Here is a 57671-nt window from a genome sequence, read left to right as displayed (position 1 = left end):
CACTTCCTACTGGTACCGGTCCATTTATGTTGGCTCAGTATTACAGCGCAGACGGCCGAATTATTTCTCGAGTGGTGCTCTTAACTACTGTGGGATCTTTACTTACGCTGTCTTTATTCCTGTGGTGGAGTAAAAGGGTTTAATCCCTCAGCATCTATTTGCTTCTCCCAAGAGGCATCAATAAATGCAGGTAGCGTCATACACTGATGAAATATCCTCATGAGTGTTGGGTAGCTCGTCATATCAATCTTTGTACTAAGCGCATTAAAAATTTGCGGTACTAGGCAGATATCAATCAGGCCAGGCTGATCTCCATAAGCAAAACGGCCTACCCTCGTATCTCCACTCAATTGCTTTTCAAGACTTTCTAAACCCAACACCATCCAATGATGACTCCAGGTATCTTTTGCCTCTGTACTCACGCCTAAAGTTTTCATGAGATAGCGCAACACCCTCAAATTATTCAGTGGGTGAATCTCCATGGCGATATCCATAGCTACTGAACGTACCCACGCTCGATCGATTGCAGTTTGGGGCAGTAGTGGAGGACTTGATTGAATCTCCTCTAAATATTCAATGATGGCAAGTGACTGGTGAATGGTGTGAGGGCCATCGGTATAGAGGGGTACCAGGCGATTGGGATTTTTGTTGGCATACTCACCAGCAGTTTGGGCGCCTCCACTTTTAACAATGTGAATTGGAATCACCTCGTAATCCAGGCCTTTTAAGTTGAGGGCAATGCGCACCCGAAAGGCTGCCGAGCTACGCCAAAAGCTATAAAGCTGAGTTTTCATAAAAGATTCCTTAATGGCATTACCCTCAGTATATAAAGGGCTTGATTCAGAGATTGGTGTTGGTGATTTAGACTAGTCAGTATGGATCAAATTAATTTCTGGATTGGCATCATTGCCACAGTTGCTTTTGCAGTCACTGGTGTACTCGCTATTGCTGATCGGGGTGTCGATCTTTTTGGCGTCATGGTACTAGGTGTGATTACTGCCATTGGTGGCGGAACTCTGCGTGACATCATTTTGGATGTGCCTGCATTTTGGTCGATTGCGCAAATTTATATCTGGGTAGCCTTGGGCGCGTGCATTGTCGCTTTCGTAGCAGAATCTTTTTTTACTCAACCTCAGATTTATCGCTGGATGCTCTACATCGACGGTCTGGGCGCAGCTTTGTTTGGTATTCAGGGGGTAGATAAAGCTTGGAACTTGGAATTTGGATTGCCAGTGGCACCAGTCATCTTGGGCGTAGTGACTGCTATCGGTGGTGGCTTGTTACGTGATATTTTGGCCGGCAGAAAAACTTTATTGATGTCACATGAGTTATATGCAATCCCGGTCACTTTGGGTTGCTGCATCTATGTTCTGATTTTGAATTTCCTCCCAGCGTACACGCTCGAGGGATCGGTGATGTGCATGCTAGCCATTTTTGGACTACGCGCAGCTGCCATTTACTGGGATCTGCGCGTACCCAAATTATTTATTACTAAAACGCGCTAACGGCGCCATCACTTCGGGGATCCCAGCCGCCATGTAGCGTGCCGGATGGGTCGCGAATAATACAGCCAGCATGGCCAACGGTTTCGTCAAAAGCATCGAGCATTTCAATCTCATGCCCTAGGGCGTGTAGCTCTTTAGCAACCCATGGACTAAAGCGTGATTCTAATTTCAAACTGTCGCTAGTTTGACCCCAGGTCCTGCCGAGCAACCAACGCGGACGGCTGATCGCATCTTGTGGATCAAGTCCATACGTCGCGGTGCGAGTAAAGACAGCACATTGTGTTTGTGGTTGGCCATCACCACCCATCGTGCCATAGACCATCGACCGACCATCCTTAAATAAAGCCATGGCTGGGTTCAATGTATGGAATGGTTTGCGATAGGGCTCAAGGTGATTGAGTGTTTTGGGATCCAGCGAGAAGCTGCATCCGCGGTTTTGCCAGTTCACACCAGACTTGGGTAATACGATGCCAGCACCAAACTCGTGATAAATACTTTGAATAAAAGAAACGCAATTTCCATTGCCATCGATTACCCCCATCCAAATCGTATCGGCTGGTCCTTTACCCTGACCCCAGGGTAAGGCTTTTTCAGGATCAATATTTTTTGCCAACTTCTTTAAAAAGTCAGGTGACAAGAAAGATTGAGCGTGCTTTGTCATATAGGCGGGATCAGTCACATGTTTATCTCTGACCATGAAGGCTTGCTTAGTGGCTTCCACACAGTGATGAACATATTCCGCACTATCGATTTTGAAGCGCTTGAGATTGAGTTGATCCAAGATGCCAATGATCATTAAAGACACAACGCCTTGGGTTGGCGGCGTCATGTTGTAGACATTACCCATGCTGTGCTTGAGCTCAAGGGGGTCAATCAGTTTGGCTTGATGGCGATGGAGGTCGCTAAGTCGAAGGGGGCTACCAATATCCGTAAGCTCTTTGGCAAGTAGCTCGGCTAAGTCGCCACGGTAGTAATCTTCTGTCCCTTTACGAGAGATTTGTCGCAAGGTTTTTGCAAGGCGCCCCTGTTTAAAGATGCTACCCACTTCAGGGGCTTTGCCATCAACCAAAAATGTCTCTGCAAATCCGGGAATGAGGCTTAACTCCACCCTCTTTTTTTCGGTCAAACTGGATTGACTATGAGTTACCGGTACGCCAGCTTCCGCATAGTGAATGGCATCTGCTAGCAAGCGAGAGAGTGGCAGTCTTCCACTCAAACCTTGTTGCGATAGTTTCTGAGCTGCACCCCAGCCGGAAATAGTTCCAGCTACGGTATTGGCTGCAATGGCACCCCGAAAAGGAATAGCCTTCGTTACACCACGCTCTGCATACCACTGTTTAGTCGCTAGGCCAGCAGCGGCACCGCAGGCATCAATACCACCCATAGCTTTACCGGGAGAGTGAACCACCCAGAAAGAATCGCCGCCAATGGAGTTCATGTGGGGATAGACAACTGCGATCGTTGCGGCTGCAGCGATCATCGCTTCTATTGCATTACCACCTTCACGTAGTACCGCTAATGCTGATTCAGATGCTAGTGAGTGTGGCGCTACCGCCATTCCTCGAATACCCCATTTTTGTTGCATTACTAAATTCCTTTGACTGCTGTCTCAATATGTATTGTTATTTATTCTCTCGTAGCTGACGTTCAATGTCAGAGCTGGAGTCTACCGCAATCTCATTTTGCTCCACACCAGCCAATGGATCAACCGATGGACCACTAGCATCAAAGACAGCAGCAGGTTTATCAACAAAATACGTCACAGTTTCTGGGATAAAGATAATGATGGCGACCAATATGAGTTGTAAGCCTACCCAAGGTAGCGCCCCATAGTAAATATCCGAACTTTTGAGGGATTTTGGTGCAACACCACGTAAATAGAACAAGGCAAATCCAAATGGCGGATGCATGAACGAAGTTTGCATGTTTGCGCCCAATAGAACGCCGAACCAAATGAGATCAATGCCCAGCTTTTCGGCAACTGGTGCTAACAAAGGGATGATGATGAAGGCGATCTCAAAGTAATCCAAGAAGAAAGCTAAAAAGAATACAAATAAGTTCACCGCAATTAAGAAGCCAACTTGACCGCCTGGTAGACCTGACAGGAGGCTCTCAATCCACAGGTCACCGTCTACCCCTCTAAATGCAAGACCAAATACGGTTGAGCCAATCAAGATAAAGATCACCATAGCATTGATGCGCATGGTGGAAGTCATTGCTTCCCAGACCAGTGGTTTTTGCAGACGCTTATTCATTGCTGCCAGAATTAAAGCGCCAACTGAACCCATTGCACCACCTTCAGTAGGTGTAGCTAGACCCATCAAAATAGTTCCCAGTACCAAGAAGATTAGGGCAATCGATGGAACAATTCCCCAGAGAATTTTCTTGAGTAATTTCCAGTCAATTTTCGGGCGAGCTTCTATCGGTAAAGCTGGAACATCCTGAGGTCTGAAGATCGATAAAAAGAAAATGAATAAGCAAAAAAGTGTCACTTGAATAATTGATGGCCCAATAGCGCCAGCATACATATCGCCAACAGACTTACCTAATTGGTCTGCCAGTACGATCAATACCAATGAAGGGGGGATTAGTTGGGTAATCGTGCCAGAGGCTGCAATCACGCCAGTGGCTACTCGTGGGTTATATCCGTAACGCAGCATCACTGGTAGTGAGATTAATCCCATTGCAATGACTGATGCTGCTACTGTGCCAGTGATAGCACCCAAAATTGCACCAACAATAATCACTGCATAAGCAAGGCCGCCTCGGATTGGACCAAATAATTGCCCCAAGCCCTCAAGCATGTCTTCTGCTAATCCACACTTTTCAAGAATGGCTCCCATGAAGGTGAAGAAGGGAATCGAGAGCAAAAGATCATTTGAAAGAATTCCAAAAACTCTATCTGGCAGTGCTTGCAAAAAGGTGGGCTGGAACATGCCCATCTCAATGCCGATAAAAGAAAAGAATAAGCCAACTGCGCCAAGTGAAAAGGCTGCTGGATACCCAATCAATAAAAATATAATTAAGCCCCCAAACATAATGGGGGCCATCAGATCATGACTAATCATTGCAAAGGTCTTTCGTACTTAGGATCGATTTTGATCACGCCAATAATGGCTGCGTATCGTTTGATAATTTCAGAGAATCCCTGAAGGGTCAGCAAGAAGAAGCCAAGAGTAATGGCGCCTCGAACTGGCCACCGAATTAGGCCGCCAGGATTGCTTGAAGTTTCATTCTGAATAATGGATGTGATGAAAAATTCCCATGAGTAGTAGCCAATGATGATGGTCACCGGCAGGAAGAAGACAATTCCTCCCCAGAAATCTAACCAAAGACGAGCTCTGTTTGGATAGAGCGCATAAAGCACATCTACCCGAACATGTTCATTTAGTCGAAACGTAGTGGCGGCACCAAACATCACCATGCCGGCGAATAGATACCACTGCGCTTCTAGCCAACCATTCGAACTGATATTAAAGCCGTACCGGATCAGCGCATTTGCAGTGCTGACCAGTACGGCAATTAATACTAACCAACTCGCTAAGACACCAAAACGGTCATTCAGGCGATCAACGAAACTTGAAAAAACTAATAATTGTTTTGGCATATCAACTTATCGGTAGGTTCTTATTTGACTGGGTTGCTTAGCATAAAGCTCATGAGTGTCTGCTCTGCGACCTTATTCCAAAGCATTTGGTCGTTACGGAATTTCTTCCATGGCTCATAAATTTTCTTGAAGGACGGATTCTTAGCAGCCTCTTCTTCATACATCTCAAAGGCAGTATTCGAAGCTGCTTTCATGATTTCTGTTGAATAGGATTGAAGTTTCACACCATTCTTAATTAAGCTTTGCAAGGCGATTGGATTTTTGTAGTCATACTCCGCCATCATGTCGATATTGCATTCTGCGCATGCCGAGGCGAATGCCTCTTGATATTGCTTAGGCAACTTTTCCCATTCCTTGATGTTGACGTACATGGAATACATCGAGCAAGCTTCCCACCATCCTGGGTAGTAGTAGTAAGGTGCAATTTTGTAAAAACCTAATTTCTCATCGTCATATGGACCAACCCACTCAGCCGCATCAATAACACCTTTTTCTAAAGCAGGGTAAATATCACCGCCAGCGATTTGCTGGGGGATCGCACCTAGACGTGACATCACTTCACCACCTAAGCCTGCAATACGCATTTTTAGACCTTTAAGGTCAGCGACTGTTTTGACGGGCTTCTTAAACCAGCCGCCCATTTGCGTACCGGTATTTCCTGCTGGGAAAGAGACGATGTTGTAATCACGCAAGAATTCACGTTGGAGCTTTAAGCCCCCACCCCAATACATCCAGGCATTTTGCTGACGTTGGTTCATACCGAAAGGCACGGTAGTATCGAAAGCAAAGGTTTTATTTTTACCAACGAAGTAATAACCAGCTGTATGGGTGCACTCAACCGTACCTTGCTGAACGGCATCTACCGTACCAAATGCAGGAACAATCTCACCAGCACCAAAAATACGGATTTGAAACTTACCATCAGTTAGTGCGGCAACGCGCTTGGAAATATATTCGCCACCACCGTAAATCGTATCCAAGCTTTTTGGAAAGCTAGAGGCACAGCGCCACTTCACTTCAGGCATGGATTGAGCGATGGCCGGAGCCGCCAATACACCGGCAGCTGCGCCTAATGCGGTTTTGCTTAAAAAGTCACGTCTTTTCATTTATATTGCTCCTTAATTAGTTATCTTTTTAGTGCGCTGCCAGATACTGACCGCTCATGCCATTTAATCGGGATACCCTTAGGCGCTAATTTACATTTGCACCTAAATTGGGCGGCTTGCAATATCTTGGTGCAAACGCCTGCTTAGAGAATGCATCGAATGCGTTGCAACAAATCCACATTTATGGGGAAAACCCCGATCCAATTTGATGGGGAATTACCCTAAGTAGTGGATTTCTTTGATTTTTTTCAAAGCATAATCGTCTAGTTGTTTTTTATTTAATAAAAATAGTTAGGAGCTACTGATGTCAACATCAACTAAAGCAGCCCCAATGACCGCTGAAGAGCGCAAAGTTATTTTTGCTTCCTCTTTAGGTACGGTTTTTGAGTGGTACGACTTTTATCTTTACGGTTCATTGGCTGCTGTTATTGCCAAGCAATTCTTCTCGGGCTTAGATGCTGGCTCTGCCTTCATTTTTGCATTGCTTGCGTTTGCTGCCGGCTTTATCGTTCGCCCATTCGGCGCGCTGGTATTCGGTCGTTTAGGCGATTTGATTGGTCGTAAGTACACCTTCTTAGTAACGATTCTATTGATGGGTGGTGCAACCTTTATCGTGGGTATTTTGCCTAACTACGCATCTATCGGCGTTGCTGCTCCTGTGATCTTGATCGCATTGCGCATGCTGCAAGGTTTGGCTTTGGGTGGTGAGTACGGCGGTGCTGCCACTTATGTAGCGGAGCATGCTCCTCACGGTAAACGTGGCGCATACACATCTTGGATCCAAACAACAGCTACTCTTGGCTTATTCCTGTCCTTGTTGGTGATTTTGTTCACACGTGAATTTACTGGCGCAGACTTTGATGTCTGGGGTTGGCGTATTCCTTTCATCGCTTCTATCGCATTGTTGGCTGTTTCTGTTTACATTCGTCTGTCGATGAACGAATCACCAGCTTTCAAGAAGATGAAAGATGAAGGCAAGTTGTCTAAAGCGCCTTTGACAGAGTCATTCGGTCAATGGAAGAACTTGAAGATTGTGATCTTGGCATTGTTTGGTCTAGTTGCAGGTCAAGCGGTGGTTTGGTACACAGGTCAGTTCTATGCTTTGTTTTACCTCACTCAAGTGTTGAAGGTAGATCCTAAGACTGCAAACTTATTGATTGCTGCTTCATTGGTAATCGGTACACCATTCTTCGTAGTATTCGGTAGCTTGTCAGACAAGATTGGTCGTAAGGTCATCATCATGGGCGGCTTATTATTGGCCATCATTCTGTACATCCCGAACACACCAGTCTCCTTGTTTAATGGCTTAACCCACTTTGCTAATCCAGCATTGGAAAAAGCAATGGCAACTGCACCAGCAAGTATTACTGCTGATTTGAACGAATGTACTTTCCAGTTCAACCCAACAGGTACTGCGAAGTTCACTAGCTCTTGCGACATTGCAAAGCAGGTGATGGCTTCTAACTCTGCAAGTTACACAACGATTGCTGGCCCAGCCGGTGGTACCGCTGTTGTGAAGATTGGCGACACAGAGATCGAAGGCTACTCCGCTAAGGGTATGGCCCCAGCTGATGCGAAAGCAAAAGATGCAGAGTTCAAGAAGGCAATTCGTGAGGCATTGAATGCTGCTGGTTATCCTGCAAAGGCTGACCCTGCCGCTATTAATCTCCCTGCTGTTTTGGGTATCTTGGTGATTTTGGTGATCTTGGTAACCATGGTTTATGGCCCAATTGCAGCGATGTTGGTTGAGATGTTCCCAACCCGTATTCGTTACACCTCGATGTCCTTGCCATACCATATTGGTAACGGTTGGTTCGGTGGCTTGTTGCCAACGATCTCCTTTGCCTTGGTAGCGCAAAACGGTAATATTTACTACGGCCTCTGGTATCCAATCATCATCGCTGCGGTGACATTGGTAATCGGTACACTGTTTATTAAAGAAACTAAAGACGTAGATATCTACGCTAAAGACTAAGCTTCATTAGCCTGTTTCAAAAACAAAACCCGACCATTCTGTGGTCGGGTTTTTTTATTATCAAAATTCGATCAGAACAATTAATCCCAAAGATCTTTTTGATTGCTCCGATTAAAGAGGGCTTGATTCTGATCTGCAATGGATGCCAGTCTTTGACCCGGCACTACTGAAATTGCAGCGCCTGCTGCGAGCGCACCAGTTTGATTTACGCGTAGATACCATCCACTAAAACCCGATTGCAACATGGCCTTGGCAGCACCCTTGTATTTCATTTTGGCGTTGAACTTAAAGCAGGGTTCGCGTAGCTTGACTACGGTGAATTGAAGGGCGCCAATTTGCATCTGATCCCCAACAAATATCTCAGTTTCTAATAAGCCTTCAATCGTGAAGTTTTCACCCAAAGCACCTAAGGGAAGATTGGATGATTTTTTGGTTTCGCGGGAAAGTAGCTCGTTCCAAAAAGCATAATGCTCGATTGGATAGACGTAAATCGCTTTTTCAAGACCACCATGCACTGATAGATCGGCTTGTTCATCGCCCGCAACACCAAGGCGAGTGATTTCTATGGAGGTAGGTGAGGCGAGATTGCTGACAGATTTCTTTTCAATAGCCGAGGCTACAGTAGAGTAATTTGGGTGATGAGACCCAAAGAGTGGCATCACTTTGCCGGAGGATATGGAGAGAAGTCGCATAAGTAAATTTGGCTGATAAGATGAAATGAACTTAGAAAGTAAATGATGCCTCTGTATAGATTATTAATATTAGCAATTCTTTGGGCGCTGACAAGCCAAATAGCATTAGCTAAGTGGAATGAGGAGCGGGATGTCACCACTAATGGCAAAGAAGAGTTGGTCTACTACTATAAGAAAAATGATCAGGGGCAAAAGCTGGTTTTAGATAAGTATCTTAAACGCCTGATTTTTATTCAGCCTGATCGCCTATATAAGCGCACTATTCGGATGATTAAAGTAGATGGGCAATCCATTGAGGTGATGAGCGATCCTTTTTCGCGCTTTCCAGAGCAAACGGCGATTACTTTTGAAAACAAAGATGAGGTCTTGAAGAAACTCTTTTTAGCTCAGAAAATTGAAGTGTTTGTCCGCTATAACCGGGATGAGACGGTGAGCGCGTTTCAGGTTAAATAAGACCAGGCCTCCTTGTTAGCAGTGATTTTTCTGGGGGTTTTCCTGATGTATATATTTCGGAATGGGATTACGATGGCTTATCTTTTTAAAGGGGTTGGGCATGTCAAATCAAGAAAATGATCTTCTTAGTCGACGTAATGCGATTAAGTTCGGTGTTGCATCACTCTCTTCAGTGGGGATAGTTTCGGGTGTTCGGGCCCACAAGTCAGGCGACTCAATCCAGACTCCTTTTGTAGTTGCGCAAACGCTGATACCGATCGCAGGTAGTGATGCTGAATTTCCCGTACGTCGTGTCTACTGTATTGGTAGAAACTACGCAGCCCATGCACGTGAGATGGGATCTGACCCTACTCGGGAGCCACCATTCTTTTTCCAGAAGCCAACAGATGCTATTCAGTTTGTAGCGCCAAATAAGTTGGTAGATCATCCTTATCCATCACTTACTAAAAACTATCACTATGAGGTTGAGTTAGTTGCAGCCCTCAATAAAGGTGGCAAGAATATTTCCGTAGAGAAGGCGCAGGAGCATGTGTTTGGGTACGCTTTGGGTTTAGACATGACGCGCCGTGATTTACAGCGATTTATGGGTGACCAGAAAAAGCCTTGGGAAATCGGTAAATCTTTTGACTATTCAGCTCCTATTGGACCGATCTTTCGAGTGAGTCAGACTGGCCACTTTACTAAAGGCACTATTTCACTTTCTGTCAACGGTGTTGTGAAACAGAAGGCCAATTTAGATCAAATGATTTGGTCGGTAGCAGAGCAAATTGCCAAGTTATCCGAGGCAAATGAATTGTTTCCTGGCGACATTATTTATTCTGGCACCCCTGAGAATGTGGGGCCAGTGATTCGTGGCGATGTCATTCGATGCTCTATCGATAATTTGCCGGATTTAAGCATTAAGATCGTTTAGTAGCCTTGGTCTTTAGGGTCAAAGTGGACACATTGAGCATTTGCATCAAATAAGCTAAAATCTGACCTTCGGCGATTTAGCTCAGTTGGTTAGAGCGATGGAATCATAATCCACAGGTCCGGGGTTCGAATCCCTGAATCGCCACCATATCAAGAGGCCATTGCCCACCGGCAGTGGCCTTTTTCTTAGTTAATGTCGCTGAGGTTTGATCGATGGCTAAATTTTGGAATTTCGTGTTTTTCCAAGCTGGTTGGTTTGCTTGCATTATTGGCGCAGCCAATGAGCAGGTTTTATGGCCCGTCATCGGTACCCTCTTGTACCTTGCGATTCATATTTGGCGCTCAGAGCACCCAAATCTAGAGCTAAAGCTCATATTTAAAGCTCTTATATTTGGAGTGAGTGCTGACACACTTATAGCTAATCTAGGCTTTTTGTACTTTAAAGACGCATGGCCGAGCGCCTACTTATCCCCATTTTGGATGTGGACCCTATGGGCATTGGTAGCCAGCACTGTTAACGGATCTTTATCTTGGTTGCGTGGCAGGCCATGGTTGGGAGCGGTCTTAGGGGCAATAGCTGGTCCAGTGTCTTATGAGGCAGGTATTCGCATGGGTGCAGGTTCATGGGGCCCCAATGGACAGTTAGGTGGCCTCATCCTCTTAGCAATCGTATGGGGTGTTGCTATGCCACTATTTTTCCATTGGCATAGCCGTCATGTAAGTGCAAATCTACGACAGAATCAGTAAATTCTTTTTAAAAGCTACTTGCAAATAGTACTGTTTTTATATACAGTAAGTTCTATGTTAACAAAAACCACAAAAAACTCAAAAAACAGCCTAACAAATAGTGAAAAGGGATCAAAAATGGCCTTCGACGATAAGAGAAAATCAGCCTCATCCGAATTTGACGGTATGAGCGGAGACAAGCAAAAAGCATTAACTGCAGCCTTAGCGCAAATTGAGAAGCAATTTGGTAAGGGCTCGATCATGAGATTGGGCGATGCAGAGATTCATCAAGATATTCAGGTAGTTTCCAGCGGCTCATTAGGTTTAGATATTGCACTTGGAGTCGGTGGTTTAGCCCGTGGGCGCGTCATTGAGATTTACGGTCCAGAATCTTCAGGTAAGACCACTTTGACATTGCATGCGATTGCAGAGATGCAAAAGATTGGTGGAACTTGTGCCTTCATCGATGCGGAGCATGCCTTAGATGTTCAGTACGCTTCACGCTTAGGTGTAGATGTTAATAATCTGTTGATCTCCCAACCGGATACTGGCGAGCAAGCATTGGAAATTGCAGATGCTTTAGTGCGCTCAGGCTCTATCGATTTAATTGTCATTGACTCCGTAGCAGCACTGGTTCCAAGGGCTGAGATTGAGGGCGATATGGGCGATTCATTACCAGGCCTCCAAGCCCGTCTGATGAGCCAAGCCTTGCGTAAGTTGACTGGCGCGATCAAGCGTACTAATACAACCGTTATCTTTATTAACCAGATCCGTATGAAAATTGGCGTGATGTTTGGTTCGCCTGAAACTACAACTGGTGGTAACGCACTAAAGTTCTATGCCTCTATGCGTTTAGATATTCGTCGTATCGGCAGTATCAAGAAAGGCGATGAAGTTGTTGGTAATGAGACTCGCGTCAAGGTAGTTAAGAACAAAGTATCTCCACCATTCCGTGAAGCAATCTTTGACATCATGTACGGCGCTGGAATTTCTCGAGAGGGTGAAATTATCGATATGGGTGTTGAGGCTGATATCGTTGAAAAGTCAGGCTCTTGGTATGCCTATAACGGTGATCGTATTGGCCAAGGAAAAGACAATGTGCGTGAGTTCTTGAAAGAGAATCCAGCCATTGCTCAAGACATTGAAGCCAAGATTCGTGCGAAATTGGGCGTAAAGACTGGGACAGCAATAGTCAGTGACGTTTTGAGCGAAGAAGAGGAGGCGTAATTCTTCGATGTCAGAATTAGGTAGCACTGTTAAAAAAAGCAAGAAACAAAGCCCGAGTCTCAAAGCTCGGGCTTTGCGCCTTTTATCCATGCGCGAGTACAGTCGTAAAGGGCTGGCAGCAAAGCTTGAAGAGTCAGCAGCCAGGATGCTCAAGCTCAAGTCTGCCGAGGAAGATTCTGAGGAGATTGCACAAACCACCCCCTTGAATGTTCAGATAGAGGCTGTTTTAGATGATTTTGAGGCTCGCGGTTGGCTGTCCGATGAGCGCTTTGCAGAGGCCCTTATTAGGCGTCGTAGCGAGCGGTTTGGAACTAGAAAAATACAGGATGAGCTCACCCAGGCTGGTGTGGATAGTGCAAAGACGATAAATCTTCTCAGAAAGCTCAAAGAGACCGAATACCAGCGTGCTAATGAATTATGGTTACGTAAATTTGGAGCTGTAGCAATAGAGCAAAAGGAGCGGGCTCGTCAATATCGCTACCTGGCCTCTAAGGGCTTTAGTTCGGATGTGGTGTCTAAGGTAATAGCAGGGCGCTCGAGCTAGGGCAATCACGGAGTAGATAGGTCATGTTGCCGCATTGCAGCATGATAGACTTACGAAGTCGGCTAAACCGCTACCGTTTACTCAAAAAGGTAAACCAGGTTAATTCGGTTTTACTAATCCTCATCGCTTGCTAAAAAAGATACCGTTTCGGGAGTAATAATGAAAATTCACGAGTACCAAGGCAAAGAATTACTACGCCAATTTAATGTGCCTGTTCCAAACGGCATCCCTGCATTTAGTGTTGATGAGGCAATTAAGGCTGCCGAAAAGCTTGGCGGTCCAGTATGGGTTGTTAAAGCACAAATTCATGCGGGTGGTCGCGGTAAAGGCGGCGGCGTGAAATTAGCTCGCAGCATGGACGAAGTGAAGAAATACGCTTCTGAAATTTTGGGTATGCAGTTAAAAACCCATCAAACAGGCCCAGAAGGTCAAAAAGTAAATCGTCTTTTAATTGAAGACGGCGCTGATATCAAAAAAGAGTACTACTTCAGTATCGTTACCGATCGTGGGACACAGAAGAATGTGGTCATGGCGTCCAGCGAAGGCGGCATGGATATTGAAGAGGTTGCAGAATCTCATCCTGAAAAAATTATTAAAGTGTTTGTTGATCCATTGATTGGTTTAACGAATGCTGATTGCCAGATTATTGCGAAAGGCATTGGCGTTCCCGATGCTTCCATTCCAATGGCAAGCGACGTATTTAAAAACCTGTACAAAACCTATTGGGAAACTGATGCTTCATTAGTCGAGATTAATCCATTGATTCTTGAAGGCAACGGAAAGATCAAGGCGCTTGATGCCAAATTCAATTTTGATCCCAATGCTTTGTTTCGTCATCCAGAAATCGTGGCTTATCGCGATATCGATGAAGAAGATGCGGCTGAGATCGAGGCTTCTAAGTTTGACTTAGCCTACATTTCACTTGACGGCAATATTGGTTGTTTAGTGAATGGCGCGGGCTTAGCAATGGCTACGATGGACACCATTAAGTTGTTTGGTGGCGAGCCAGCTAACTTCTTGGACGTTGGTGGCGGTGCAACCGCAGAGAAAGTAACAGAAGCGTTCAAGATCATGCTCAAGAACAAGAGCGTTGAAGCAATCCTGGTGAATATTTTCGGTGGCATTATGCGTTGCGACGTGATTGCTGACGGTGTAGTTACTGCCTGTAAGGCAGTGAACTTGACCGTACCTTTAGTTGTCCGCATGAAGGGTACCAATGAGGAGCTGGGCAAGAAGATTCTTGCAGACTCTGGTTTACCAATCATTAGCGCCGACTCAATGGCAGAAGCTGCTACTAAGGTAGTTGCTGCTGTTGCGAAAAATAAATAATCAAGGAAATCAATATGTCTATTTTGGTAAATAAAAATACTAAAGTAATTACTCAAGGTATTACTGGTAAGACTGGCCAATTCCATACAGAAAAGTGCCAGGAATACGCAAACGGTAAAAATTGTTTTGTTGCTGGCGTTAATCCTAAAAAAGCAGGCGAATCCATTTTCAATATTCCAATTTATGGAACTGTAAAAGAAGCCGCTCAGCAAACTGGTGCAACCACATCAGTTATTTATGTTCCGCCTCCTGGAGCTGCTGCTGCCATTTGGGAGGCTGTTGAAGCTGACCTCGATTTTGTTATTTGTATCACTGAAGGCATTCCAGTTAAGGATATGTTGGAAGTACGCAATAAGATGCATGCAAAAGAAGCTGCCGGTGGTAAGAAGACTTTATTGCTTGGCCCAAATTGCCCTGGAATTATTACTCCAGATGAAATCAAAATCGGCATCATGCCTGGCCATATTCATAAGAAGGGTCGTATCGGTGTAGTGAGCCGCTCAGGTACTTTGACCTATGAAGCGGTTGGTCAATTGACAGCGATTGGTCTGGGCCAATCTACAGCGGTGGGTATTGGTGGCGATCCAATCAATGGCTTAAAGCATATTGATGTGATGCGCATGTTTAACGAAGACCCAGATACGGATGCGGTTATCATGATCGGCGAAATCGGTGGTCCAGATGAAGCTGAGGCAGCGCGCTGGTGCAAGGCCAATATGAAGAAACCGATTGTTGGCTTTATCGCTGGTGTAACAGCGCCTCCTGGAAAACGTATGGGCCATGCAGGTGCATTGATTTCTGGCGGTGCCGATACGGCGGATGCAAAGCTTGCCGTAATGGAAGAATGTGGCTTTAAGGTAACTAGAAATCCATCAGAAATGGCTGCATTACTCAAAGCCATGTTGTAAAAGAAGGTTCATGCCGATTCGTCGGCATGAATTTTGTAGCGCAGTAGTTAAAACTAAAATATAAAAGTACGGAGACATTATGGATTTTTCAGCATTTTCAGATGCAACATTTTGGGCAGCCTTGCTCTCAATCATTGTGGCGAATATTTTGCTATCAGGTGATAACGCAGTAGTGATCGCACTGGCATCCCGCAACTTGCCACCAGCTCAGCAAAAGAAAGCTATTTTCTGGGGCAGTGCTGCAGCCATCATCTTGCGCGTCGTACTGACGATTACTGCAGTTGCATTATTAAGCTTGCCGTATCTAAAAATCGTTGGTGCAATCTTGCTTGTCTATATTGGCATTCAGTTATTGGCTGATAGCGATGGTGAAGAGCATATGGAAGGCAAGACTAGTATTTGGGCGGCAATTCGTACCATTTTGATTGCCGACTTAGTTATGAGTTTAGATAACGTTTTAGCGGTTGCAGCAGCAGCTCAAAAAGGCCCACAAGAGACTCAACTCCTGCTGTTGATTATTGGTTTAGGCATGTCTATTCCGTTGATCATATTTGGTAGTGCCATGTTGCTGAAGGTAATGGAGCGTTTCCCGATCATCATCACTTTGGGTGCAGGCCTGTTAGGCTTGTTAGCTGGCGGTATGTTGGTGGATGATCCAGCAATTAAAGACAGCATTCAGGAGGCACTGGGTGATGCTAAGTTGGCTTTTGAGGTCATCGGAGTAGTGATCGTTATTCTTGCTGGCACCTACTTTAAGAAAAAGAACGCGGCTAAAGAAGCGCATTAATTTTTCTTTCGCATTAATCAGAAAAGCCGGCCTGCAAAGCCGGCTTTTCTTACATTTGGACATCTTGAGTATGATGGGTATAGACTGGATGATGGGGGATTAAACCCTCAGGAGCTAATCACCATGCCTATGCAAGATCAACAACAAGAATCAGGTTTTACTTTAATTGAGGTGATGGTTGTCGTAGCCATCATTGGTATTTTGGTTGCCGTTGCAGTTCCTCAGTACCAAGATTACATTGCCCGTAGTCGCATCGTAGAGGGGATGAATCTTTCTTCTAGCGCCAAGCTTGCTGTGACAGAGGCTTTTGCCAGTAGAGGTACGGTGCAGATGGATGAGGCAACTAGCGGTTCATTTACCTTTGTACCAACGCGTAGCGTGAAGTTGATTGAAATCACACCATCTGGTGCTATTGCCATCGACTTTCAAAACAATGTTGCTGCAGATAATAAAAACACATTACATCTTATTCCAACAAATAATCCAGATGCCAATATTCCAAAGGCAATCGATTTATCTAAGCCAGAAGGATCGACTTGGGCTGGTGGATGGTCTTGCCGCTCTTCTGAAACGAATCTGCTGCCTCAACTATTGCCTTCAGAGTGCCGCATCACAAAGTAAGGCAATGATCAGTACTTCATAAGAAATTAAGCCACCCTAGGGTGGCTTAAATATTTGTATGGTGAAGCTTTTCTATGAAGCCTTCCACTCCCCAGACTTACCGCCACTCTTCTCTAGCAGGTGGACATCACCCATCACCATGCCTCTATCAACAGCTTTTGCCATATCGTAGATTGTGAGGAGGGCGACTTGGACTGCAGTGAGGGCTTCCATTTCTACGCCAGTAGGACCAGTTGTCTCGGCTCTCACTTGGCAGGTAATGCTGCTGGTATCTTTATTTAGGGAAAATTCTAGGCTCACGTGCGTTAGTGCCAGGGGGTGACAAAGAGGGATCAAGTCAGAAGTCTTTTTAGATGCCTGAATGCCGGCAATGCGCGCGATACCTAGAACATCCCCTTTTTTATGGGTACCAGCCTCGATCATTCCAAAGGTCTCTGGGAGCATAGTAATTTTGCCTGTAGCAAGGGCAATTCGGTGGGTATTGGGCTTATCACCAACGTTGACCATATGGGCTTGGCCGCTTGCATCAAAATGAGTTAGTTTGTTCATGGGATAAGTTTTACCATAGAGGGATGCAAGTCATAAAGACACCAAGGGGTATATCGTTTTTTAAGCGAATTTTGGCTGCTCATCTCATTCTGAGCTCTGCTTGGCCAAGTGCTGGTTTCGTCTATGCGGCTGGACCTGTACCTTCCTCTATCACGGGGGATGTATCGGTGCAAGGAGAGTCAGCCGCCTTACAAAACTTGGGTAGAGCGGTCCAGTCGCCTGATGCCCGCTCCGCAAACCTGCCATTACGCAATGCACCTCTAAGCCAACCCAGTTTTGTACTCCCCGATATGGGGGATCCTGGTGGCGATAGCTTGAGTCGCATGGATGAGAAAAAGTATGGCGAAATGATCATGCGCCAGATTCGTCCGGATGCGGATTATTCAAATGATTTGCCGATTTATGATTATTTAAATCAAATGGAGCGACGCTTATTGCAGGCAGCAAAACGTCTGCAATTGGGCGGTGCTAATGAGCAGGGTAGTGGTGCCTATAGCTTTGAGGTATTCGCTGTTAAAGACAGCAGTATTAATGCATTTGCATTGCCTGGGGGATTTATTGGTTTTCATACAGGATTGCTGGTTAGTGCTGAAACAGATTCAGAAGTAGCTTCTGTTATGGGTCATGAGACCGGTCACGTTTTGCAACGTCATTTGGCTCGCCAGATGGGTAGGCAGACTACCAATACGATGATTGCCCTTGCTGGCATATTGTTAGGTGCCTTAGCTGCATCACGCAATCCGGGCGCTGCTTCTGGGCTCATGCAAGGTGGTCAAGCAGTAGCCATCAATAACCAACTCTCTTACTCAAGAGATGCTGAGCGCGAAGCTGATCGTATCGGCTTTCAGATTCTGGCGGAGAGTGGCTATGACGTTAATGGTGCTCCAGGTTTTTTTCAGCGCCTACAAAAGGCGACGGGCATTATGGATAATGGGGTGCCATCTTATGTACGCACCCATCCATTAACAACGGATCGTATTGCGGATATGCAAGATCGTGCTCGTAATATCGCCAATAGAAATGTACCTACAGCAGTGGAATTTTATTTCATCAAAGCGCGTGCGCGTATGGAGCAATCTGCAAGTTCTAGCCAGATGTATGACTTAAAAAATACCTTTGAAGGTTTGAGTAAACAGGCAACCCCTGGCAAACAAATGGAAGGTCTTTATGGGCTTGCACTGGTTGCGCTAAAGCAGGGTAAGTTCGATCAAGCCTCAAGCTATTTGCAACAAGCACGCAACTTAGCGAATAGCGTTAGCGCGCCAGGATCACCCATTCTGTGCCAAAGCCTCTCCTTAGACATTACAGCTTCCGAGTTGGCATTAGCTAGAGGTAAAGGTGATGAGGCTTTGCAAATTGCTCAAGTCACTTTAAAGGCCTTCCCACAATCCTATGCTGCCGGTGCGGCAATGATGAATGCGTATCTGAAACTAGGCCGTACGAATGACGCTATTACTTGGTTAAAGGCGCGCACGAGATTACAGCCCAATGAAGTAGTTTGGTGGAGCATGCTTTCGAATGCTTATGATCAGGCTAAAAATGTGCCGCTGCGCCATTACGCTCTTGGAGAAAAGTATGCGCTTGAGGGTGCATGGCCATCAGCGATCGAGCAACTCAAGATTGCGAGATCTTCTGGTGGCGCAGATTTCTATCAGGCTTCTAGCATAGATGCGCGTCTTCGTGAAATGCAAAAACAGTATCAAGAGGAGTTGAAGGAGCAGGGCAAAAATATGCCCAGCTAATTAATTGCTTGGTAATTTGACGAAATTAAAGCGATTAGCTAATTCAGTAGAATGAATAGGTTCAATGGGTAGTTGATTGCCTTGCCATTGCCAAGAGCCCCTGAAGCTACAGGCATCCTCCATCACTTTCGACTGATCTGAGAATAGATCTAAATCATGGTCGTGTAATAGCGCAACGGATAGCGATTCTGTTTTAGAAAATGCTGCTCCATCGATTTGATCAGAGAGTGATTGTTGAAATAATCCCGTGATATAGATATTGCCTTTTTCATCACTTAGAGCGCCCTGCGGTTTTATCTCTGTGCCGCACTGGGTCTGTAGTTGAAGGCCGCTTTCACTTGGAATGATTCTGGCAATGTATGGCGTGGCATCTAGTGTGATGAAAACTCTTTGAGGACCATTTTGGAAAAAATATCTACCCAAAGAGTCGTGCGCATAATTTCTTGAGATAAATTCATTGAGGGCTGCATGCTGAATCACACTTCCAGCTAGATCATTGGCTTGGGCAAATTCATCACACATGCGCCATTGACCGCGGCGATCAAGCGCTAGCCAGCCAAAGCAGTGCGGGACATTTGGCCACTTGATTAACGAGCGAAGAACTTGCTCATCCATGAGACGGCAATCAATATGGCATTGCTAGTTAATGCAATCCATGTGGAGTTGAGGGTGCATCAAACGTATCCTCGGTGGAGTGGCTGGCATGAAGATGTGCAATCCGCCAGCCTTGACTATCTTGTAGAAGAACCAAGGTGATATTAAGAAAGAATGCCGCTTCAATTTGATCGGGTCGGATGTGGACAGCCTCAGTGGTGTCGTAGACCGCAGCCCCTAAAACAGAGTGACTAATGCAGGCAATCGGCTCTAAAAAAAGAGCTTGCTTGGCCAAGAGGCGTTCTAGACCATCTCGAATTTCTGCATGGCCACTAAGGCGTTGGCCTTCTGGAAGGACGCAAGTAATCGAGTCATCGTCTAGCCAGATTGCCAAAGCCCCTTTGACATCGCGATTTTTTAAGGCATCACGCCAAGCATCCACCACTTCATCGGCGTTATGAAAAAGTCTGGCTAGTTTTGACATGGCTTACTTTCTGGTGATGTGTAGCGCTACAAAATTAATGGTGCATCTGAATGACATCTAATACGGTGGCGGGCAAAATATCTTTTAAGCATTTGAGGTGACCTAGTGGGCACTCTCTTTTATGGCATGGGCTGCAAGCTAGATTAAGCCAAAGTACTTTTGCTTTATCGGACAGTGGTGGAGTGTGATGTGGATCACTTGAGCCAAAAATGGCGACCTGCGGAACTTTTAATGCGGCACCAATATGCATTAAGCCCGAGTCATTGCTGACCAATGACTTACTCATTCCGATGAGTGCAATCGCTTCGTCCAGCGAAGTCTTGCCACACCAGTTATGTATTTGTGAGTCATTCTTTGTCTGAGTCCTAATGCTCTCACCCAAAGCCTGATCGCCTTTACCGCCAAGAAGAATCACATGTGCATCTGGCTCGCTAGTGATTAATTGCTGTGCGAGAGTAGCGAAGTGATTGGCGGGCCAGCGTTTTGTTACGCCGTACTCAGCGCCTGGGCAAAGTACGTAGATTGATTTTTCCTTGATCGATGCTGCTTGTAACTTGGCGCCGATTGATTCTTTGGCTGCAGGTGAAATATTGAGCTTAGGGTCTACAGGCTTGTTGATATCAATCTCTTGCGAGTGCTCCAGCACATTAGCAAGTGCAAGGTAGTGATTTGCCATCGGTGGGCGATTGACTTTACTCGGATTATCTAGAGCAAGATTAATCAGTCCAAAGCGCATCTCTCCGCGATAGCCAATGCGTAAAGGAATATTAGCAAGCCAAGGAATGAGGGCAGATTTCAGGCTATTGGGCAGAACAAAGCAGGTGGTGTATTGATTTAATTCAAGTTGCTTTGCCAGTTGCTTACGTAAGCCCCATTGCAACTGTTTATGTTCTAGTCGCGCTTCAATGACTTGATGAACTTCTGAGCAGACACGATAAATAGGTGCAACCCAAGGGCTTGCTAAAACATCAATCTGTGACTGCGGGTAAATTGCTTTGAGATTGGCCAGCAGTGGCTGGGACATAACAGCATCACCAATCCAGTTGGGTGCGATGATCAGAATACGATTCATATGAGGTATCCCGACACAGCACCCCGCTCTGGGGCGCTGTTAGGCTCAGTGCCCGTGGGGCTCGGTACCAGGAATGAGTTTGTACTCAGTGCCACAGTAAGGACACTTAGCGTCACCCGTTTTAGCTACATCGAGAAATACACGTGGATGTGAATTCCAGCTAGGGGTTTTATTGGTTGGGCAATGTAAAGGCAAATCTTTATTGCCATCAACCATTACAACTTGAGCTTCACTCATTCTTTGATTTCCAATTACTTAACGTAAGTTAGCCAAGACTGATATTTATCGCCTCTGCCATAAACCGCATCAAAGTAAGTCTTCTGTATTTGCTCGGTAATCGGACCACGCTTACCGTCGCCAATAGTGCGGTCGTCTAGTTCACGAATAGGCGTTACTTCAGCAGCAGTACCAGTGAAGAAAGCCTCATCTGCTGAGTACACCTCATCACGAGTAATCCGCTTCTCACGCAATTCGTAGCCAAGATCTTTGGCGATTTGGATGATGGAGTTACGAGTAATGCCGTCTAAACAAGAAGCTAGATCTGGGGTGTAAATAATGCCGTTATTCACAATAAAGATATTCTCGCCAGAACCTTCGGATACATAACCCTCTGTATCAAGTAGGAGGGCTTCATCGTAGCCATTAGCTGTTACTTCTTGGTTGGCCAAAATGGAGTTGATGTAGTAACCAGAAGCCTTAGCGCGAACTAGTGAGGAGTTCACAAAATGGCGGGTAAATGAGGAGGTTTTAACGCGGATACCCTTATTGAGACCGTCTTCACCCAAATAAGCACCCCATTCCCAGGCAGCGATCGCGGTGTGGATGCTATTGCCCTTGGGAGAGATACCGAGTTTTTGGGAGCCGATAAAGATAATTGGTCGGATATAGCAAGCTTCTAGCTTATTGCTATTGACGACCTCAATAATGCCCTTACTGATTTGTTCAGGGGTCCAGGGCATATTCATCTGGAAAATCTTAGTTCCATTGAATAGACGCTTAACGTGCTCTGGGAGGCGGAAAATGGCGGTACCTTGGGGAGTTTTGTAGGCACGAATACCCTCAAATACGCCCATTCCGTAGTGAAGACTGTGGGTTAGTACATGAACATTGGCCTCACGCCAGGGAACTAGCTTCCCATCGGACCAAATAAAGCCATCGCGGTCGGACATCGACATTTTCTCTACCTTTTAGATATTTAATAATTTGGGTGATTCAATTCGGTAAAACAGGGTGCCAAGCCACTAGGGAGCCCCAAGGCCTGGAATACTTCTTAGGCTTTATTGTAGAGCAGGGAGCGGGGCGGGGTAGTCCAATTCCTTTGGGGTTTAAAGCCCAGACGATTTAGAATGGAGTATTCCCCGTAAACCACTCCATTTGCCCATTCTCATGCCGGAAACCCTCTTTAAAGTAAAGCGCCTTAGTGAACTAGCTGCAGCAGGTCTTCTCAAGGGGAGACGGGTTTTAATTCGTGCCGACCTCAATGTTCCTCAGGATGATGTGGGTAATATTACGGAAGACACTCGGATTAAAGCATCCATGCCAGCAGTACAAATGTGTTTAGATGCCGGCGCAGCTGTGATGGTGACCTCCCACTTGGGACGTCCCACTGAAGGCGAATTCAAACCCGAAGATAGTTTGGCTCCAGTCGCCGATCGAATTGCCACACTCTTGAATCGCAAAGTTCCTTTGATCAGTAATTGGGTTGAAGGTAATTTTGAAGTCAATCCAGGCGAGTTAGTGCTGCTGGAAAACTGCCGCCTGAATGTGGGTGAGAAAAAGAATAATGATGACTTGGCTAAAAAGATTGCCGCTTTGTGTGATGTGTATGTCAACGATGCTTTTGGTACCGCTCACCGAGCTGAAGCAACCACGAATGGTGTAGCCAAATATGCGCCGATTGCCTGCGCGGGCCCCTTGATGGCAGCGGAGTTAGATGCCTTGAGTCGTGCGCTGGCAAGTCCTAAGCGCCCCCTAATCGCAATTGTGGCGGGTTCAAAAGTGTCCTCAAAGCTCACTATTCTCAAAGCCTTAGCTGACAAAGTGGATGAGTTGATTGTTGGTGGTGGCATTGCCAATACTTTTATGCTGGCTAAAGGTTTACCTATTGGTAAGTCATTAGCAGAGCCAGATTTGGTTAATGAAGCTCGAGAAATCATGGAGATTATGGAAAAGCGCGGTGCGCACGTCCCGATACCTGAAGATGTCGTTGTTGCAAACGAACTTTCTCCATTAGCGCGTGCAAATCGTGTCGCTGCTGATCAAGTGGCTGATGACGATATGATTTTGGATATCGGCCCTAAGACTGCGGCACGTTTATCTACCATGCTGGCGCACGCTGGCACGATTGTATGGAATGGTCCGTTGGGTGTATTTGAGATTGATCAGTTTGGCGGTGGTACTAAGATGTTGGCAGCAGCGATTGCCCACTCACCCGCATTTTCGATTGCTGGTGGTGGTGATACCTTGGCGGCGATTGCGAAGTACGGTATTGAAAATCAAGTGGATTACATCTCTACTGGCGGTGGCGCTTTCTTGGAATTCTTAGAAGGTAAAACCTTGCCAGCCTTTGCAGTATTAGCCGAAAGAGCGAAAGATTAAATATGTTGAGAGCAACTAAAATCATTGCCACATTAGGACCTGCATCAGAAAAGCCTGAAGTATTACGCGAGATGATTCGTGCTGGTGTAGATGTTGTGAGAATGAACTTTTCTCATGGTACGGTTGCTGACCACAAAGCGCGTCATGATTTGGTGCGTAGTATTTCCGCGGAAGTGGGCAAAGAGGTTGGCATCATGGCCGATCTACAGGGCCCCAAAATTCGTGTGGGTAAATTTGTCGACAGCAAAATTCTTCTTAAAGAAGGCGCGAAATTTATTCTGGATGTAGGTTGTGAGCTTGGTAATCAAGAGCGCGTAGGCTTGGATTACAAAGAGTTGCCACAAGATGTTAGGCCGGGTGATCGACTATTATTGAATGATGGCTTGGTTGTTCTTCGGGTCGAGAGTGTCAAAGGCGGAGAAATCTTTACCCTGGTAGAGCAAGGTGGCCCACTCTCAAATAATAAAGGTATTAACCGTGCTGGCGGTGGTTTGACTGCACCAGCGTTAACAGAAAAAGATATTGCCGATTTGGATGCGGCGATTGCGATGGGCGTAGATTTTCTCGCGATCAGTTTTCCAAAAGATGGTGCTGACATGACCTATGCCCGAAAGCTGGCAGATGCCGCTAGCGCAAAGCACGGCGTTGGTAAGGTTCGCACGATTGCTAAGGTGGAACGCGCTGAAGCTATTGAAACTGAAGCTCTCAAGAGCATTATCGCGGAGAGTGACGGCATCATGGTTGCACGCGGCGATCTAGCCATTGAGGTTGGTAACGCTGCCGTTCCTGCTTTGCAAAAGCGCATGATCAAGCTTGCACTTGAGGCTGATAAATTTACGATCACTGCTACGCAAATGATGGAGTCCATGATTAATGCTCCAGTGCCTACCCGCGCTGAGGTGAGTGACGTAGCTAATGCAGTGTTAGATGGCACGGATGCAGTGATGCTGTCTGCAGAATCTGCTGCTGGTAACTACCCGGTACAAACTATCAAGGCAATGGCCGAGATTTGTGTTGAAGCCGAAAAGTCAGATCGTGTAAAACTGGATACGGATTTCTTAGATCAAACTTTCTCACGCATTGATCAAACGATTGCCTTGGGCGCTCTGTTTACGGCGCATCACCTCAATGCCAATGCGATTGCTGCTTTGACAGACTCTGGATCTACTGCAGTTTGGATGAGTCGTCATAATATTCATTTACCTATTTTTGCCTTGACTTCTAAGATCGCTACTCAGCGCGCCTTAAGCACTTACCGCAATGTATTTCCCATTGGTTTAGATTACACCAAGCACCGTGATACCGCATTGCAGGAAGTAGAAGACTGCTTGAAAAAGATGGGCGCGGTGAAGAAGGGCGACGTAGTTGTCCTAACCTCCGGTGAGCCTATGGGCGAGCCAGGTGGCACGAATTCACTCAAGATTATTCAGGTGAAGTAATCTATTTTTTAAGATTTTCATTCAAACTATTTATCACTAACATTTTTAATTAAGAAACCATCATGGCTTTAGTATCTCTACGACAACTCTTGGATCACGCTGCTGAAAACAGCTATGGCTTGCCAGCATTTAACGTCAATAATTTAGAGCAAGTAACGGCGATCATGGAAGCTGCGCATGAAGCAGATTCTCCAGTCATCATGCAAGCTTCTGCTGGCGCTCGCAAGTATGCTGGCGAATCATTCTTGCGTCATTTGATCTCAGCCGCAGTAGAGGCTTATCCCCATATTCCAGTTGTGATGCATCAAGATCACGGACAAAGTCCAGCAGTATGTATGGCTGCTATTAAGAGTGGCTTTACTAGTGTGATGATGGATGGCTCTTTAGAGGCTGATGGCAAGAGTGTTGCCAGCTACGAATACAACGTTGACGTATCTCGAGAGGTAGTGAGGTTCTCCCACTCTATTGGAGTTACCGTTGAAGCTGAGTTAGGTGTTTTGGGTTCACTAGAGACTATGCAAGGTGACAAGGAAGACGGTCATGGCGCAGATGGCAAGATGACGCGTGAGCAGTTATTAACGGACGTTGAGCAAGCGGCTGACTTTGTGAAAGCTACTCAATGTGATGCCTTAGCCATTGCGATCGGTACTAGCCATGGAGCCTATAAATTTACCAAGAAGCCGACTGGCGATATTTTGGCAATCGAGCGTATTAAAGAAATTCACACACGTATTCCTAATACTCACTTAGTCATGCATGGTTCATCTAGTGTTCCACAAGAGTTGCTCGCTGAGATTCGTGAGTTTGGTGGCGATATGAAAGAAACTTACGGCGTGCCTGTTGAAGAAATTCAAGAGGGCATTAAGAATGGTGTACGTAAGATCAATATTGATACCGATATTCGTTTGGCGATGACGGGCGCTATCCGTCGTTACCTGTTTGAGAATCCAAGCAAGTTTGATCCACGTGATTACCTCAAGCCTGCACGTGAAGCGGCTAAGAAGGTTTGTATTGCGCGCTTCAATGCTTTTGGTTGTGCAGGCCAAGCATCTAAAATTAAGCCAATTCCTCTAGAAAAAATGGCTGAGCTGTATAAGAGTGGCAAATTAGCCCAGATCGTGAAGTGAGTTAAATATGCCCGCTTTGTACGCCACCTCTATTAAGTCACTCCCTTTACTTTCTAAGGGAAAGGTACGTGATGTATACGCACTGGGTAATGACAAGTTGCTCATAGTCACCACAGATCGCCTGTCTGCCTTTGACGTAGTGATGGGGCAGCCCATTCCTGAGAAGGGAATTGTGCTCAATCAAATGGCGAACTTTTGGTTTGAGAAGTTGGCTAAAGTGATTCCGAATCACTTGACCGGTATTGATCCTGAAAGCGTAGTGCCTGCAGATGAGCTTGATCAGGTCAAAGGTCGTGCGGTAGTGGCTAAACGCCTCAAGCCAATCTTGGTCGAAGCAGTGGTGCGCGGTTATTTGGCTGGTAGCGGTTGGAAGGACTACAAAGAAACTGGCAAGGTCTGCGGTATTGCATTACCAGCCGGCCTTGAAAATGCCCAGAAATTACCAGAGCCTATTTTTACTCCTGCTGCAAAAGCAGAAATGGGCGAGCATGATGAAAACATCTCTTTTGACAAAGTCATCGAGATGATTGGTGAGAAGTTGGCCAATCAAATTCGTGAGGTCAGTATTCGTTTGTACAAAGAAGCTTCTGAATTTGCCGCGACTCGCGGAATCATCATTGCTGATACCAAGTTTGAATTTGGCTTGGATGACGCTGGTCAGTTGGTATTGATGGATGAAATCCTCACTGCTGATTCTTCCCGTTTTTGGCCTGCAGAAACCTACTATGTCGGAGCAAATCCCCCATCCTATGACAAGCAATTTGTTCGTGACTGGCTCGAAACGGCGATGGTTGATGGCAAGCCTTGGCCAAAAACAGCCCCAGCCCCTGCTTTGCCAGTAGAAGTGATTGATAAAACAGCGGAAAAGTACCGCGAAGCCCTCGCTCGCTTAACTAAGACCTAATTTCTATCAAGCCCTAAAAAGGCTGGGATAATAAGGCCTCAGATAGATTAACGATGTAGATCAGGGCATTTGGAGAGGTAAATGAGCAAAAAGCCAGTAGTCGGAGTAGTAATGGGATCCAATTCAGATTGGGACACCATGCAGCATGCCGCTCAAATGCTAGAGCAATTTGGTATTGCTCACGAGGCTAAGGTAGTTTCCGCTCATCGTATGCCAGATGATATGTTTGCCTATGCAGAAAATGCTTCTAAAAAAGGTCTCAAGGCGATTATTGCTGGTGCTGGTGGTGCTGCGCATTTGCCGGGCATGCTGGCATCAAAAACAATTATTCCGATTTATGGCGTACCAGTCGCTAGCAAATACTTGCGTGGCGAAGATTCTCTTTATTCCATTGTACAAATGCCTAAAGGTGTTCCGGTAGCAACGTTTGCGATTGGTGAGGCTGGGGCTGCAAATGCAGCCTTACATGTCATTGCCAATTTGGCAGTCAATGATCCTGCTTTAGCAAAACAGCTGGAAGAGTTTCGTGCAAAGCAGTCCGATACTGCACGCTCCATGAATTTACCGGGATATTAATCAGATGGTAGATCGTTTGGAGCCCATTTTGCCGGGCTCGTATTTGGGCATTTTAGGTGGCGGTCAATTGGGGCGCATGTTTACACAAGCTGCTCAAGCAATGGGCTACAAGGTCTGTGTTCTGGATCCTGGATCCGATAGTCCGGCTGGCTCCATTGCAGAAAAATTTATTCAAGCTGATTACACCGACTCTGCTGCCCTAAAAGAAATGGCAGCATTATGTAAATCCGTAAGCACAGAATTTGAGAATGTTCCTGCACAAGCTTTAGACGAACTCGAATTTTTAGGTGTCTTTGTAGCACCTCGCAGTAGTTGCGTATCTTTGGCACAAAACCGCGTTGCTGAGAAAAAGTTCTTGGCCACTTGGAAAGCGGAAACCAATATTGGTCCAGCACCTTACTGCGTCATCGAGCATGATGCAGATATTGCACATGTTTCTGCAGATTTATTTCCCGGCATTCTAAAAACAGCTCGCATGGGTTACGACGGTAAAGGCCAAATCACTGTTTATGATTCTGCCAATCTAGTTACTGCTTGGGCCCAATTGGATAAGGTGCCTTGTGTTCTTGAAAAGCGCATGGATTTGGATTTTGAAGTGTCTGCTTTGGTAGTGCGCGGGTACGATGATGCGGTAGTGGCATACCCTGTTTCTCAGAATATTCATCGTGACGGTATCCTACATACCTCAACTGTGCCCGCCCCATCTCTGAAGCCTGCCCAAGAGAAAAAAATTATTGAAGCCGCTAAAGCATTGATTCGGAAGATTGATTATGTGGGTGTATTGTGCGTGGAATTCTTTGTGCTCAAGAGTGGCGACATCATTGCTAATGAAGTTGCTCCACGTCCGCATAACTCAGGCCACTACACGATGGATGCCTGTGTCAGCAGTCAGTTTGAACAGCAGGTCAGGAGCATGGCTCGTTTACCTTTGGGAGACACCCGCTTACTAGCACCAGTCTCTATGCTCAATCTCTTGGGTGATCTTTGGTACGAAGGTAGTGAAGATAAGACAAGAGAGCCCGCTTGGGATAAAGTGCTTTCTCATCCGGATGCTAAGTTACATCTATACGGTAAATCTGATCCACGCATGGGTCGTAAGATGGGCCATATTAATTGCTTAGGTGAGTCGCTGAACCAAGCACGTCAAAATTGCGCAGCTGTCGCCGTTGAATTAGGGATCGAGCCCTAGAAATGTCCAGTGATAGTAGCGCCCTGCATTCATCTGCAGTAATTAACGAAGCAGTACAAACTTTGCGAGATGGTGGCTTGGTCGCATTTCCGACTGAGACCGTTTATGGCTTAGGGGCAGATGCAAAGAACCCCGATGCAATCAAACAAATTTTTACTGCCAAAGGTAGACCTTCTAATCACCCACTCATTATTCACTTAGCCGCCCCTGATAAGTTCGATCAGACTCAAGTGGATTGGGTGCCAGTGCTAACGCCATGGGTTCGAGATTTGTCAGAAGACGCATTAAAACTCATCAATGCTTTTTGGCCAGGCCCTTTAACTTTAGTTTTTAAAAAAGATAAAAGCGTTTTGAATGAACTAACGGGTGGTCAAGATACGGTAGCTATTCGGGCGCCGGCTCACCCGATTGCAAAAGAGTTACTCCGTAAATTTAAAGGTGGAGTAGTTGCTCCTTCTGCCAATCGTTTTGGTAAGGTATCGCCAACCAGTGCCGCTGATGTCCGTAGTGAGTTTGAAGGTATATTAGATCTCATGATTTTGGATGGCGGCGATTGCGAAGTAGGGATTGAGTCAACCATCCTTGATTTATCTTCTGGGGATCACCCGGTTTTATTGCGCCCAGGACTTATTACTCCTGGAGAAATTCTTTCTAAGACGGGCATCAAAGTCTACTTACCTGGTGAAAGTAGTTCAACAAAACAGCGCGGTGATGCACCGAGAGTCTCAGGTAGTCTGCGTGCCCATTACGCCCCTACAACTCCATTAAGAATGTATGCACCAGGTAGAGTCTTGGATGCTCTGAGCGAGTTTCCAGATATTAAGTCACGAGTGGCGGTTGCGGTTTGGGATTCAGATTCTTCATTAGGTGAAGATGGGCATCCATCAGTACATTTTGAGGAGTTTGTTGTGCCCAGTGATAGCGTTGCCTTTGCAAGTCGCTTATATCGTTCTCTGCGTGATTTGGATCAACAAGCTTGGGATCTCATTTTATTTCCGGAGCCGCCAAAAGGCGAGGAGTGGGATGGAGTTCGGGATCGACTTCAGCGTGCGTGCTTTGGCTCTGGGCCATCATTAAGTAACCACGCTAATAGTTGATCGTGGGCGTCTAAGCCCCTCAAGGCATTAGGGTGATTTATGAAAGAGGTCACCGCATACATCCTTCCAGACTTACTCATCACATAGCCTGATATTGCCCTAACGTCTACAAGCGCCCCTGTCTTGATACGAGCCTCAGGCTTTTTCTTCAAATGTAAAAATTTCCGTAAATGTGCCATGAGGCGATTTTTCATTGTGCCATCTTTTCCTGCAACCGGAAGACTGTTATAAAACGTATCCGTAACGGACAAGTTACGAGCCGCAACTAATAATTGCGTCATATGTTCAGCGGAAATCGCTTCATTACGGGATAGGCCAGAGCCGTTCTCAATGACGAGTTCTGGAAATTGAAGCCCCAAACCCTTTAGCCAACTCTGAATTACGAGCTCTCCATTTTTAGTGCTTGCAGGCTTACCCATCTTCTCTAAGGCTAAGGTCAGCATCAATTGTCTAGCCATGACATTATTAGAAAACTTATTAATATCTTGCACGTCATCCGCTAGGGGGATGCCCTCAAACTGAAGTAGTAGTCGGGCTGCTAGAGGGAGGGTGCCTGACTGTCCGGTCGGCGCTTGAGTCCAAGCCCCACCAGCCAACTCCCAAGCTGCCGCAAAGCCTTGCGTGAAAAAGGTATTCGCATCCAAAGCAACGACGTTATAACTCACCCCCCTGCAGCCTTTTGGAAAACTACCAGAAAATTGGGCAGTCAGAAGTTGGTTGGTGCTTCCTCCTTCACTCTCCGGATCCAAGTTAAAGTGAATATTACTTTTCCAGCTATCACACGATTGATTGACCAATTGCATTTGATTGATCACTTTGAGTTGGGACAATGGAGGTGTATAGCTTATGTCAATAAAGTCTGCAGTACGCGATTTGCCCAATTGAAATGAGAGAGTTCTAAAAGCGTAGAGCAGAGGATCTGGCGGCACGTTATAGGCGCGCAAAGATTCTCCATCGATCGTGTTGTGCTCCATGACATGTGGGGCATAGGCGCTTCTATCAAAAAATAAATTACCATCAATTTTCTGAATCCCCAGATTTTGCAAACCCTTCATCATTTTGGCTAACTCTTCTGGGACTAGCTTTGGATCGCCGGTACCTTGCAAATACAGATTGCCTTTGAGGGTACCCTGACGAATAAGGCCATCGGTATAGACATTTGTACGCCAACGATATTGAGGTCCCAGTACATCTAGACCAGTGAGCGTGGTGAGCAGTTTCATGGTTGATGCAGGATTCATTGCCTGCTTCGAACGCCAGTCTAACTTTGTTTTTCCTGTGATTTTCCCTGGCTGGTCTGGCTCTATTTCAACCACTGAAATACTGATTGCTTCTTTTGGGATCTGGCCCTTTTCAAGGCTGACGGCTACGGCCTTGGGGATGTACTGAAGTGCAGTATCTTGAGCAAGAATTTCTACGGAGTGAGCTTGACCAGTAACCAGGCTAGCGTATAAAAAAGCCAGCAGACTGATGAGGGAGGGCGAAAAGAATTTGGTGCGCATTTCCTATAGGATAAACCTTGGCGCAAACCAGCCTATTACTATCGATATTTTTTCTTATAAGTCCCGATAGTTTGGTTTTGCTCTTCCAGGAGGGTGATAAATCTCTCAATCCGCTCTGTGAGTGCCCCATCAATTTCAAGCGATTCGCAGGCATGGGTAAATTCAGTAGCTTCCAATAGTTGTGCCCCACCTTTGACTTTATGAACCAGACTTTGAAAATGGACTTCATCCATTGGAGCTTGATTACCATCTGATTGCAATTGATTCAGGGCATCTAGGTGAACCTTCTCAATTTCCTCCAAGATCACGATGATTTGGTGGGAATCATTTTTGATGAGATTGGAGAAGGCATCAAAGGAATAGGGTTCAGAAGCAGAGACCGAGCCTTGGCTAGATTCAAAGTAGCGCATGAGTTCATTCTCAAGCGCCCCCAAACTTAAAGGTTTGATGAGTACGCCATTCATGCCAGAAGCTAAAAATTGATGGCGAGAGTCGAGGGCATAAATATCTGCAGTGACGCCAATAATAATTAAGTCACGATTACCTAGGGAGCGGATTTGTTTGGCTAGCTCAGAGCCTTGCATTCCAGGCATAGATTGATCTGTGAGCATGAGATCAAAATGATTCTCTCGCATCAACTCTAGCGCCGCAGCGGCACTCTCACAAACACAAGCACTGATACCAAGCGCCTCTAACTGCAAGGACAAAATTTGCCGACTAGCTGGATGGTCTTCAACTACTAAAGCATGAATGAGTGTATTTTTTCTACCTCGCCTTTTTGAGATGAAGTTCTTAGGTGATGTTCCGAGCGAATCAAAACCTGGAGATTGTGCGGCAGCAATACTAGTTCTGGGAAAGGCAACCGAAAAGTGGACATTGCTTCCAAAGCCTGGCGCGCTCTCAAAATAAAGATGGCTGTTCATGGAGTTGACTAAATGATTGGTGATGGTAAGCCCAAGACCTGTCCCCCTCATTTGCTCTGATAGGTAAGACTCTTGCGTAGCTGGTAATTGCTCAAAAGCTTGCAGAGCTAATTTGATTTGATCGCTCCCCATGCCTGCTCCAGTGTCAATCACTCTGAACTCAAGCAATTGGCCAGCATGATCATCGGCGAGGACGCTAATAGAAAAGTACACCTCACCTTCAGCAGTGAACTTAATCGCATTACTGAGTAAATTTTGTAGAACTTGTCGCAGACGTAAAGAATCAATCATGATAACTTCTGCAAGTCTGGGATCAATCGTGGTGTGGAGTAGCAGATTCTGTTTCTTGGCTACTGTAGAAAATGCTGCATGAATATCCATAATCAATTGATGTGGATTGCAAGGCTCTAGGTTAAGAGTGAGTTTGCCAGCCTCAATCTTAGAAATATCCAATACTTGATTGAGCATACCTAAAAGAGATTCGGCAGAAGCTTGCGCACTCTTTAATAGAGGCTTATCTTTTTTTGGAAATTGCGCACTACCAAGCAAAAGCTCTTGAACGCCTAATATGGCATTCATCGGCGTACGAATTTCATGGCTCATGGTTGCTAGAAAGGCGGACTTAGCAGCGTTCGCTTTTTCAGCCAGCTCTTTTGAGTGAAGCAATTCCAAGGCAGCTCGCTTCTGATAAAAATACTTTCTTTGTAGCTGATAAAACATTGCTCCACCAATAATAAAGACGAAGATAGCGCTCAGCCACGGTAGTATGGTGGCTCTTGGTTTGGATTCATCTCCGAACGCAAAAAGTTGGCGTGATGCAATGGGGTCTAAGTCATTTAGAAAGTGGCTTAGTACATCGCGTAAGGGAGCATCCTGGTCCGAGATGAGCCAGCGATAAGCAAATGGATCACGACTGTATAAGCCATCTATTTTGAGATCTGGATTTTGGGTTTCACGAAGCAGAAGCTGTGCCAGGCGAATGGGCATGACGAGTGCCTCGATCTCATTTTTAATGAGGGACTGAATTAAGCGGGTGGGAGATTGTGGTTGATTATGTTCACTGTAACCATTGATGCTGGAGGGCGAATTTTCAAGGCCTCGATCAAAGTACGCAATTTTCGTATTGGGTGAATCTAGCGTGCTTGAGGTTTTAGTAACGATGGCATCATGCCCCCAAAAGATAGCATCAGATAGAGAGCCAAATTTCAATACATGCTTGTTAATATTGGGTGGATCAATCATGAAATCCACTTCGCCTTTACTGAGCTGCTTTAAACCCTCTTGATTTGTTTTTCTCCATACCGGTACATATTGCTGTCGTGTGCACTCTTCCATTTTTGACAGCAGCGCCATAAAGGGTGCCGCACTCTGTCGTTCGTTGGATGGGTTGAGATAGGGCGCATATTTTTCGTGAATACTAAATCGCACCACTGGATGGGCATCGATCCATGATTGCTCTGAAGCGCTGAAGGGCTCGGCATGCGCCAAGCCTATATAGATACAGCAGAGTGTGAATACTTTTTTCAATATGAATCGATGCATGCGCTACTTAGCTTTCGATGATGTTGTTCATGCGGCAGAACAGGATCAAATCAGCAATATTGTTGATACCTAGTTTGTCAAAGACTCTGGTCTTGTACGTTGCTACTGTCTTATTGCTAATGTGCAGTAGGTCTGATATCTGCTGGTTGGTATTGCCTTTGCCAAGATACTTCATGACTTGTAGCTCACGATCGGATATCAATGCTAATTTGTCGTTATCGCTCAGAGAGGTGTTGCCGTTCTTCCCATGAGTAAAGAAGGTATAGCCCTGTGAGATGGCAACGCAGGCAGCCAAAATGACATCAGCCCCAGCAGTCTTGTTCACAAAACCATGCGCACCCAAGGACCGCACTCTGCCACCATAGACCGCTTCATCTAGGCTAGATAGCACCAGAATACGAACCTCTGGATGCATTAAGCCAATCCGACGGATGACATCAAAGCCATCCGTCTTTGGCATATCTAAATCTAAGATCACCATATTCGGATTGACCTCTTTAATTGAGCGTAGGCACTCTTCACCATGCTGCGCCTGTCCTGCGATCTCAAAAAGCAATTGATCTTGCAACATACTTTTTAATGCCATCAGCATAGCTGGATGGTCATCCACCAACATCACGCGTTTTCTCATTACTTGTCTCCGTTTTGGGTTTTATGAGGGTGCAGCGAAAAAATGGCCTTGGCGATACGGCTATCGCTCATGTGTAGCATTTGATGTCGGCTTACTGGTGGCATCATGAGTCCGCCATAGCTATGGTGTGCCCCCATAGTCATAACATTTTCTAAATCCTTCACCAGAGTGATGTTGCTGGCATAAATTTGGGTGTGGAATTTCTTGCCAAGGGAAATCATTTCGTTTGGTAAGCCATCTGCACGAAATTGCCCCATCTCAATATGAATGCCCTCGGGCTCGATCTCCTCTAACCAGCGGATTTGCGCACTCGATCCAGAAAAATCCAGAAGATGAATCAGAACGCCCAGACGACGCATTCGCAACACACCTTCCATGCAAGATTCCATGGAGTCGGCATCCTTGAATTTGTACATCCCCAAACTTACTAGGCCAACAGGGAGTCTTGAGTTCAGAATCAGGTCACTTAAAGCATCTATAAAACTACTGGAGGCAAGATGTTGTGCTGGCATAGGCAAGATGCCCGGAATGAAACGACCACTACGGTACCAATACGTAATAGTGTCCAAGCCCTCCATGAACAATCTGAGGAGCTGCGAGTCGGTGGCGGTCAGTAATGGTCTAAATAAAGAGCTCGTCAGCTTAGTTCCTTGGCTATTAAAGATGGGTTCGTTACTAATCGCTTGCCGCTGGGACCAGGATTGGTGTTCTTCTAGCGCTTCGCCACTAAGACCAAGCCAGGGCTGGCCGCAGGCGTCGCGTACTTCTTGGAAGGGTTTGTTCTTCCAAGCCTTTACAAGCGTGTACAGCCGGGATTTCGGGCTCATCAGCATTCTCCAATCATTGAACAGTCAGTCTAGGCAGGACGGATTGGAGGAGTAAGGGCTTAAGGCTTATTTATGTGTAGGAATCTACCTACTTGCCTGCCTCCATTATAGAAAGAGTGGGAGGCTCATTTGAAATTTAAGGTGAATTTGCCCTTGAATTCCCTGGAATCAGACCTATATAATCAGCACTCCCTACACGTGAGTGCTAAAACAGGCTTATTCATTTGAAAAGCTTGTTACATTCGTGTTAAGAGAATGCAACACATTGATTTATATTGGTTTTTTAATTAGTTAACACTTACTAACATAGGAGAAGGAATGAATCTGCGTCCTTTACATGATCGCGTAATCATTAAACGTCTAGATCAAGAATCAAAAACTGCCTCTGGAATCATTATTCCGGATGCTGCTGCTGAAAAGCCAGATCAAGGCGAAGTATTGGCAGTTGGCCCAGGCAAGCGTGATGACAGCGGTAAGTTGAATGCACCAGACGTCAAAGTTGGTGATCGCGTGTTATTCGGCAAATATGCAGGTCAAACAGTTAAAGTCGGCAGCGATGAGCTTCTCGTCATGCGCGAAGAAGACATCATGGCTGTTGTACAGAAGTAATCGCTACCTAAGAAAGGAATTCAATCATGGCAGCAAAAGACGTTGTATTTGGAGATAACGCTCGTACCAAGATGGTAGAAGGCGTCAATATTCTCGCAAACGCAGTAAAAGTAACGTTAGGACCAAAGGGTCGTAATGTGGTTATCGAGCGTTCATTTGGCGGCCCAATCATCACTAAAGATGGTGTATCCGTAGCAAAAGAAATCGAACTCAAAGACAAGCTCCAAAACATGGGTGCTCAGATGGTGAAAGAAGTTGCTTCTAAAACCAATGACATCGCAGGTGACGGCACCACAACTGCTACTGTATTGGCCCAGTCTATCGTACGCGAAGGCATGAAATACGTAGTATCAGGCCACAATCCAATGGACTTGAAGCGTGGTATCGACAAAGCAGTTACAGCGGCACTCGAAGAGCTTAAGAAAATTAGCAAGCCTTGCACAACTACAAAAGAAATCGCACAAGTTGGCTCTATCTCGGCTAATAGCGACCAAAGCATTGGTCAGCGTATTGCTGAAGCAATGGAAAAAGTAGGCAAAGAAGGCGTTATCACTGTTGAAGATGGTAAGTCTTTGGAAGATGAGCTTGAAGTTGTTGAAGGTATGCAGTTTGACCGCGGTTACCTCTCCCCATACTTCATTAACCAACCTGAAAAGCAAGTTGCCATATTAGAAACGCCATACGTTCTCTTGTTTGACAAGAAAGTTAGCAACATTCGTGATTTGCTCCCAGTGCTCGAACAAGTAGCTAAGTCTGGTCGTCCATTGCTGATCATTGCAGAAGATGTTGAAGGCGAAGCCTTGGCAACTTTAGTTGTGAACAACATTCGCGGCATCATCAAGACTTGTGCTGTTAAGGCCCCAGGGTTTGGCGATCGTCGTAAAGCCATGTTGGAAGATATTGCAATCTTGACTGGCGGTACAGTAATCGCTGAAGAAATTGGCCTCACACTCGAGAAAACAACTCTTGAGCACTTAGGTCAAGCTAAGCGTATCGAAATTGGCAAAGAAAATACCATCATTATTGATGGTGCTGGCGATGCTAAAGCAATCGAAGCGCGCGTGAAGAACATCCGCGTTCAGATCGAAGAAGCAACTAGCGACTACGATAAAGAGAAATTGCAAGAGCGTGTTGCCAAGTTGGCAGGCGGTGTTGCAGTGATTCGTGTTGGTGCTGCTACCGAAGTTGAAATGAAAGAAAAGAAAGACCGCGTTGATGATGCATTGCATGCAACTCGTGCAGCGGTTGAAGAAGGTATTGTTCCTGGCGGTGGCGTTGCTTTATTACGCGCAATGCAAGGTATCAAAGGTCTTAAGGGCGATAATCCTGACCAAGACGCTGGTATCAGCATCGTATTGCGTGCAATGGAAGAGCCAATTCGCATCATCGTTTCTAACGCAGGCGACGAAGCCAGCGTAGTTGTGAACGCAGTATTGGCTAGCAAGGGCAATAACGGTTACAACGCGGCAACTGGTGAATACGGCGACCTCGTAGCTCAAGGTGTGATTGATCCAACTAAGGTAACGAAAACTGCATTAGTGAATGCAGCATCTGTTGCGGCTCTATTGTTGACTACTGATTGCGCAATCTGCGAAGCGCCAAAGGATGATTCCGCTGGTGGTGGTATGCCTGATATGGGCGGCATGGGTGGAATGGGCGGAATGGGCGGCATGATGTAATTGCCGTTAATTTCCTCAGCTATCAAGCTGTAGAAACTAAAACGCCTGGTTCAAAAGACCAGGCGTTTTTTATTGGTGCGTTGGAAATTAATCTGGCTGAATGCCACCATCTTTGATAACTTTTTTCATCTTCACCAAGCCTTGTGCAATCATTTCTTTTAAATGATCTGGTCCCAAAGGGGCAAATTCAAAACCTTGCTGTATTAACTGATCTCGCAACCTCTGATCTTTTAATGCCAAAGCCAATGAATCATTAAGTTTGGTAACGACTGCTGATGTTGTACCCTTGGGCGCAACAATTGCACCCCAAGTGGAGAACTCATAGCCTTTAACACTTTCGCTGACAGTCGGTGCATTTGGTAGCAAAGGTGAACGCGTTTTGCTGGTGATACCTAACACCTTTAGTTTTCCTGAGCGAATATGTGGAAGTACAACAGATAAAGCGCTAATCATCACGGGTACCTGTCCTGCCATGACATCAGTTACGGCTGCTGCCGCTCCACGATAGGGTATGTGAACCAATGGTGCTCCCGTAAACTGACGAAAGAGCTCCATGCCAATATGCTGAGGCGAGCCATTGCCGCCCGAAGCGTAATCAATTTTTCCTGGATTTTCTTTAGCGATACGAATGAGGTCTGCAGCTGTATTTCCTGGAAACGATGGGTTTGCTACCATTACGAAAGTGATTGCCGCTACTTCAGAAACTGGCACAAAACTTTGAATGGAGTCGTAGTCAATTTTCTTGTGCAGATTGGGTAGCATCGTCAAAATGCTGTCATTAAATGCACCCAATACATAGCCTTCTGCATTGGCTTGAGCTACCTTAGTGGCCCCAATTAAGCCGGCGCCACCAGGAAGGTTTTCAATCGTAATTGCCTGTCCCAAGTTCTCACTCATCTTTTGCGCGATGGGCCGCATCAAAATATCAACACCACTTCCGGCTTGCAAGGGCATGATCATTTGAATCGGTCTATTGGGGTAGGTATTTTGAGCTTGGGCAGATCCAATCCAAATTAAACCCATTACTAAAAGTAAGCGTTTTTTGATCTTCATTTTTTGTCTCGTATTAATATAATTTTTAGCGCTCAAGAGGTGCCTGTATATATCTTAACGCAATAAAAAAACCGCCCGAAGGCGGTCTTTTATAGAAAAGATTTTCTATTTAACTTACCGACTTCACCATGTCTTCCACAACCTTCTTCGCATCACCGAAGACCATCATCGTTTTATCCATGTAAAAGAGTTCGTTATCTAAGCCAGCATAACCTGCAGCCATAGAGCGCTTGTTAACGATGATTGTTTTGGCTTTATAGGCTTCCAAAATTGGCATGCCAAAGATTGGGCTGCCTGGCGTACGAGCAGCGGGGTTTACTACGTCGTTTGCACCAAGCACTAGAACCACATCAGCTTGACCAAAGTCACTATTGATATCTTCCATCTCAAACACTTGATCATATGGAACTTCAGCTTCAGCCAAGAGTACGTTCATGTGACCAGGCATGCGACCTGCCACTGGGTGAATTGCATACTTTACGGTCACACCATGATGAGTCAACTTCTCTGTCAATTCTTTTAGTGCGTGTTGAGCGCGGGCAACTGCCAAGCCGTAGCCAGGAACAATCACTACTGTGTCGGCATTCTCCATGAGGAAAGCAGCATCTTCAGGTGAACCAGTTTTGTAGTTCTTTGGACCACCATCATCAGCACCACCAGCAGAAGCTTCGGCACCGAAGCCGCCAAGTAATACGGCGAGAATAGAGCGGTTCATTGCTTTACACATAATGTAAGACAGAATTGCGCCAGATGAGCCAACGCAAGCGCCAGCAATAATTAATACGGGATTATTTAAAGTAAAACCAATACCCGCAGCCGCCCAACCAGAATAGCTGTTGAGCATCGATACAACCACTGGCATATCTGCGCCACCAATTGGAATAATTAAAGTGATACCCAACACCAAGGCAATCGCACACATGACTAAGAATGCTTCGTGACTACCTGTCATGAAGTACATGACGCCACCAGAAACCATGGCAATTGCGAGAATGAGGTTAAGTAAGTGCTGACCAGCAAAGGTCACTGATTTACCGCTAACCTTACCGGACAATTTTCCGAAAGCGATGATTGAGGCAGTAAAGGTGATGGCACCAATAAATGCACCAATAAAGAGTTCAATCTTTTGAGCGCCAGTATGGTCTTGGGCTGGATTAAATACTGCTGCAATCGCAATCAACACAGCTGATAGGCCAACAAAAGAGTGCATCAGCGCAACAAGCTCTGGCATCTTGGTCATTTGTACACGCTTAGCAGCAAGTATTCCGATGATTGCACCCGCAACAATCGCGCCAATAATCAATGAGAAGACTGGCTTAAAGTCAGGAATCATGAAGGTGGTGATCACGGCAAGCAACATGCCGATCATGCCAAAGGTATTGCCTTGACGTGATGTGGTGGGTGAAGACAATCCACGCAAGGCGAGGATGAAAAGCACCGATGAAATGAGGTAGGAAATCGCGGTTATGTTTGACATGATTGTGGTCTCTGTATAGGTCTTGTTCTAGTTTTTATTTAGTTCCAGTCGCATCAGCTTTAGGGGCTTTTTTCTTGAACATTTCAAGCATGCGACGGGTGACCATGAAGCCACCAAAAATATTAATTGACGCTAAGAAGACGGCAACTGCACCAATGATGCTGGTGAGAGTGATCTCATCGCCACCAATAACTTCAGTTTGCAGTAACGCACCAACAATAATGATTCCGGAGATAGCATTAGTCACTGCCATTAGTGGAGTGTGCAATGCAGGAGTGACATTCCAAACTACTTGATAGCCAACAAAAATAGCCAAAACAAACACGGTGATGTTTTGGACTGTGAGGATGCTTTGAAAAGCAGCGAGATCCATGATGTTTCCTTTAAATATTCTGTATTAGTTTTTACGGATAGCCTGGCCGTCACGACACATGAGGCAAGCAGTAACGATGTCGTCATCGGTTGGGATAACTAACTTCGCTTCTGGATCAACGATTAACTTCATGAAGTCGAGCAAGTTACGTGCATACAAAGCAGAAGCATCTGCAGCAACCATGCTGGCGAGATTGCTGTAACCAATAATCTTCACACCATTTTTCTCAACAATCTTGTCTTCTTGGGTCAATGGACAGTTACCTGATCCATTGTCGCCACGACCAGCCGCTAAGTCGATCACGATCGAACCGGGTTTCATATTGGCAACGGTATCGCTGTGCAATAAGACGGGCGGCTTACGACCTGGAATTAAGGCGGTTGTGATGACGATGTCAGCTTGCTGAGCACGTTCTGCAACTAGTGCTGCTTGACGTTTCATCCAAGCTTCTGGCATTGGACGCGCATAGCCACCAACACCTTTAGCGATTTCGCGCTCTTCATCTGTTTCGTAAGGAACGTCAACAAACTTGGCACCAAGAGATTCAATTTGCTCTTTAGCAGCAGGGCGCACATCAGATGCTTCGATCACAGCACCTAAACGCTTCGCAGTGGCAATCGCTTGGAGGCCAGCAACACCGGCGCCCAAGATCAGCACGCGTGCTGCTTTAACAGTTCCGGCTGCAGTCATCAGCATAGGCATAAAGCGCTGATACTCATTAGCAGCAACCATTACCGCTTTGTAACCTGCGATGTTGGCTTGTGAAGACAAGACGTCCATGCTTTGTGCACGAGTAGTACGTGGAGCAGCCTCTAATGAGAATGCAGTCACGCCTTGGGCGGCCATCGCAGCGATATTGTCGTTATCAAATGGATCAAGCATGCCAATTAGCACACTGCCAGATCGAATTTGCTTGAGTTCGGCGGCTTCAGGTGCGCGCACCTTGAGAACAATCTCCGCACTAAAGGCATCTGCTGCGCTACCAATCGTCGCGCCAACAGCTTCATAGGCAGAGTCAGGTTGGCTGGCTGTAACGCCCGCATCTTTTTGAATAACAACTGTATGGCCTTGACCAATCAGTTTCTTAACGGTTTCCGGTGTGGCGGCAACTCGAGTTTCCCCGTGTCTGATTTCCAGCGGTACTCCTATGCGCATGGCATGTCTCCAAAAGCAAATTTTTCAAAAAATCTATTTTAGTTAGTTAGGTGAAAATCTACCTATCTATTTACCCTTAATGCCATTTATTTGGTTTTGCGACAAATCTCGTAAATTTGGAGCAAGACTTCTACAATGGATTTTTTAGCTGATAACGAATTCTCGCATTTTTTGATGATCCCCCTCAATTCTGTCGCAATACCTGCCTCAAAACCCTCCAAAGTCGTGGTTGGGATGTCTGGAGGGGTAGATTCGTCTGTTGCAGCCTGGATGCTCAAGCAGCAAGGCTATGAAGTGATTGGCCTTTTCATGAAAAACTGGGAAGACGACGACAGCGATGAATATTGCTCTGCCCGTCAGGATTGGCTTGATGTGGTGTCTGTGGCCGACCTCATTGGGATTGATGTCGAGGCTGTCAACTTTGCTGCTGAGTACCGTGAGCGCGTTTTCGCGGAGTTTTTGCGCGAATACGCTGCTGGTAGGACACCTAACCCAGATGTTTTGTGCAATGCAGAAATTAAGTTCAAAGCCTTTTTAGACCTCGCCATCAGTTTGGGCGCAGACGCTATAGCCACCGGCCACTATGCGCGGGTTCGGCATGAGGGTGGTCGCGTACAGCTTTTGAAGGCCTTGGATGCCAGTAAAGACCAAAGCTATTTCTTGCACCGCTTAACCCAAAGTCAATTGGCAAATGTGCTTTTTCCTTTGGGGGAGATTCCAAAGACGGAAGTGCGCAAGATTGCCAAGCAAATCGGCTTGCATAATGCCGCTAAAAAAGACTCTACAGGGATTTGTTTTATTGGTGAGCGACCTTTCCGCGAGTTTTTAAACCGCTACCTTCCACGCACTCCTGGCCCCATTAAGACCTCAGAAGGCAAAACAGTAGGTGAGCATATGGGCCTTGCCTTTTTCACCCTGGGACAGCGCAAGGGCATTGGTTTGGGCGGCAGCCAGGACGGCAATGGAGATGCTTGGTATGTCGCACGCAAAGATATAGCCAATAACACCCTCTATGTCGCCCAGGGCCATGAGCATCCGTGGCTACTGGCCAATCAGCTTTCCACAATTGACGCTAGTTGGGTTGCTGGAGTTGCACCTACTTCAGGGCAGTACTCTGCAAAAACCCGCTATCGTCAGGCAGACTCACCATGCACGCTTACTGCTGGAGTTACTAGACCTTTGAGTTTTGAGTTGACCTTTCCACAAGCTCAATGGGCTGTGACTCCGGGTCAGTCTGCCGTTTTGTACGACGGAGATATTTGCTTAGGCGGCGGCATTATTTCCGCCTAAGTCTTTTGAGCTGCTAGCGCCCTAATTTAGGCGGCTGGAGGGGCTGTTTCTACGAAAGAAGGTCTTTGCATCAACTTTTGATACAAAGCATCTAAATTGGGGTATTGCGCTTGCCAAGCGATATTGGGGAAGCGGAACAGCAGATAACCCAAGGCGCAGCCGACAGCAATATCAGCCAAAGTCATTTGATTGCTGTGACACCAGGCGTTTTCACCTAATTCACGGGACATTTGGGCAAGAGAGGCATTAATTTTGCCCATTTGACGCTCAATCCAAGCCGGACTTTGCTGCTCAGGTGGGCGTAAGGTCGCTTCTAAGCGAGCCAAAATTCCGGCATCTTGTACCCCGTCAGCTAGGGTTTCCCAAGTTTTGACGGTAGCTCGCTCACGACTACCTGTCGGGATAAGTTTGCCCACCGGGCTCAATGTATCAGCGTACTCAGCAATCACACGCGAATCGTAGATGACTTCACCGTCGTCTAAAAGAAGGCAAGGCACTTTGCCTAAGGGGTTGTTGAGGGCTATTTTGGTGTCTGCGGCCCAGACATTCTCGAGTTCTAGGTCTAAATCTACCTTTTTTTCTAAGAAAACAATGCGCACCTTGCGTACGTAGGGGCTAGTGAGGGATCCGATAAGTTTCATGGATCAATTATAGCGATGCCATTCAAACTGAATTGCTCCTAAGAGCGATTAAAATCAGGTTTTATTGAAACAATCAATGTAAAGGCAATATTCGTGAGTCAGCCGATTTCTACTCTTAATGCACTATCCCCTTTAGATGGTCGCTATGCCGGCAAGTTGGATGCCTTGAGGCCTTGGTTATCCGAAGCCGCATTTATGCGACAGCGCGTGTTTGTAGAGATTCATTGGTTGTTGGCTTTGGCCTCCGCGGGCCTACCAGATGTGCCAAAAATTAGTGCTGCAGATGAAGCCTTCTTATTATCTTTGCCAGAAAATTTCTCTGATGCTGATGCGCAACGTATTAAGGATATCGAGGCAGTCACCAATCACGATGTCAAAGCGGTAGAGTATTTCTTAAAAGAAAAAGTAGCCGGCCGCCCCGATCTATTGAAGGCCAGTGAATTTATTCACTTTGCATGCACCTCTGAAGATATCAACAATACTTCGCATGGTTTGATGTTGCGTGGCGCTCGCGATGAAGTGCTGTTGCCACAACTCAGAAAAGTACTTACCGTATTAACCGATTTGGCAATTGAGAATGCAAGGGTGCCTTTGTTATCTCGTACCCATGGTCAGCCAGCTTCCCCAAGTACATTGGGTAAAGAGCTGGCCAATATTGCTAAACGTTTAGAGCGTGCGATTGCGATGATTGCTGCAGTTCCACTCCTAGGAAAAATGAATGGTGCAGTGGGTAACTACAACGCTCACTTATCCGCTTATCCTCATTTTGATTGGGAAAACTTTTCTAAGAATGTCGTTGAGAAACGCTTAGGCCTTAGCTTTAATCCTTATACGATCCAGATTGAGCCACACGATGGTATGGCTGAATTGTTTGATGCAATTGCTCGCGCTAACACTATTTTATTGGATATGGACCGTGATTTCTGGGCGTATATTTCGATTGGTTACTTTAAGCAGCGCACTAAGGTAGGTGAGATTGGTTCTTCAACCATGCCGCATAAGGTGAACCCAATTGACTTTGAAAACTCTGAAGGTAACTTAGGCGTAGCCAATGCCTTGTTGCGTCATCTGGCTGAGAAGTTGCCGATTTCTCGCTGGCAGCGCGACCTTACTGATTCAACTGTCTTGCGTAATCTGGGCCCGGCCTTTGGCCACAGCGTTTTAGCTTATGACAGCGCCTTACGTGGTTTGGGTAAGTTAGAAGTCAACCATGCAGCGATTGCCGCTGACTTAGATGCGTGCTGGGAAGTATTGGCTGAGCCAGTACAAACTGTGATGCGTCGTTACGGCATTGAGAATCCATATGAGCAACTCAAAGAGCTCACTCGCGGCAAAGGTATCAACCAGGCCGATTTACAAACCTTTATTCGTAGTCTGAAGATTCCAGATGATGCAAAAACTCTGTTACTGGAGATGACCCCATCTTCTTATTTAGGCAAGGCGGTCGAATTGACCGAACGTCTCAAAAAGTGAGCTTGACTCCAAGCCTTGGGCCTGCACCGCAGGATTTGCAATACGGTGCTCGCCCCAAGATCTGGTTCGCTGTTTACCAACTGCTTTGGCATCTGCTGCTGCCTTTTGCATTTATTCGCCTGGCTTGGCGCACACGCCACTCCTCTGAATATTTAAATCATTTCTCTGAGCGTTTGGGTTTTGCTTATGGCAAAACGATTACTCAGGGGTCTGTGTGGATTCATGCGGTATCTGTTGGTGAGACAAGGGCGGCTCAACCTTTGGTGGAAGCTTATCTAGCCCGTGGCGAGACGATTCTGTTGACGCATATGACACTCAATGGTCGCCGCACTGGCGCCACTCTATTCGAGAAGGCAATTGCCGCAGGCCAGTTACATCAAGTCTATCTACCCTATGATCTCTGCTGGTCTGTAGCTAATTTCATTCGTACATTTAAACCGAAGTTCGGTTTGTTTATGGAAACCGAGGCTTGGCCAACCATTGTGTTTTATTGCGCAGAAATTGGGCTGCCATTATTTTTAGTAAACGCACGTCTATCTGAACGAAGTGCTCGTCGCGTGAAGCGATTTGGTGATGCAGGCAGATCCTTATTTCAAGCATTTTCAGGTATCTTGGCTCAAACGCAATTGGATGCTGATCGGTATCGTAGTCTTGGCGTAAAACAAGTCAAGATAGTTGGTAACCTGAAGTTTGACGTGCCGCTTGACCCCAGCCTAGTTCAGCAAGGTAAAGCTTGGAAGCAAGAGCTTCATAGCAAACAACGACTGATGGTCTGCGCTGCTAGCACTCGTGATGGTGAAGAGGTAATCATTCTGAAGGCTTGGAAAGACCTCTTGCTTGGCAACACTTTTGAGATTGCCCCATTGCTCTGTTTAGTTCCACGTCATCCTGAACGCTTCTCTGAAGTGGCCAATCAAATTGAGGATGCGGGTCTGACATTTCGATGCCGCACAGAATGGATTGATACGCCAAAGGATGATGCTAACGTAGATGTGATTCTGGGAGACTCCATGGGTGAGATGCCAATGTATTACAGTGCTGCTGACTTGGTAGTCATGGGTGGCAGCCTACTTCCCTTTGGCGGCCAAAACTTGATTGAAGCTTGTGCTGCCGGCTGTCCAGTTTTACTCGGTGAGCATACTTATAACTTCCAGCAGGCCACTCTTGATGCTATTGAGATGGGTGCTGCTAAGCGTATTCAGGGTGAGCCCAATGCTATTGTGGAAGCCTTAAAAGAGATGCTCTTAAATACTGCTGAACTAGCAAAGATGTCGAACGCTGCAAAGTCTTATGCACTCGAGCATCAAGGTGCGACCCAAAAGATTATGGCCGCCCTTGAGGATTTAAATTAACTCAGGTTAAATTATTAAACCTGAGCCCCAAAGTTGGGGTCATCGTTGCGCGTAACGTCATCTGGCTTTTTATCACCCTTCACCAAATCTTCGCGCGTCACACCAAGCCACATAGCTAGAGCTGCTGCCACGAATACTGAAGAGTAGATACCAAACAAAATACCAATGGTGAGCGCTAAAGCAAAGTAAAAGAGGGTTGGGCCACCAAAAATCAACATTGCTAAAACCATCATCTCGGTACTGCCGTGAGTAATCACAGTACGGCTGATGGTGCTGGTAATGGCGTTATCAATAATTTCGCGGGTATTCATCTTGCGGTATTTACGGAAGTTTTCGCGAATACGGTCAAAGATCACCACTGACTCGTTTACTGAATAGCCCAATACAGCCAATACCGCAGCCAGAACGGAGAGCGAGAACTCCCACTGGAAGAAGGCAAAGAAGCCCAGAATAATCACGATGTCATGTAAGTTTGCAATGATGCCGGCAACTGCAAATTTCCACTCAAAGCGGAAAGAGAGGTAAACCACGATGCCGATAATCACAAACAACAGTGCCATCAATCCATCTATTGCCAGCTCTCGCCCAACTTGGGGACCAACGAACTCAACGCGCTGTAGCTTGACGCCTGAAGTGGCTGGCTCAAGTGCTTGCATGACCGCTGCACTTTGATCTGCTGAGGAAATCATTTTTCCTTCAGCATCTTTTTGAAGCGGTAGGCGAATCATCACATCGCGCGAACTGCCAAAGTTCTGAATCTGGGTATCGGCATAACCCAGTTTTTCTACCTTGGATCTAATTGAATCTAAGGGGGCTGTTTGTGGATAAGAAACTTCCATCACTGTGCCGCCAGTGAACTCAATGGATAAGTGAAGACCGTTTTGCCAAAGGAAGAAAACAGCGGCTAAGAAGGTGATTAAAGAAACCGCATTGAGCACCAACGCATGGCGCATGAAGGGAATGTCTTTTTTAATTCGGAAAAATTCCATGACTTATTTCTCCTGTGGACGCCAAACTTGGCCGATAGCGAGTTTCTGAACTTTTTTACTTCTGCCGTACCAAAGGTTAACTAGGCCACGTGAGAAAAAGACTGCTGAAAACATGGAAGTCAAAATACCAAGGCAATGCACTACTGCGAAGCCTTTAATTGGACCAGAGCCAAATGCCAATAATGCGAGACCAGCGATTAAGGTGGTGACGTTTGAGTCCAAGATTGTTGCCCAGGCTTTATCAAAGCCAACAGCAATCGCTGTTTGTGGGGCGGCGCCGTTACGTAGCTCCTCACGAATACGTTCGTTGATTAACACGTTGGAGTCAATCGCCATACCTAGTGCCAATGCCATCGCAGCGATACCTGGCAAGGTTAAGGTGGCTTGTAGCATTGACAGCACAGAAATCAAGAGTAGCAAGTTTACTGCCAGGGCTACTACTGAGAAAGTACCAAATAAGAGGTAGTAAGCAATCATGAAGATCGAGATTGCGGCAAAACCAATGATGAGGGACTTGAAGCCCTTTTCAATATTCTCTGCGCCTAGGCTTGGTCCAATCGTGCGCTCTTCAATAATTTCCATCGGCGCTGCTAATGAGCCTGCGCGTAATAAGAGTGCTAAGTCATTAGCACTCTCGGTAGTTGGTTGGCCAGTAATTTGAAACTTAGAGCCAAACTCACCTTGAATCGTGGCAATCGTGAGAACCTCACCTTTACCTTTTTCAAACAAGATCATGCCCATCGGTTTACCGATGTTTTCACGGGTCACTTCTTGCATGACGCGACCACCAGCAGCATCTAAGGAGATGTTGACAGCAGGGCGCTGATTTTGATCGAAGCCAGCGCTCGCATCGGTAATACGATCGCCACTAAAGATGACTGATTTTTTGAATACGCCCTGACGGTTCTCGCCGAAGCGAAATACATCCATACCTGGAGGTGGAGCCTCACCAATGGCGATAGTTGAAACGATGGGGTCAGCAAGTCTGGACTCCAGAGTTGCAGTACGACCAATGATGTCTTTAGCGCGTGCAGTATCTTGTACGCCTGGAAGCTGCACAACAATCCGCTCTGCACCTTGTTGCTGAATTACTGGCTCTTTAACCGCTAGTTCATTCACGCGCTTATTGAGTGTGACAATATTTTGTTTTACTGCGTTATCTTGAATTTCTTTCAAGGCAGTCGGTTTAAATTCACCCACTAGTTTTGGAGACAGGCCAGTAGGCTTAATTTGCCAGGTCAGATCAGGCTGACTAGTCATCAAGACAGCGCGTGCCTTCTCAGCATCTTCAGTGCTACCGAATGTGAGGGTGATGGAGTCTTGGCCACGCTCAATACCTTGCTGGCGAATCGCTTTATCGCGCAGCTGACTGCGAATATCCGTTGCCAAAGAAGTAACCTTCTTTTGAACGGCGCCTTTCATGTCCACCTGCAGCAAGAAGTACACGCCGCCACGCAAATCAAGGCCAAGAGGCATTGGTAAGGCATTGAGTGCGTTTAACCAGCTTGGTGTATTGGAGAGAAGGTTTAATGCGACTGTGAAATTAGGATCGTTTTGATCAATATTCAACTTCTGTTGCAGCAAGTCGCGTGCACGAAGTTGGATGTCGGTATTGTTAAAACGAATTTTGATTGAACCTACACTACCTGTAGATTCAAAGAAGATGCCGGTGTTACTAATGTTGTCATCAGTCAGAATCTTTTCTACTCGAGACTGCGTCGCCAAATCAACCTTGATGGTTGGCTTGGCGGACGAGACTTGAACCGCCGGCGCCTCTCCGTAGAAATTGGGCAATGAATATAGTCCCCCGATCATTAAAGCGAACAGGATGACTATATATTTCCAGAGAGGGTAGCGATTCATATTGAGGTACTTTTAAACAAGCGTATTAAGCAGACTTCAGTGAGCCTTTTGGCAATACTGTTGTGATGGCGCCTTTTTGCATTTGCACTTCAGTACCAGCAGCAATTTCAACAGTCACTACTTGGTCTTTTAATGCAGTGACTTTGCCGATGATGCCGCCAACAGTAACTACCTCGTCGCCAACAGAAAGAGACTCCAGCATTGCTTTAGTTTCTTTTTGACGCTTCATTTGTGGGCGAATCATGATGAAGTACAAGACTGCAAACATCAACACGAGGGGAAGGAAGCTCATCAAGCCACCAGAATCTGCACCCGCGGCTGGAGCCTGGGCAAAAGCGTTACTAATCCACATACAAAACCTCCATTAATTACCAGTTGAAAACTGCTTCAGTTTTAGGCTTGTAAAGCGAAGCCGTAAACCCGCAATTCTAAACTGTAAGGGGCTTTGAGGGCTTATTTACGCCCCTAGGGCTATTAATCCTGTCCGGGCTCTACGCCGCGCTGACGATTTCGATGAAATTCTTCGCGATAGGCGCTAAAACGGTCTTTAGCCAGAGATTCTCGAACCTCTTCCATCAACTGCAGGTAATACGAGAGATTGTGGATGGTATTGAGCTGTGACCCCAGGATCTCATTCGCCTTTTGGAGGTGATTTAAGTACGATCTGGTGAAGTTTTTACAGGTGTAGCAAGCACAGGTAGGGTCGACAGGGCGATCGTCGTCCTTGTACCCTGAATTACGCAGCTTGAGGTCACCAAAGCGGGTAAAGAGCCAGCCATTGCGGGCATTTCGAGTTGGCATGACACAGTCAAACATATCAATGCCAAGGCTGACGCCTAGCATCAAGTCTTCCGGTGTTCCAACTCCCATTAGGTAATGGGGCATGTGCTCTGGCAACTTCGGGGCTGTGAAATTGAGGATGCGCTCAAACTCGGGTTTGGGTTCGCCAACCGAGAGACCGCCGATCGCAATTCCGTCAAAGCCCTGCTGACTTACGGCATCTAGGGAGAATTCACGGAGGTTTTCAAACATACCGCCTTGGACGATGCCAAAAAGGCCATTGCCGGTCTCGAGCTCGCGAAAGCGTTTTAAGGAACGATCACCCCAGCGCAGCGACATCTCTAGTGAGGCGCGCGCAGTTTTTTCTGAGGTTGCTTGCCCCTTGATTTCGTAAGGAGTGCATTCATCAAACTGCATCGCGATATCGCTATTAAGGACCGCCTGAATTTCCATTGATACTTCTGGCGACATAAATAATTTATCGCCATTGATCGGGGATGCAAAGGTAACGCCTTCCTCGGAAATTTTCCTGAGCGCTCCTAAGCTAAAGACCTGAAAGCCGCCAGAGTCAGTGAGGATCGGCTTATCCCAGCCCATGAAGCGGTGCAAGCCACCATGCTTCTTCACAACATCTAAGCCAGGTCGCAGCCAAAGATGAAAGGTATTACCCAAAATAATTTGGGCTTTAGCCTCATGCAGATCCCGTGGGGTCATCGCCTTCACGGTGCCGTAAGTTCCCACCGGCATAAAGATTGGTGTTTGAACACTGCCGTGAGGAAGGTCAAGCTGACCAAGGCGTGCAGGGCTGGCGGAGTCACGCGCGAGAATATTAAAGTGAACGGGTTTTGTCATGAAATTATTGAGTTAAGACGGCTTAAGAACATCGCATCGCCGTAGCTAAAAAAGCGATATTTATTCTGAATGGCATGTTGATAGGCATTGCGGATATTGTCTACACCCGCAAAGGCGCTCACCAACATCAGTAGGGTTGATTTTGGTAGATGAAAGTTGGTCAGTAGGCAATCCACGGTTTTGAATGTGTAACCAGGCGTAATAAATAAATTCGTTTCGCCGCTAGCCCGCTGGGTTTGTGCCTGACTCTCTAGGGCGCGCAGGCTAGTTGTACCTACTGCAATGACTCTGCCGCCTGCCTGTTGGGTAGCCTGAATTGCTGCAAGAGTTTCCGCGGGAATTGAAAACCACTCGTAATGCATCTTATGTTTACTAAGATCTTCTTCGCGAACGGGTGTGAAAGTACCTGCGCCTACATGTAGAGTGACTGTGGCCTGTTTTATGCCGAGCTCACTCAGCTGCTTAAGGATGGCTTCATCAAAGTGCAAGCCTGCCGTAGGAGCTGCTACAGCACCAGGGTTCTTGGCGACGACAGTTTGATAGCGACTGGCATCTTCTTGATCTGGCTGGTGCTCGATATAGGGTGGCAGAGGCAATTCACCGAAGCGCTCCAGTAAATCAAATACATTTTCGGGGAAGCGTACTTCATAGAATCGGCCGTCATGGCCAATCATTTCAGCGGGGAAGGTTTCGCCAGCCTGATTATGTACATGAACAATGCTGCCGGTCTTAGGAACCTTGGAGGCTCTGACTTGTACCCAGGCTTGTTTATCTCCGCTGATGCGTTCAATGAGGAGCTCTACATTGCCGCCCGTCTCTTTTTTGCCATGTAGGCGAGCAGGAATGACTTTGGTGTCATTAAAGACTAGTAAATCCCCTGGTTTTATTAGCTTCAGGATGTCTGGGAACTGCCTATCAATCAATTGGGCGACATTACCCTCCTCTATATTGAGCTCTAAGAGGCGGCTATCCGTTCTATTTGCTAGCGGGTGCTGGGCAATCAGTTCGGGTGGGAGGTCGTAATTGAAGTCGGAAAGTTGCATAGCATTACCATCAGGTATTGGATTTTAACGATGACGACTAAGCGACCGCCAACTGCACTCGAAAAGATGGGTTTAAACAGCCCTATGGCACTTGCCTTGCATCTGCCATCCCGCTACGAGGATGAGACAGAGCTCTTCACTATTGAGGAGGCCTTAGCTCTGGGAAGATTTCATTCGATTCAGGCTCAGGGCGTCGTGATTCGTAATCAGGTGACGTTTCGCCCCAGAAGACAGCTATTAGTCACGATTGAGGACGAAACTGCTTCACTGCAACTTCGCTTTCTCAATTTCTATCCTAGTCAGCAAAAACAAATGGCAGTAGGCAGTCATATCCGGGTGCGGGGTGAAATTCGAGAGGGCTATCAAGGTGCGGAGATAGTTCACCCTACTGTGCGTGCAGTTATTCCAGAAGCACCATTGCCGGCAAGTTTGACTCCGGTCTATCCAGCTAGCGCTGGAATCTCGCAAACCATTATTCGCAAGGCCGTGCTCAAAGCTCTCCAGGATGCTAGCCTCAAAGAAAGTTTGGCAGAATTTTTACCATCCAAACTCATGACAGAAATTCTGCCGAAAAATGATTGGCCACCGCTGCAAGATGCAATTACCTATTTGCACCAGCCGCCTGCTGATGCCAATACCCAATCACTTTTAGAGCGCACTCATCCCGCTTGGCGGCGTGTGCAGTTTGAGGAATTACTCGCTCAGCAGATTTCTTTAAAGCGGGCACATGCTATTCGGAGAGAAAGGCGTGCACCTAGTTTTGTGAAAGGGCAGCAGGCCAGTAAGACAAGCAAAATAAGCAAAACAAAAAACAGCATTGAAGATGGCTTACTGACAGTCTTGCCCTTTGAGCTGACAGGTGCTCAAGCTCGTGTCTGGTCAGAGATTAGGTCCGATTTATCAAATACCTTTCCAATGAATCGCTTATTGCAAGGCGATGTTGGTAGCGGCAAAACGGTGATTGCAGCATTGGCTGCTGCGCGTGCGATGGATCATGGTTATCAAGCTGCCATCATGGCGCCAACAGAGATTCTGGCGGAGCAACACTATCTCAAAATGCAGGAGTGGTTTGGGCCCTTAGGAGTAAAGATTGCTTGGCTCTCTGGTAGTTTGAAAGCAAAGGAAAAACGACTCGCACAAGAAATGATTGAGAGCGGTGAGGCTCAACTCATTATTGGTACACATGCACTCATTCAGGACAAGGTAAGTTTTGCGAAGTTGGGTTTAGCGGTCATTGATGAGCAACATCGATTTGGCGTAAGGCAGCGCTTAGAGATTCAGCAACGCGTTGGCTCGGAACTATTTTATTGTCACCAATTGATGATGTCGGCTACTCCCATCCCTCGAACACTAGCAATGACTTACTATGCAGATCTTGATGTTTCTGTCATTGATGAATTACCTCCCGGCCGCAAACCAATTACCACTAAGGTGGTGAAGGCAGCGCGCAGGGATGAGGTGATTGGTGGATTACATGATTGGTTGGCAAAGGGACTACAAGCCTATTGGGTTTGTCCTTTGATTGAAGAGTCTGAAGTCTTGCAATTGCAAACAGCGGTTGAGAGTTTTGAGCAACTGACACAAGCCTTACCTAACTTCAAAGTAGGCCTAGTTCACGGCCGTTTGAAGAGTGAGGAGAAGGCTGCAGTGATGGCAGCTTTCAAGGCTAATGAAATCCAACTATTGGTAGCGACAACCGTGATTGAAGTTGGTGTGGATGTGCCCAATGCGGCGCTGATGGTGATCGAGCACGCTGAACGTTTTGGCTATGCACAGATTCATCAGTTGCGGGGACGTGTTGGGCGCGGTTCGGCAGATTCAGTCTGTATCTTGATGTATGCGGAGCCACTATCCATGGCTGCTAAAGAGCGCTTACAGACCTTACGCGAAACGTCAGACGGATTCGTAATCGCAGAGCGCGACTTGTCGCTTCGTGGTCCAGGTGAATTGTTGGGCGCCAAACAATCTGGGGATGCAATGTTGCGATTTGTCGACCTGCAACGGGATGCCTGGCTGATTGAGCTGGCTCAGATAGCAGCAGAGCGTCTGCTAGCTGAGCATGGTGACTTAGTAGAAAGACATCTGGAGCGTTGGCTTGGCTCTCGCACTGAGTTTCTAAAAGCTTGATAATTGCACTATGACTCTGATTACAAATAAAGAAAGACTAATTAGCTGATGCGCGATCGTCTTGTTGCTTACGCTTACCTAATCCGTCTGGATAAACCGATCGGAACGCTACTACTATTGTGGCCAACTTTGTGGGCACTTTGGCTAGCAAGCGGTGGTTTTCCTCAATGGCAGCTTTTGATTATTTTTATCTTGGGAACATTTTTAATGCGTAGTGCCGGTTGCGCTATGAATGACTATGCAGATCAAGATTTTGATCGCCATGTTTTGAGAACTAAAGAGCGACCTATTACGAGTGGAAAGATTTCTGGAAAAGAAGCATTAGCAGTTGCAGCTACCTTAGCATTGATGGCCTTCATATTGATTCAACCCCTAAATGCTTTAACCCAAGATCTCTCTTTCTTTGCCTTGGCAGTTGCGATTATTTATCCTTTCACCAAACGTTTCTTTGCTATTCCGCAAGCAGTCCTGGGGATTGCCTTTGGCTTTGGAATTCCGATGGCCTACGCCGCTGTATTAGATTTCATTCCAATGGAAGCTTGGATTTTGTTTGTGGGTAATATTTTCTGGGCTATTGCGTATGACACTGCTTATGCGATGGTCGATCGTGATGATGACTTGCGTTTGGGTTTGCGCACCTCGGCTATTACCTTTGGGCGCTTTGATGTGCTTGCAATTGCTCTGAGTTATTGTGCACTATTCCTGAGTCAGATTTGGGTTGCTCAACTAGCAAACCTGAATAATTACTTTTGGGTGGGTTGGTGTTTCGCTGTAGCCTGCGCCATGTATCACCTCAAACTAGTGGCTAGTCGCAAGCGGGAAGATTGCTTCAAGGCATTTCGCCACAACAACTGGTTGGGTGGATTCCTATTTTTGGGAATCCTATTTGGTCTTACCTAATTCATCACCCATGGCCTTGCCACGTTGGCTTGCGGCATCAATTGCTTTTTCAAGCGCACCATGCCAATCGAGTTGCTTGAGCATATCTAGTGCAGCAGCAGTAGTACCACCTTTAGAGGTAACTCTCTCACGCAATACGCCTGCATGCTCATCTGAGTTATGCGCCAATTGTGTAGCACCCTCTAGAGTGGCATAAGCAAGCTTGCGAGCGGTAGCTGCGTCTAATCCAAGCTTTTCGCCACTCGATTGCATGGCCTCTAAGAAAGCAAACACATAGGCAGGACCGCTTCCAGAAACAGCGGTAACCGCATCCATGAGTTTTTCTTTATTCACCCAGACCGCTTGACCTACTGCATTACAAATAGTTTCTGCCAAGGCGCGGTCTGCAGTATTGACGGCAGCGTCAGCGAATAGTCCAGTGATGCCCTTACCAATTAATGCTGGGGTATTAGGCATCGCACGTACACAACGCTCATGATCAAGCCAGCGACTCATATCTTTAAGACGAATGCCCGCAGCAATGCTGAGAATGAGTGGGCCCGGTGCAGTGGCATGTTTTAGTTTTGTACTTAAAGACTTAGCTACCGTATTAAAGTCCTGGGGTTTAATTGCCATGACTACGACATTGTTTTTGGTGAAGTTAAAAGCAATTTGATCTAAAGCGCCAATGATCTGCACACCAAAATCTTGGTGCAATTGCAAGCCAGTACTGGCGTTAGCCTCGACTACAGAAAGTTGATTAGCCTCAAAACCATTGGCTAGCAAGCCACTAATTAAAGCGCGACCCATATTGCCACCCCCAATGAAGGTGATGTGGGCGTTTTGGTTTGTTTGATGTGTGCTCATGCCTTAATCTTATCGCGCTTCCCAAAAATGGCACTACCTATGCGTACCATGGTGCTACCTTCAGTGACCGCAGCCTCCAGATCATCAGACATCCCCATGGAGAGCGTATCAAAGAAATCATATCCAACATCACTAATATGCTTTGCCTTAATCCCGACAAAGCACTCTCGAACAGCAGCAAAAGATTGACGTTGTTGGTTGATATCATCGCTGGGTGCAGGGATAGCCATGAGCCCACGAAGCACTAAATTAGGTAATTTGGAAATCGCATCGCAAAGAGTGTCGACCTCTTCGAGAGAAATACCGCTTTTACTATCTTCTTCGCTGACATTAATTTGAACGCAAACTTGCAATGGGCCTAAGTTAGAGAATTCTCCACGTTGAGTAGAAAGACGTTCTGCAATTTTGAGGCGATCAATGCTGTGTACCCAGTCAAAGTGTTCTGCAACATCACGTGTTTTATTGCTTTGTAGTGGACCAATAAAATGCCACTCTAGCCAAGGGCGCAATTTAGCAAGTTGCTGAATTTTTTCAACGCCTTCCTGAACATAATTTTCACCAAAGGCAGTTTGCCCCGCATGCATAGCCTCCTCAACCGCTATAGCAGGAAAGGTTTTACTGACAGCAAGTAGCTGGATATCCTCTGGCTCACGTTTAGCTGCCAAGGCTGCTAACTCAAGTCGCTGCCTAACCATCATCAGGTTGGTGGTGACTTGACTCATGATTGGATTCGGTTTTTTTGACTAATGAGTTGGTCAACAATCTCAATCCAATGCATGACTGGATTGTCATCTTGTTGAAGATGAGTGATGCAGCCAATATTTCCGGAGACAATCACTCGTGCGCCAGACTCTTCGCAGGCAGCATTGAGATGAGTTAATTTGTTATGGCGTAATTGCTCTGAGAGTTCAGGCTGAGTTACTGAATAGGTTCCCGCTGAACCGCAGCAGAGGTGGCTATCCGCGCATAAGCGCACGCCAATGCCAATACCAGCTAAAAGACTCTCTACCTTGCCGCGAATTTGTTGACCATGTTGCAGTGTGCAGGGCGGGTGATAGACCACACCAGGTTTTGGATCGGCACCCACTAGGGTCACGAGCTCTTCCTGAAGTGCTGGCAAGATTTCTGAAATATCTTTAGTCAGAGCAGAGATGGTCTTGGCCTTAACAGCGTACTGGGGATCATTCGAAAGTAGATGACCATAGTCTTTGACCATCACACCACAACCAGAAGCGGTCATCACAATGGCTTCAACGCCTTGCTCAACTTGCGGCCACCAGGCATCGATATTTTGTTTGGCATTTTCTAGGCCGCCCGCTTGATCGTTTAGGTGGTGGCGCAATGCTCCACAGCAAGTAGCGTTAGGCGCAGAAATTAACTGAATCTTGAGTGCATCTAAAACACGTGCTGTTGCTGAGTTGATGTTTGGTAGCATGCCAGGCTGAACGCAGCCCTCGAGCAATAGCATCTTGCGTGAGTGGCTAGTCTGCGGCCTTGCGAAGGGATCAGTGTTTGGATTGAGTGCTTTATTTTTAGCTTCCGGAATCTTGCGCTGGATACCACTAGGCATGAGTGGGCGAACTAAGCGACCAATCGCCATTGCGGAATTAAATAACTTAGGACTAGTTAAACCCTCTTTCAGGGCCCAGCGCGTGAGACGCTGACCAAGAGGACGCTCGGGAGTATTTTCTTCTGCCCACTTGCGCCCAATATCGACCAAGTTGCCGTATTGCACTCCACTAGGACAAGTGCTTTCGCAATTACGGCAAGTGAGACAGCGATCTAAATGCAGACGTGTTTTTTCGGTAGGGGCTTGGCCTTCCGCCATTTGCTTTATGAGGTAGATACGACCTCGGGGACCATCGAGCTCATCACCCAGCAATTGGTAAGTAGGGCATGTAGCGGTGCAGAAGCCACAGTGCACGCATTTACCAAGAATTCTGGCAGCTTCAATACCCTCAGGAGTATTGGCGAATTGGGG

General features: G+C 46.4%; 56 protein-coding genes and 1 tRNA gene (2 of these 57 only partly in view). 28 read left to right on the top strand and 29 right to left on the bottom strand.

What is annotated here, in order from left to right; genetic code table 11:
- A protein-coding gene (locus tag FD977_RS09535; RefSeq protein ID WP_215305307.1) for an AEC family transporter crosses the window boundary here: on the top strand, nt 1-143 show its 3' end. 787 nt of this gene lie to the left of the window's left edge; only the last 143 of its 930 coding nucleotides appear in the window; its start codon lies off the left edge, out of view; the stop codon is at nt 141-143.
- Here FD977_RS09535 and maiA read toward each other — a convergent pair.
- On the bottom strand, nt 114-794 hold the full coding sequence (maiA, locus tag FD977_RS09530; protein WP_215305305.1) for a maleylacetoacetate isomerase: 681 nt from the start codon (nt 792-794) through the stop codon (nt 114-116). The genes FD977_RS09535 and maiA overlap by 30 nt on opposite strands.
- Before the next feature lie 81 nt (nt 795-875).
- On the opposite strand from maiA, the gene FD977_RS09525 reads away from it, so the two are divergent.
- Nucleotides 876-1505 carry a trimeric intracellular cation channel family protein gene (locus FD977_RS09525; protein ID WP_215305303.1) on the top strand — a complete coding sequence of 210 codons (630 nt, stop codon included), beginning with the start codon at nt 876-878 and terminating at the stop codon, nt 1503-1505.
- Here the strand turns inward: FD977_RS09525 and FD977_RS09520 are convergent.
- Genes FD977_RS09520 through FD977_RS09505 form a run of 4 tightly spaced genes read right to left on the bottom strand, consistent with a single transcriptional unit; the run spans nt 1492 to nt 6218 of the window.
- Nucleotides 1492-3090 carry a gamma-glutamyltransferase family protein gene (locus tag FD977_RS09520; protein ID WP_215305302.1) on the bottom strand — a complete coding sequence of 533 codons (1599 nt, stop codon included), beginning with the start codon at nt 3088-3090 and terminating at the stop codon, nt 1492-1494. The genes FD977_RS09525 and FD977_RS09520 overlap by 14 nt on opposite strands.
- Nucleotides 3091-3127: 37 nt before the next feature.
- Nucleotides 3128-4573: a TRAP transporter large permease subunit gene (locus FD977_RS09515; protein ID WP_215305300.1), complete on the bottom strand. Its 1446-nt coding sequence runs from the start codon at nt 4571-4573 to the stop codon at nt 3128-3130.
- A complete protein-coding gene (locus FD977_RS09510) occupies nt 4570-5112 on the bottom strand; it encodes a TRAP transporter small permease subunit (RefSeq protein WP_215305298.1) in 543 nt (180 codons plus the stop codon). The genes FD977_RS09515 and FD977_RS09510 overlap by 4 nt, the downstream gene beginning before the upstream one ends.
- Before the next feature lie 20 nt (nt 5113-5132).
- On the bottom strand, nt 5133-6218 hold the full coding sequence (locus FD977_RS09505) for a TRAP transporter substrate-binding protein (protein WP_215305296.1): 1086 nt from the start codon (nt 6216-6218) through the stop codon (nt 5133-5135).
- A gap of 304 nt (nt 6219-6522) precedes the next feature.
- Between FD977_RS09505 and FD977_RS09500 the strand changes: the two genes are divergently transcribed.
- Nucleotides 6523-8193: an MFS transporter gene (locus FD977_RS09500; protein WP_215305294.1), complete on the top strand. Its 1671-nt coding sequence runs from the start codon at nt 6523-6525 to the stop codon at nt 8191-8193.
- An 80-nt stretch (nt 8194-8273) separates the two neighbouring features.
- On the opposite strand, the gene FD977_RS09495 is transcribed toward FD977_RS09500, so the two are convergent.
- On the bottom strand, nt 8274-8885 hold the full coding sequence (locus FD977_RS09495; protein WP_215305291.1) for an MOSC domain-containing protein: 612 nt from the start codon (nt 8883-8885) through the stop codon (nt 8274-8276).
- A 45-nt stretch (nt 8886-8930) separates the two neighbouring features.
- On the opposite strand from FD977_RS09495, the gene FD977_RS09490 reads away from it, so the two are divergent.
- From FD977_RS09490 to FD977_RS09445, 10 genes are all read left to right on the top strand, one after another.
- On the top strand, nt 8931-9338 hold the full coding sequence (locus FD977_RS09490) for a hypothetical protein (protein WP_251369478.1): 408 nt from the start codon (nt 8931-8933) through the stop codon (nt 9336-9338).
- Nucleotides 9339-9438: 100 nt separating this feature from the next.
- Nucleotides 9439-10251, top strand: coding sequence for a fumarylacetoacetate hydrolase family protein (locus tag FD977_RS09485; protein WP_215305289.1), 813 nt, complete (start codon nt 9439-9441; stop codon nt 10249-10251).
- A 70-nt stretch (nt 10252-10321) separates the two neighbouring features.
- Nucleotides 10322-10398, top strand: a tRNA-Met gene (locus FD977_RS09480).
- 65 nt (nt 10399-10463) lie between these two features.
- Nucleotides 10464-10997, top strand: coding sequence for a DUF2878 domain-containing protein (locus tag FD977_RS09475; RefSeq protein ID WP_215305288.1), 534 nt, complete (start codon nt 10464-10466; stop codon nt 10995-10997).
- A 117-nt stretch (nt 10998-11114) separates the two neighbouring features.
- The gene (gene recA / locus FD977_RS09470; protein ID WP_215305287.1) at nt 11115-12203 is read left to right on the top strand and encodes a recombinase RecA; all 1089 of its coding nucleotides are present in this window, start codon (nt 11115-11117) and stop codon (nt 12201-12203) included.
- Nucleotides 12204-12210: 7 nt separating this feature from the next.
- Nucleotides 12211-12747 carry a recombination regulator RecX gene (gene recX, locus FD977_RS09465; RefSeq protein ID WP_215305286.1) on the top strand — a complete coding sequence of 179 codons (537 nt, stop codon included), beginning with the start codon at nt 12211-12213 and terminating at the stop codon, nt 12745-12747.
- 159 nt (nt 12748-12906) lie between these two features.
- On the top strand, nt 12907-14076 hold the full coding sequence (gene sucC, locus FD977_RS09460) for an ADP-forming succinate--CoA ligase subunit beta (RefSeq protein WP_215305285.1): 1170 nt from the start codon (nt 12907-12909) through the stop codon (nt 14074-14076).
- 14 nt (nt 14077-14090) lie between these two features.
- Complete coding sequence (gene sucD / locus FD977_RS09455; protein ID WP_215305284.1) at nt 14091-14984, top strand: succinate--CoA ligase subunit alpha; 894 nt, start codon at nt 14091-14093, stop codon at nt 14982-14984.
- 79 nt (nt 14985-15063) lie between these two features.
- On the top strand, nt 15064-15771 hold the full coding sequence (locus FD977_RS09450; RefSeq protein ID WP_215305282.1) for a TerC family protein: 708 nt from the start codon (nt 15064-15066) through the stop codon (nt 15769-15771).
- Nucleotides 15772-15894: 123 nt separating this feature from the next.
- Nucleotides 15895-16392, top strand: coding sequence for a pilin (locus FD977_RS09445; RefSeq protein WP_215305280.1), 498 nt, complete (start codon nt 15895-15897; stop codon nt 16390-16392).
- A 72-nt stretch (nt 16393-16464) separates the two neighbouring features.
- Here FD977_RS09445 and moaC read toward each other — a convergent pair whose 3' ends face one another.
- On the bottom strand, nt 16465-16941 hold the full coding sequence (gene moaC, locus FD977_RS09440; RefSeq protein ID WP_215305278.1) for a cyclic pyranopterin monophosphate synthase MoaC: 477 nt from the start codon (nt 16939-16941) through the stop codon (nt 16465-16467).
- A gap of 23 nt (nt 16942-16964) precedes the next feature.
- Here moaC and FD977_RS09435 point away from each other — a divergent pair, with 23 nt between their 5' ends.
- On the top strand, nt 16965-18683 hold the full coding sequence (locus FD977_RS09435) for a M48 family metalloprotease (RefSeq protein WP_215305276.1): 1719 nt from the start codon (nt 16965-16967) through the stop codon (nt 18681-18683).
- Here the strand turns inward: FD977_RS09435 and FD977_RS09430 are convergent, their stop codons facing one another.
- Genes FD977_RS09430 through FD977_RS09410 form a run of 5 tightly spaced genes read right to left on the bottom strand, consistent with a single transcriptional unit; the run spans nt 18684 to nt 22008 of the window.
- The gene (locus FD977_RS09430) at nt 18684-19298 is read right to left on the bottom strand and encodes a DUF2946 family protein (protein ID WP_215305274.1); all 615 of its coding nucleotides are present in this window, start codon (nt 19296-19298) and stop codon (nt 18684-18686) included.
- Nucleotides 19299-19326: 28 nt separating this feature from the next.
- Nucleotides 19327-19761 (bottom strand): nuclear transport factor 2 family protein, encoded by a 435-nt coding sequence (locus FD977_RS09425; protein WP_215305272.1) that lies wholly within the window; start codon nt 19759-19761, stop codon nt 19327-19329.
- Between the two features lie 34 nt (nt 19762-19795).
- On the bottom strand, nt 19796-20833 hold the full coding sequence (gene waaF, locus FD977_RS09420) for a lipopolysaccharide heptosyltransferase II (RefSeq protein ID WP_215305270.1): 1038 nt from the start codon (nt 20831-20833) through the stop codon (nt 19796-19798).
- Nucleotides 20834-20878: 45 nt separating this feature from the next.
- Entirely contained in the window at nt 20879-21070 is a 192-nt protein-coding gene (locus tag FD977_RS09415) for a zinc-finger domain-containing protein (protein WP_215305269.1), read from the bottom strand.
- Nucleotides 21071-21084: 14 nt separating this feature from the next.
- Nucleotides 21085-22008, bottom strand: coding sequence for a branched-chain amino acid transaminase (locus FD977_RS09410; protein WP_215305267.1), 924 nt, complete (start codon nt 22006-22008; stop codon nt 21085-21087).
- A gap of 211 nt (nt 22009-22219) precedes the next feature.
- Between FD977_RS09410 and FD977_RS09405 the strand changes: the two genes are divergently transcribed.
- From FD977_RS09405 to FD977_RS09375, 7 genes are all read left to right on the top strand, one after another.
- Nucleotides 22220-23431, top strand: a complete 1212-nt coding sequence (locus FD977_RS09405) for a phosphoglycerate kinase (protein ID WP_215305265.1) — start codon at nt 22220-22222, stop codon at nt 23429-23431.
- Between the two features lie 2 nt (nt 23432-23433).
- On the top strand, nt 23434-24870 hold the full coding sequence (gene pyk / locus FD977_RS09400) for a pyruvate kinase (protein ID WP_215305263.1): 1437 nt from the start codon (nt 23434-23436) through the stop codon (nt 24868-24870).
- Between the two features lie 62 nt (nt 24871-24932).
- A complete protein-coding gene (gene fba / locus FD977_RS09395; protein WP_215305261.1) occupies nt 24933-25997 on the top strand; it encodes a class II fructose-bisphosphate aldolase in 1065 nt (354 codons plus the stop codon).
- Between the two features lie 7 nt (nt 25998-26004).
- Nucleotides 26005-26901 carry a phosphoribosylaminoimidazolesuccinocarboxamide synthase gene (locus FD977_RS09390; protein WP_215305260.1) on the top strand — a complete coding sequence of 299 codons (897 nt, stop codon included), beginning with the start codon at nt 26005-26007 and terminating at the stop codon, nt 26899-26901.
- 81 nt (nt 26902-26982) lie between these two features.
- On the top strand, nt 26983-27477 hold the full coding sequence (gene purE, locus FD977_RS09385) for a 5-(carboxyamino)imidazole ribonucleotide mutase (RefSeq protein WP_215305258.1): 495 nt from the start codon (nt 26983-26985) through the stop codon (nt 27475-27477).
- Between the two features lie 4 nt (nt 27478-27481).
- Nucleotides 27482-28666: a 5-(carboxyamino)imidazole ribonucleotide synthase gene (locus tag FD977_RS09380; protein ID WP_215305256.1), complete on the top strand. Its 1185-nt coding sequence runs from the start codon at nt 27482-27484 to the stop codon at nt 28664-28666.
- A gap of 2 nt (nt 28667-28668) precedes the next feature.
- Nucleotides 28669-29763, top strand: coding sequence for an L-threonylcarbamoyladenylate synthase (locus tag FD977_RS09375; protein WP_215305254.1), 1095 nt, complete (start codon nt 28669-28671; stop codon nt 29761-29763).
- Here FD977_RS09375 and dacB read toward each other — a convergent pair.
- Genes dacB through FD977_RS09355 form a run of 4 tightly spaced genes read right to left on the bottom strand, consistent with a single transcriptional unit; the run spans nt 29709 to nt 35188 of the window.
- Entirely contained in the window at nt 29709-31265 is a 1557-nt protein-coding gene (gene dacB / locus FD977_RS09370) for a D-alanyl-D-alanine carboxypeptidase/D-alanyl-D-alanine-endopeptidase (RefSeq protein ID WP_215305252.1), read from the bottom strand. The two genes, FD977_RS09375 and dacB, sit on opposite strands and share 55 nt — an antisense overlap.
- A gap of 38 nt (nt 31266-31303) precedes the next feature.
- A complete protein-coding gene (locus tag FD977_RS09365) occupies nt 31304-33730 on the bottom strand; it encodes a response regulator (RefSeq protein ID WP_215305250.1) in 2427 nt (808 codons plus the stop codon).
- A gap of 7 nt (nt 33731-33737) precedes the next feature.
- Nucleotides 33738-34361, bottom strand: coding sequence for a response regulator transcription factor (locus FD977_RS09360; RefSeq protein ID WP_046330786.1), 624 nt, complete (start codon nt 34359-34361; stop codon nt 33738-33740).
- Entirely contained in the window at nt 34361-35188 is an 828-nt protein-coding gene (locus FD977_RS09355) for a diguanylate phosphodiesterase (protein WP_215305248.1), read from the bottom strand. The genes FD977_RS09360 and FD977_RS09355 overlap by 1 nt, the downstream gene beginning before the upstream one ends.
- A gap of 318 nt (nt 35189-35506) precedes the next feature.
- Here FD977_RS09355 and FD977_RS09350 point away from each other — a divergent pair, with 318 nt between their 5' ends.
- A complete protein-coding gene (locus FD977_RS09350; protein ID WP_015421939.1) occupies nt 35507-35797 on the top strand; it encodes a co-chaperone GroES in 291 nt (96 codons plus the stop codon).
- A gap of 26 nt (nt 35798-35823) precedes the next feature.
- Complete coding sequence (gene groL, locus FD977_RS09345; RefSeq protein WP_215305246.1) at nt 35824-37476, top strand: chaperonin GroEL; 1653 nt, start codon at nt 35824-35826, stop codon at nt 37474-37476.
- 87 nt (nt 37477-37563) lie between these two features.
- Here groL and FD977_RS09340 read toward each other — a convergent pair whose 3' ends face one another.
- The 4 genes from FD977_RS09340 to FD977_RS09325 form a co-directional block, all read right to left on the bottom strand.
- On the bottom strand, nt 37564-38529 hold the full coding sequence (locus FD977_RS09340; RefSeq protein ID WP_215305244.1) for a tripartite tricarboxylate transporter substrate binding protein: 966 nt from the start codon (nt 38527-38529) through the stop codon (nt 37564-37566).
- A gap of 109 nt (nt 38530-38638) precedes the next feature.
- Nucleotides 38639-40006 carry an NAD(P)(+) transhydrogenase (Re/Si-specific) subunit beta gene (locus FD977_RS09335; RefSeq protein ID WP_215305243.1) on the bottom strand — a complete coding sequence of 456 codons (1368 nt, stop codon included), beginning with the start codon at nt 40004-40006 and terminating at the stop codon, nt 38639-38641.
- A gap of 34 nt (nt 40007-40040) precedes the next feature.
- Nucleotides 40041-40379 (bottom strand): proton-translocating transhydrogenase family protein, encoded by a 339-nt coding sequence (locus FD977_RS09330; protein ID WP_215305241.1) that lies wholly within the window; start codon nt 40377-40379, stop codon nt 40041-40043.
- A gap of 24 nt (nt 40380-40403) precedes the next feature.
- Nucleotides 40404-41534, bottom strand: coding sequence for a Re/Si-specific NAD(P)(+) transhydrogenase subunit alpha (locus tag FD977_RS09325; RefSeq protein ID WP_215305239.1), 1131 nt, complete (start codon nt 41532-41534; stop codon nt 40404-40406).
- Between the two features lie 174 nt (nt 41535-41708).
- Here FD977_RS09325 and mnmA point away from each other — a divergent pair, with 174 nt between their 5' ends.
- A complete protein-coding gene (mnmA, locus tag FD977_RS09320; protein WP_215307118.1) occupies nt 41709-42824 on the top strand; it encodes a tRNA 2-thiouridine(34) synthase MnmA in 1116 nt (371 codons plus the stop codon).
- A 26-nt stretch (nt 42825-42850) separates the two neighbouring features.
- On the opposite strand, the gene FD977_RS09315 is transcribed toward mnmA, so the two are convergent.
- Nucleotides 42851-43465: a glutathione S-transferase N-terminal domain-containing protein gene (locus FD977_RS09315; RefSeq protein WP_215305237.1), complete on the bottom strand. Its 615-nt coding sequence runs from the start codon at nt 43463-43465 to the stop codon at nt 42851-42853.
- A gap of 93 nt (nt 43466-43558) precedes the next feature.
- On the opposite strand from FD977_RS09315, the gene purB reads away from it, so the two are divergent.
- Together purB and FD977_RS09305 are read left to right on the top strand one after the other, a co-directional pair.
- A complete protein-coding gene (purB, locus tag FD977_RS09310; protein ID WP_215305234.1) occupies nt 43559-44938 on the top strand; it encodes an adenylosuccinate lyase in 1380 nt (459 codons plus the stop codon).
- Nucleotides 44939-44973: 35 nt separating this feature from the next.
- A complete protein-coding gene (locus FD977_RS09305; RefSeq protein ID WP_371743131.1) occupies nt 44974-46290 on the top strand; it encodes a 3-deoxy-D-manno-octulosonic acid transferase in 1317 nt (438 codons plus the stop codon).
- A 14-nt stretch (nt 46291-46304) separates the two neighbouring features.
- Here FD977_RS09305 and secF read toward each other — a convergent pair whose 3' ends face one another.
- From secF to queA, 5 genes are all read right to left on the bottom strand, one after another.
- Entirely contained in the window at nt 46305-47279 is a 975-nt protein-coding gene (secF, locus tag FD977_RS09300; protein WP_215305232.1) for a protein translocase subunit SecF, read from the bottom strand.
- A gap of 3 nt (nt 47280-47282) precedes the next feature.
- The gene (gene secD, locus FD977_RS09295) at nt 47283-49142 is read right to left on the bottom strand and encodes a protein translocase subunit SecD (protein WP_215305230.1); all 1860 of its coding nucleotides are present in this window, start codon (nt 49140-49142) and stop codon (nt 47283-47285) included.
- Between the two features lie 25 nt (nt 49143-49167).
- Nucleotides 49168-49494, bottom strand: coding sequence for a preprotein translocase subunit YajC (yajC, locus tag FD977_RS09290; protein ID WP_215305228.1), 327 nt, complete (start codon nt 49492-49494; stop codon nt 49168-49170).
- A gap of 122 nt (nt 49495-49616) precedes the next feature.
- On the bottom strand, nt 49617-50774 hold the full coding sequence (gene tgt / locus FD977_RS09285) for a tRNA guanosine(34) transglycosylase Tgt (RefSeq protein WP_215305226.1): 1158 nt from the start codon (nt 50772-50774) through the stop codon (nt 49617-49619).
- On the bottom strand, nt 50771-51817 hold the full coding sequence (gene queA, locus FD977_RS09280) for a tRNA preQ1(34) S-adenosylmethionine ribosyltransferase-isomerase QueA (RefSeq protein ID WP_215305224.1): 1047 nt from the start codon (nt 51815-51817) through the stop codon (nt 50771-50773). The genes tgt and queA overlap by 4 nt, the downstream gene beginning before the upstream one ends.
- Before the next feature lie 30 nt (nt 51818-51847).
- Here queA and recG point away from each other — a divergent pair, with 30 nt between their 5' ends.
- Complete coding sequence (gene recG, locus FD977_RS09275) at nt 51848-53944, top strand: ATP-dependent DNA helicase RecG (RefSeq protein ID WP_215305221.1); 2097 nt, start codon at nt 51848-51850, stop codon at nt 53942-53944.
- Between the two features lie 48 nt (nt 53945-53992).
- On the top strand, nt 53993-54844 hold the full coding sequence (gene ubiA / locus FD977_RS09270) for a 4-hydroxybenzoate octaprenyltransferase (RefSeq protein WP_215305218.1): 852 nt from the start codon (nt 53993-53995) through the stop codon (nt 54842-54844).
- On the opposite strand, the gene proC is transcribed toward ubiA, so the two are convergent.
- The 3 genes in view from proC to glcF are tightly spaced (each overlapping or abutting the next) and all read right to left on the bottom strand, a layout consistent with a single transcriptional unit that may run on beyond the window.
- Complete coding sequence (gene proC, locus FD977_RS09265) at nt 54827-55690, bottom strand: pyrroline-5-carboxylate reductase (protein WP_215305216.1); 864 nt, start codon at nt 55688-55690, stop codon at nt 54827-54829. The genes ubiA and proC overlap by 18 nt on opposite strands.
- Nucleotides 55687-56412, bottom strand: coding sequence for a YggS family pyridoxal phosphate-dependent enzyme (locus FD977_RS09260; RefSeq protein WP_215305214.1), 726 nt, complete (start codon nt 56410-56412; stop codon nt 55687-55689). Before FD977_RS09260 ends, proC begins: the two co-directional genes overlap by 4 nt.
- Nucleotides 56409-57671, bottom strand: the 3' portion of a protein-coding gene (gene glcF, locus FD977_RS09255; RefSeq protein WP_215305212.1) for a glycolate oxidase subunit GlcF. It continues 18 nt past the right edge of the window; 1263 of the gene's 1281 nt are visible here — the last part of the coding sequence; its start codon lies beyond the right edge, outside the window; it ends in the stop codon at nt 56409-56411. Before glcF ends, FD977_RS09260 begins: the two co-directional genes overlap by 4 nt.

This window comes from Polynucleobacter sp. AP-Elch-400A-B2 (assembly GCF_018688355.1).
Classification (GTDB): domain Bacteria; phylum Pseudomonadota; class Gammaproteobacteria; order Burkholderiales; family Burkholderiaceae; genus Polynucleobacter.
The sequence above is the reverse complement of the archived record's forward strand: the minus strand, read 5'-3'. Positions and strand labels throughout refer to the sequence as shown.

Excerpts from the sequence above, each read along its gene's own strand:
- maiA (WP_215305305.1), bottom strand. The coding sequence starts at position 794 with ATGAAAACTCAGCTTTATAGCTTTTGGCGTAGCTCGGCAGCCTTTCGG.
- FD977_RS09525 (WP_215305303.1), top strand. The coding sequence starts at position 876 with ATGGATCAAATTAATTTCTGGATTGGCATCATTGCCACAGTTGCTTTT.
- FD977_RS09520 (WP_215305302.1), bottom strand. The coding sequence starts at position 3,090 with ATGCAACAAAAATGGGGTATTCGAGGAATGGCGGTAGCGCCACACTCA.
- FD977_RS09515 (WP_215305300.1), bottom strand. The coding sequence starts at position 4,573 with ATGATTAGTCATGATCTGATGGCCCCCATTATGTTTGGGGGCTTAATT.
- FD977_RS09510 (WP_215305298.1), bottom strand. The coding sequence starts at position 5,112 with ATGCCAAAACAATTATTAGTTTTTTCAAGTTTCGTTGATCGCCTGAAT.
- FD977_RS09505 (WP_215305296.1), bottom strand. The coding sequence starts at position 6,218 with ATGAAAAGACGTGACTTTTTAAGCAAAACCGCATTAGGCGCAGCTGCC.
- FD977_RS09500 (WP_215305294.1), top strand. The coding sequence starts at position 6,523 with ATGTCAACATCAACTAAAGCAGCCCCAATGACCGCTGAAGAGCGCAAA.
- FD977_RS09495 (WP_215305291.1), bottom strand. The coding sequence starts at position 8,885 with ATGCGACTTCTCTCCATATCCTCCGGCAAAGTGATGCCACTCTTTGGG.
- FD977_RS09490 (WP_251369478.1), top strand. The coding sequence starts at position 8,931 with ATGCCTCTGTATAGATTATTAATATTAGCAATTCTTTGGGCGCTGACA.
- FD977_RS09485 (WP_215305289.1), top strand. The coding sequence starts at position 9,439 with ATGTCAAATCAAGAAAATGATCTTCTTAGTCGACGTAATGCGATTAAG.
- FD977_RS09475 (WP_215305288.1), top strand. The coding sequence starts at position 10,464 with ATGGCTAAATTTTGGAATTTCGTGTTTTTCCAAGCTGGTTGGTTTGCT.
- recA (WP_215305287.1), top strand. The coding sequence starts at position 11,115 with ATGGCCTTCGACGATAAGAGAAAATCAGCCTCATCCGAATTTGACGGT.
- recX (WP_215305286.1), top strand. The coding sequence starts at position 12,211 with ATGTCAGAATTAGGTAGCACTGTTAAAAAAAGCAAGAAACAAAGCCCG.
- sucC (WP_215305285.1), top strand. The coding sequence starts at position 12,907 with ATGAAAATTCACGAGTACCAAGGCAAAGAATTACTACGCCAATTTAAT.
- sucD (WP_215305284.1), top strand. The coding sequence starts at position 14,091 with ATGTCTATTTTGGTAAATAAAAATACTAAAGTAATTACTCAAGGTATT.
- FD977_RS09450 (WP_215305282.1), top strand. The coding sequence starts at position 15,064 with ATGGATTTTTCAGCATTTTCAGATGCAACATTTTGGGCAGCCTTGCTC.
- FD977_RS09445 (WP_215305280.1), top strand. The coding sequence starts at position 15,895 with ATGCCTATGCAAGATCAACAACAAGAATCAGGTTTTACTTTAATTGAG.
- moaC (WP_215305278.1), bottom strand. The coding sequence starts at position 16,941 with ATGAACAAACTAACTCATTTTGATGCAAGCGGCCAAGCCCATATGGTC.
- FD977_RS09435 (WP_215305276.1), top strand. The coding sequence starts at position 16,965 with ATGCAAGTCATAAAGACACCAAGGGGTATATCGTTTTTTAAGCGAATT.
- FD977_RS09430 (WP_215305274.1), bottom strand. The coding sequence starts at position 19,298 with ATGGATGAGCAAGTTCTTCGCTCGTTAATCAAGTGGCCAAATGTCCCG.
- FD977_RS09425 (WP_215305272.1), bottom strand. The coding sequence starts at position 19,761 with ATGTCAAAACTAGCCAGACTTTTTCATAACGCCGATGAAGTGGTGGAT.
- waaF (WP_215305270.1), bottom strand. The coding sequence starts at position 20,833 with ATGAATCGTATTCTGATCATCGCACCCAACTGGATTGGTGATGCTGTT.
- FD977_RS09415 (WP_215305269.1), bottom strand. The coding sequence starts at position 21,070 with ATGAGTGAAGCTCAAGTTGTAATGGTTGATGGCAATAAAGATTTGCCT.
- FD977_RS09410 (WP_215305267.1), bottom strand. The coding sequence starts at position 22,008 with ATGTCGATGTCCGACCGCGATGGCTTTATTTGGTCCGATGGGAAGCTA.
- FD977_RS09405 (WP_215305265.1), top strand. The coding sequence starts at position 22,220 with ATGCCGGAAACCCTCTTTAAAGTAAAGCGCCTTAGTGAACTAGCTGCA.
- pyk (WP_215305263.1), top strand. The coding sequence starts at position 23,434 with ATGTTGAGAGCAACTAAAATCATTGCCACATTAGGACCTGCATCAGAA.
- fba (WP_215305261.1), top strand. The coding sequence starts at position 24,933 with ATGGCTTTAGTATCTCTACGACAACTCTTGGATCACGCTGCTGAAAAC.
- FD977_RS09390 (WP_215305260.1), top strand. The coding sequence starts at position 26,005 with ATGCCCGCTTTGTACGCCACCTCTATTAAGTCACTCCCTTTACTTTCT.
- purE (WP_215305258.1), top strand. The coding sequence starts at position 26,983 with ATGAGCAAAAAGCCAGTAGTCGGAGTAGTAATGGGATCCAATTCAGAT.
- FD977_RS09380 (WP_215305256.1), top strand. The coding sequence starts at position 27,482 with ATGGTAGATCGTTTGGAGCCCATTTTGCCGGGCTCGTATTTGGGCATT.
- FD977_RS09375 (WP_215305254.1), top strand. The coding sequence starts at position 28,669 with ATGTCCAGTGATAGTAGCGCCCTGCATTCATCTGCAGTAATTAACGAA.
- dacB (WP_215305252.1), bottom strand. The coding sequence starts at position 31,265 with ATGCGCACCAAATTCTTTTCGCCCTCCCTCATCAGTCTGCTGGCTTTT.
- FD977_RS09365 (WP_215305250.1), bottom strand. The coding sequence starts at position 33,730 with ATGCATCGATTCATATTGAAAAAAGTATTCACACTCTGCTGTATCTAT.
- FD977_RS09360 (WP_046330786.1), bottom strand. The coding sequence starts at position 34,361 with ATGAGAAAACGCGTGATGTTGGTGGATGACCATCCAGCTATGCTGATG.
- FD977_RS09355 (WP_215305248.1), bottom strand. The coding sequence starts at position 35,188 with ATGAGCCCGAAATCCCGGCTGTACACGCTTGTAAAGGCTTGGAAGAAC.
- FD977_RS09350 (WP_015421939.1), top strand. The coding sequence starts at position 35,507 with ATGAATCTGCGTCCTTTACATGATCGCGTAATCATTAAACGTCTAGAT.
- groL (WP_215305246.1), top strand. The coding sequence starts at position 35,824 with ATGGCAGCAAAAGACGTTGTATTTGGAGATAACGCTCGTACCAAGATG.
- FD977_RS09340 (WP_215305244.1), bottom strand. The coding sequence starts at position 38,529 with ATGAAGATCAAAAAACGCTTACTTTTAGTAATGGGTTTAATTTGGATT.
- FD977_RS09335 (WP_215305243.1), bottom strand. The coding sequence starts at position 40,006 with ATGTCAAACATAACCGCGATTTCCTACCTCATTTCATCGGTGCTTTTC.
- FD977_RS09330 (WP_215305241.1), bottom strand. The coding sequence starts at position 40,379 with ATGGATCTCGCTGCTTTTCAAAGCATCCTCACAGTCCAAAACATCACC.
- FD977_RS09325 (WP_215305239.1), bottom strand. The coding sequence starts at position 41,534 with ATGCGCATAGGAGTACCGCTGGAAATCAGACACGGGGAAACTCGAGTT.
- mnmA (WP_215307118.1), top strand. The coding sequence starts at position 41,709 with ATGATCCCCCTCAATTCTGTCGCAATACCTGCCTCAAAACCCTCCAAA.
- FD977_RS09315 (WP_215305237.1), bottom strand. The coding sequence starts at position 43,465 with ATGAAACTTATCGGATCCCTCACTAGCCCCTACGTACGCAAGGTGCGC.
- secF (WP_215305232.1), bottom strand. The coding sequence starts at position 47,279 with ATGGAATTTTTCCGAATTAAAAAAGACATTCCCTTCATGCGCCATGCG.
- secD (WP_215305230.1), bottom strand. The coding sequence starts at position 49,142 with ATGAATCGCTACCCTCTCTGGAAATATATAGTCATCCTGTTCGCTTTA.
- yajC (WP_215305228.1), bottom strand. The coding sequence starts at position 49,494 with ATGTGGATTAGTAACGCTTTTGCCCAGGCTCCAGCCGCGGGTGCAGAT.
- tgt (WP_215305226.1), bottom strand. The coding sequence starts at position 50,774 with ATGACAAAACCCGTTCACTTTAATATTCTCGCGCGTGACTCCGCCAGC.
- queA (WP_215305224.1), bottom strand. The coding sequence starts at position 51,817 with ATGCAACTTTCCGACTTCAATTACGACCTCCCACCCGAACTGATTGCC.
- recG (WP_215305221.1), top strand. The coding sequence starts at position 51,848 with ATGACGACTAAGCGACCGCCAACTGCACTCGAAAAGATGGGTTTAAAC.
- ubiA (WP_215305218.1), top strand. The coding sequence starts at position 53,993 with ATGCGCGATCGTCTTGTTGCTTACGCTTACCTAATCCGTCTGGATAAA.
- proC (WP_215305216.1), bottom strand. The coding sequence starts at position 55,690 with ATGAGCACACATCAAACAAACCAAAACGCCCACATCACCTTCATTGGG.
- FD977_RS09260 (WP_215305214.1), bottom strand. The coding sequence starts at position 56,412 with ATGAGTCAAGTCACCACCAACCTGATGATGGTTAGGCAGCGACTTGAG.